The organism is Streptomyces canus, from assembly GCF_001514145.1.
Taxonomy (GTDB): domain Bacteria; phylum Actinomycetota; class Actinomycetes; order Streptomycetales; family Streptomycetaceae; genus Streptomyces; species Streptomyces canus.
This window is the reverse complement of the sequence record NZ_KQ948673.1, coordinates 33,716-85,474: the sequence shown is the minus strand read 5'-3', so window position 1 is coordinate 85,474 and position 51,759 is coordinate 33,716. Positions and strand designations below refer to the sequence as shown.

The window sequence follows — 51,759 nt, the reverse complement described above, 5'->3', positions numbered from 1 at the left end:
CGCCAGGACCCCATCCGGAACACGGATGAGGACAGCCGATTACTCAACCGGGGTCCTCAGCAAGGCGCTTTACGGAGGTTTGACTTTCCCATTGGTTTCACCGCAGGTCGGCCGCGTATCCCGGAAGCACCCGGCGCAGGGCCCGCAGCGCGTAGTACGCGCGGGACTTCACCGTACCGGGCGGAATTCCGAGGATTTCGGCGGCCTCCGCCACACTCGTCCCCTGGAAATACACCAGCACCAGGACTTCACGGTGCTCCGGAGTGAGTGTCTTCACAGCTTCGCGTACGTCGAGGGCGGCGGCCGCCCGTTCGGCGTGATCGGCGCACACCCGGGCGTTCTCCAGCACCGCGTCGCCGACCTCGGCGGGGCGTGCCTGCCGGGCCCGCCGCGCGTCGATCGCGAGCCGGCGTCCCACGGTCAGCAGCCAGGGCCGTACGGACTCGAAGGCGTCGGCGCGCAGCGCCTCGGGATGCTGCCAGGCGCGCACGAGGGTCTCCTGCACCAGGTCCTCGGCGCGTTGCCGGTCGCCGTCACTGAGCCGGAGCAGGAGCGCGAAGAGGGGCCGGCCGTGCTCCCGCTGCAGTGCGGCGAGCTCGTGCTCGGCGGTCGTCCCGTTCGTGAGGGTGGTTCCGGCCGTCATGGCCGTATGGCACCTCAGCACGGGGCCGGGGGACAGGGCGCGCACAAGGATCTGCGGCGGACGGTCGATCGCGTCGACGAACGGTTCGGTGAACGGTCCGTTCCGCCTCCCTTCCGCGTCCCGTCCACCCCGGACGGGTCAAGAAGGCGGCCAGACCGTTTGCGGACACGGACAAGCTCATACCTATTCGTCAGCAAATATGACCACAGTGGGGTGAGCTGATGATTGCACGCAGACGGCAGGTTGCCCTGGCCCTCACGGCACTTCTCGCCGGGGGCGCCGCCTGCCAGGCGCACGACCACGAGACCCCCGGGCACCCGGCCCCGGCCGCCGTCGCACCGCGCGGCTTCACACTCGTCGCCTCCGGTGACGTCCTGCCGCACAGTTCGATCATCGACCGGGCCCGCTTCGACGGCGGCGGGCACGGCTACGACTTCCGCCCGATGCTGGCCGGAATCCGATCCGTCGTCTCCCGCGCCGATCTGGCGCTGTGCCACATGGAGACCGTCTACGGCGCGAACGGCGACTACACCGGCTACCCGACCTTCAAGTCACCGCCCGAGGTGGCCCAGGCGCTTGCCGCCACCGGCTACGACGGCTGCTCCACCGCCTCCAACCACAGCCTCGACGACGGCTCAGGCGGCATCCGACGCACCCTCGACGCCCTGGACCGCGCGGGCGTACGGCACGCCGGATCGGCCCGCACCGAGGCCGAGTCGCGCGCCGTCACCGTCCTGCGTGCCGGGTCGGCGAAGGTCGCCCACCTCGCCTACACCTATGACACCAACGGCTTCCCGCTGCCCCAGGGGCAGCCCTGGGCGGTCGACCTGATGGACGAGAAGAAGATCCTGGCGGACGCCCGTGCCGCTCGGAAGGCGGGCGCCGACGTGGTCGTCGTATCGCTGCACTGGGGCACCGAATGGCAGGACGCGCCCGATGAGCAGCAGATGGCCCTGGCGCGCGATCTGACCGCCGCCCGCACCGGGGGGCGGCCCGACGTCGACCTGATCCTCGGCACCCACGCCCATGTCCCGCAGGCGTACGAGAAGGTCAACGGCACCTGGGTCGTCTACGGCATGGGCGACCAGATCGCGGGCGAGATGTTCAACCACGAGGGTGCCCAGGACCCGCGCGGCAACCAGTCCACCCTCGGCCGCTTCACGTTCGCGCCGCCCGCCCGGCCGGGTGAGCGCTGGCGGGTCACGAAGGCGGAGTTCCTGCCGCAGATGTTCGACGTGGACGCCGGCCGGGTGGTGAACCTCAACCAGGCGATCGCGCGGGGCGCCGATCTCGAGGGCGTCCGTGACCGGATCCGGGAGGTGGTGCTGAGCCGGGGCGCGGCCAAGGACGGGCTGGCGATGGGGTAGTGGGTCAGTCCACCTCCACATGGTCGAAGGTCCGCAGCATCTCCTTCAACACACGTACGCACGCCCGGAGTTCGGCATCGGTCAGCTCGCCGCCGCCGACCTGCCGGTTCAGGGCGTGCTCGCGGGCGAGGATCGCGGTGATGACGGCCACGCCCTCGTCCGTGATCCGGATCAGCGAGGACCGCTGGTGGGCGGGGTTGGGCGTGGCCTCCGCCCAGCCCCGGTCCATCGCGTCATTGGCCATGCGCTGCACGAACTGCCGGGTCAGCGCCATGATCCGACCCATCTGGGGGACCGTCATGGGCCCGTACCTGTGCAGCAGGACGAGGACGGAACGCACGCCGACGGACACCCCCCCGACCGCCTCGTCCTGCTCCAGTTTGCGCAGGCCGCGTCGGTAGAGCGCGCCGACGAGGTCGAACACCTCGCTGACCCGGTGGCCGAGATCGTCGGGGGGCAGTGGTTCGTCGATGTCGTTCACCCGCTCATCATGCACCGGCTCATCATGACAACTGGGTTGTCAAAGTTTCCCGAACATGACACCTTGGTTGTCATGACAGCTGCTTCGGAACTGAGCTACTTCGCGTCCGCCGACGGGGACATCGCCTATCTCGACACCGGAACCGGCGACCCCGTCGTCCTGCTCCACGCCGGCTACGTCGACCACCGCCTCTTCGAGGCCCAGACACCGGTCCTCGCCGAGGAGTACCGCGTCATCGCCGTGGACATCCGCGGCCACGGCTGGACCGCCAACGCGACCAAGCCCTTCCGCTGGGCCGACGACCTCGCAGACCTGCTGCGCCATCTCGACGTGGGCCCCGCGGTCCTGGTCGGTGTCTCGATGGGCGGAGCCGTCGCCGGTGACGCGGCGATCGAGTATCCGGAACTGGTCCGGGGGATCGTCGTCAGCGGGGCCTCGGTCAGCGACTTCCAGTACACCCACGAGGCAACCCGGAAGATCATGGCCGAATCCCACCGGGCCCTGCACGCGGGCGACATCGAGGGTTGGCTGAAGATCTTCCTCAGGGCCGTGAGCGGTCCGTTCCGCTCGCCCGACGAGCTCGACCCGCGCATCCTGGAGCACCTGCGCGACATGGCCGTCCACACCGTCACCAAGCACACACCGGGCGAACGGGACTGGCACGTACCCATGACCGACACCTGGGCCCGGGTCCCGAAGATCGACGTCCCGGTGCTCATGGTCAACGGCACGCTCGACGTGCCGGACCTGATCGCCGACGCGGAACTCTTCGCCGGCACCGCCCCGAACGGCCGCTCGGTGCTGGTGGAGGGCGCCTCGCATCTCCCCAACCTGGAGAAGCCCGAGGAGTTCAACGCGATCGTGCTGGACTTCCTGCGCTCGCTCTGACGCTCCACCGCCGACCGCAGCGTCGTGCTGCGCCTGCTGGGGGACACCCCCCAGACCCGCGCTGCCCGCGCCGATGACGCCGCCTACGCCGATTGCGGTCGGCTGCCACAGTCCGGGTGACCGCCCCAGGCCCGGGCCCGCGTCGGCCTCCGTCTCCTCGACGCGCTCGATCGGTTTGCGGCGGAGAATTCCCTCGCCCCTACGGAGCCGGGCCGTGCGCCTCATCTCTTCGCGCACGGCAAACGGCTGACGGTGGATCATGACGGCAATACGTCTGGGGCACGTGAGCTGAACGGCTGTTCAGGAGGAGGGGGCCGGAGTAGTTTGCCGCGCAACCACAGCGCAGCGGTCTCGGAGCATCCGACATGACCAGTGAGCCGCACAGCCCTCTTCAGACCTTCCGGTTGCCCGCCGCGGTGCGCGACACGCACGACGACCGCGCCCTCGGCCGGGCTCTGGTCGCCGCATGGCAGTCCGACGGCATCTTCCAGATCCGCGCCACCCGTACCCAACAGGAGGCGACAGAACGGGCGTTGGCCGAGTCCAGGACGTTCTGCCGCAGAGCGCTGAACGAGAAGGCCCGCCATGTCTCGGACCTGAGCTACAGCGGTTACGTGGCCTCCGGCGAGGAGGAGACGGCCGGGGAGCGGGACGGCTCGGAGATCTTCACGGTGTGCCCCGACATCCCGGCGGACGACCCTCGCGTCATCGACCGGTGGCCCTGTCACGGACCGGTGCCCTGGCCCTCAGCCGGCTACGCCCGCGCCATGAAGGACTACATGACGGTCGTCGGCGAGATCGGCGGGCGCCTGCTCCGGCTGACGGCACTGGGGCTCGGCCTCGACGACCCCGACCGCTTCACCCGGCTCACCACGGACGGCTGGCACCACATGCGCGTCCTGCGCTTCCCGCCCGCCGACGCCACCTCGCAGCGCGGCATCGGCGCCCACACCGACTACGGTCTGCTCGTCATCGCCGCCCAGGACGACGTGGGCGGCCTCCACATCCGGCCGCCCGTCCCGGGAGAGCGACGCGGCCGCAACTGGCTGCCCGGCGAGTCGATGGCCGGCCGCTACGAACACGAGGAGCCCTGGACCTACGTCACCCCGGTCGCGGCCGTTTTCACCGTCTTCCCCGGCGACATCATGCAGTTCATGACCGGCGGTGCCCTCCTGTCGACCCCGCACAAGGTCCGACTCGCCGCCCGCGAGCGCCACACCCTCGCCTATTTCCACGAACCGGCCTTCGACGCCGTGGCCCGCCCGCTCGACGCTCCGGACTCCGCCGAGTACATCCACTACGGCACCCACTTCACCCGGATGTTCATGCGCTGCTATCCCGAGCGCGTGACCACGGCCCGTATCGAGGCGGAGGGCCGGCTGAAGGTACTGGACCGGCTGCGCGAGGAGGCGCTCGCCTGACCCCGAACGGGCTTACGGCACCACGGTCACCGGCCAGCGCCCCGCCTTGACCAGCCGCACCGCGACGGAACCGACGATCCGGTGGCCGGCCTGCTCCGAGGCTCCGACGACGACCGCGTCGGCCTTGAGCTCGTCCGCCGCCTTCGTCAGCCCGCTGTAGGGGTCGCCGCGGAAGGTGTGGAACTCCCAGCGCACATCGAATATCCCCTTGTTCTGCTCGGTCGCGTGCCGGATCTGGGCGACCAGGTCCTCGGCGATCTCGTCGGTCGTCTCGGCCACCGGCGCGCCGAGCGCGGCGCCCGAGGCGATCACCGGCTGGACGTACACGACGGCGAGCAGCGCGTGCTGCCGCCGGGCCAGACCGCCGGCGTATGCCGCGGCGCGGAGCGAGGAGTCGGAGCCGTCCACGCCGACGACGATGACCTTGGGCCCGTCCGTGCCCCGCTCGAACTGGTGCGCATGCTGTTCCGTCACGGCTGTGAGGCTATCGGAAGCCGCAGGTCCGGGCGGCAGACGGGGCCCGTCGACATCCGTGCGCAAGTTTCGCGGAGAGAGGGCACTCGAAGGGCGGGCCGCGAGCGGGCCGACACCCAAGCCCGCCGCCGCCCTCGGCCCCCGGCCTCGACGGAGGGGACGAGGCCGGGGCCGAAGCCGATTGCCCTCGTACGCCGTCGGCCTGACGTTCCGCCATGCCGCTCGGGCACGTTTTCGCTGGACCGGGCGGGTGTATTCGTGCCGCCACACCGGTGTTGCTGAGGTGCGTCGGAGCTGCGCCGGGCGACTGATGAGTCATGACGAAGGATCAGTTGCTCACACGGCTGTCGTCGACGGCGGCGGCGGTGCTCACCCGGCGTCGGGCCCTGCTGGCCGGCGCCGCCGCGGTCGGGGCCGCCGGCACGGCCGGAGTGCTCGCGGCGGTCACCGGCGAGAAGCCGGTCGGGCCGGCGCTCCCCGCCGCCGGCCCGCCGGCCCACCGCGCGGTCAGGTCCTCGGCCTACCGCCTCCAGCCCCTGACCGGATACGGCCCGCCGCACGCCACCAGCCGGAAGACGCTGGTGCGCCACGAGCCGTTGCTGAAGGTCTCCGGGCGCGGCAGGACCATGGTGCTGACCTTCGACGACGGACCCGACCCCCGCTACACCCCGCACATCCTGGACACGCTGGCCGAGTACGACGTACGGGCGATGTTCTTCGTGTGCGGGGAGATGGCGGTGAACAACCAGGATCTGCTGGCCCGGATGTCCGACGAGGGACACGTCGTCGGCAACCACACCTGGTCCCACCCGCTGCTCACCCGGCTCACCCGCTCCCGCATTCGTTCCGAGATGGAACGCACCTGCGACGTCATCGAGGACGCCTACGGCGAGCGGCCCGAATGGTTCCGTGCTCCCTACGGCGCCTGGAACCGCGCTGCCTTCCAGCTCGGCGCCGAGCTCGGCATGGAACCCCTCGCCTGGACCGTCGACACCCTCGACTGGACCACCCCGGGCACCCGCCGCATCGTCGGCGCGGTGGAGCACGGCGCCGCCCCCGGCGTCGTGGTGCTCTCGCACGATGCCGGGGGCGACCGCTCCCAGAGTGTCCGGGCGCTGCGTGACTATCTGCCGCAGCTCATCGATTCCGGCTATCACCTCACCGTCCCGCGACGGCAGTACGTATAGGCGGAACGCGCCCGCCGGGTCGGGGAACGCTCAGCGCACCTCGACCAGGCGGGCGAAGGCGACGACGTTTCCGTCGTAGCCGTTGTTCTTGGAAAATCCGCCCCCGCAGGTGATGACCCGCAATTCGGGGGTTCCCTTGGAGCCGTAGACACGGTCTCCGGGGAAATTGTTCTTCTCGAAGACCTCGATGCCGTAGATCTCGAAGACGGCCGTCTTTCCGTCCTTGCGCCTGATCTCGACGCGATTTCCCTTCTTCAGGGCCCCGAGTGCGTAGAACACGGCGGGGCCCTGTTTGTTGTCGACATGGCCGACGACGACCGCGGTGCCCTTCTCGCCGGGGGAGACCGCGCCGGTGAACCAGCCGGCCAGATTAGGGTCCTCCGGCGGCGGCGCGCCGACCCAGCCGTCCGAGTCCAGGCCGACCGGCAGCATCGGCGCGTCGACCCGGATCGCCGGGATGGAGACCCGGTCGGGCGCGGCGTACGGCAGGGGAGCGGGGGCGCTGCCGAAGGCGGAGCCGTGCACCCGGCTGTCCGCCGCGGCCGCCGACGCGGGCTGCGGCGGGCCGACGTCGAACTCCCCCGAACCGTTCCGAATGAGGGCGAGACCGGTCAGCAGAACAAGCGCTATCACGCCCCAGGGAGCGCGCTTCTTCCGCTGCTCCTCCTCTTCGGCCAGCCCGGCCAGCTCGGACGCAGACATTGACTTCCCCTCTCGACGCGGCCGTCGCCACGTCATTCGCGCATACGAGAACGCTAAGTCCCGCGCGCGCAACCGGCGACGGGGCGGCGGCGAACGGGTGGCATCCGGACGCGGCTGGTGCGCCATCCGAGTTGCCGTGAGCAGGAATTTTCTGACGGTCCGTGACCTGCGGAGATATCCGATTGTGCGCTTTTCGTTCGGCGTGTCCTCTCACCGGTACGGACCAGTGCCGAAATGCGGGCTTGCGCACGGCATCTGAGGGTCTTTATGGGAGGCGTTTTCTCGCCGATCCACCGGGGACCGTTCCCGGGGCGTCTCCCGCGGAGGATTCACATGCGTACTACTCGTGCCCTGGCGGCCGCCGGCGCCGCGGTCGCCGTGCTCGGACTCGCCGCCCCGGCGGCCGTCGCGCGGGACGGCATGAACCTGAGCCCCAGCAATGTCGTCGCCCTGCCCAACGTCATCGCCCGGGGCGGCCAACTGACCATCACCGTCAACAACTGCACCGGCAACGCCACCGCGAGCTCGGACGCGTTCCGGACGATCAGACTGCGGACGGGGGCCAACAACCTGGCGACGGGACGCGCCACGGTCAACCGGAACGCGGCCACGGGATCGCACAGCATCCACGTCGTCTGCGGCAACGGCACCGTGATCAACCCCACGGCCTTCACCGTCATCGGCGGAGTCCGCGGCGGGCTCGGTGGCAGCAGCTCCGCCGGGGCCACCCCGACCGACATGGCCATCGGCGGCGGTCTCGTGGCCCTGGCCGTCATCGGCGGCGGGGTGTTCTGGATGCGCCGGCGGTCCGAGAAGCACATCTGATCTCCGCCCCCTTCGGAGACTTCCGACCGCACGTGGCACAGGCCTTCGCCCCGGATTCCGAGAGGAACCCCCGGGGCGGAGGTCTGTGCGCCCGGCGGAGCCGTCACGCGTCGTCCTCGTCGGTGCGACGACGGGAGAAGTAGTACGCCGCCCCGATCGACCCCGTGATCAGCGCGGCGCCCATGACGAGCTCCTTGAGGTCGAACCCGGCGATGCTGGTGCCGCCCTCACCGGCATGCACACCCCGGTCGGGGTGGAGCGGCACCGGTGTGGGACCGTCCGGGCGGCCGCCGGTGACGGTCACACTCGTGGACCCGCTCACGCCGTCGCACGTGAACGTCACCCGGTACACCGAACCGGGTCTGGCGTCCCAGTCGACGACGGCCGTCGCGTAACTCTTGTGCGGCGGGATGATGACGGTGTCGAGGACCGCCGACGTCACGGTCGCCGAGCCCCTGCAGCCGCCGTGGTTCCGTTCCAGCAGGAGGGCCACCTGTCCGCCCGCGGCGACGGTCGAGGGCAGGACGCTGAAACCGAAGGGAGTGATGTCGGTTTCCTTCGCCACGGCGGCCGGTGCGGAGAAGGTCAGGGCGGTCACGCCCAGCAGTGCGGCCGAAGCGACGCGTATCGCGCGCATGGTGGTTCCTCCGGTCCCCGAGGAGCAGCTGCGGACCTTTTCCGCCTTCGCCGGAAATGCACCTCGATGACCGAAACGCTAGGAACAGGTGTACGCCTGCGCGATCGCTGTCGCTCCGAATGGGGCACGCGTGTGGGCCGATCGGGGGACGCCGACGGTGTGTCGGGCGCCGGACGTCCCCCGGATGTGTCCGCGGTGGGACGCCGTCAGCCCTTGATGTCCGGGAAGAGGGCGAAGAACGGCTCCGCCGACGCCGTGATGCCCCGGCTGTACGGGGCGTCGAAGTCCCAGATCAGGAAGAGCAGGAAGGCGATCAGCGCGGAGAACAGGCCGGCCAGGATCAGCTCGCGTGCCGTACGCCGGATCTGCAGCGCGAAGACCATGCCGATGGTGACGACGCCGCCGCCCAGCAGACCGAACCAGACCACCCCGGGCATGGTGGGCTCGACCGAGTCGGCGCGGGCGTTGCGGGCCTGGTCCACGGCGGCCACCTGGTCGATGAGCGGCTGGTAGGCCTGGGCCTCGAAGTCGGTCCTCGGCTGGTAGGAGGTGACGTCCGTGCGGAGCCGGCCGAGGAGCTCGGTGCCGCGCCCGGTCATGCGGCGGTGGTCGGCCATCTCCTTCCACTCGGTCGTGACGACGTGTCCGACATAGGCGTTGACATCGTCCCGAATACGGTCACGGGCGTCGGCCGGATAGACCTGGACCCGCTCCGAGATCTCGTGCAGCGCCTGGGCCTCCGCCTGGACGTGGTCCTGGGCGGAGCTGCGGGCCTCCCAGACGCCCGCGATGGCCAGACCCAGGACGATGGCGTACACCACCCCGATCCACATCGTCATGTACTCGATGACGTCGGGGGTCTCGCTGGGATCCTCGTCCACGGGTGCGGCCTTGTGGCGGATGAGCGTGATGGCGACCACCACGGCGCATGCGGCCAGCATCGCGAGGATGAGAACAAGCCATTCCGGCAAGGGATGCCTCCAGGATCGGCACTAGCGGGGCCGCAGGGCGGCCACGGCGACCACCGCGGGCGCGGTGATGAGCAGGACGTAGATCACGGGCGAGGTCGTGCTGTGCGTGCGCCGTTCGGGCGCCTTCGCGTGGTGGTAGGCCGGATAGGTCACCGGAGTCGCGGAGGGGCCCGGGGCCGGACTGGGCGGTGGCTTCCGCGTCGGGGTCGGGGTGGGAGCCGGTGCCGGGGTGGGCGCGGGGGGCGGCGGCGTGGGTCGCGGGCGCGGTGCGGCCGGTTGCGGTGCCGGTGCGGGCGGTGCGGGCGGGGGAGGCGGTGGCTCGGGGGTCGGCGTCGGCTTCGGCGGCTTCTGCGTCGGCGTCGGCGTGGGGTCGGGAGGGGGAGTAGGCGTACACGGAGGCTCGGGGGGTGGGGGAGTGGGAGTGGGCGGGGGTGGAGGCTCGGGCTTCGGGCACGGCGGGAAGGCGGGCCAGGTGGAGCTGCCGGCGACTGCCACCGCCACCGCCTGTGCGCCGTCGGGGCCGGCGGAGGCGTAGGCGCAGGCATCCGCCTCGGCCACCCCGGCCGTGGGGCCGATGAGCGCCCACGTCAACGTCAGGAGGGCCAACACCCGTATGGCGGAGGCGGATTGGGGTGATTCGGGTCGATGCACGACGGCGATCATGAGGCCTGTCACGCCCTCTCACGCGCGGGCGCGAAGGGATTGACCCGAAGGAGGGACAAAGGGCCGTTCGGTGTTTGAATTCCGGGCGCCCGTCCGCCCGATGGGGGGTACATCTGTGCGGTCCGGGGCGGGTGTGGTCACAGCTTCCGAAAAGAAATATGCGGGACGGTTGAACACAACCCCTGCTCCGCTGCGTACCCATGGTCGTGCGGCGGCGCAGCAGGGCGCTGCAACACCCTTTTGAATTATGGGGAGTTGACGATGAAGACCTCCTGGCGGAACGCCTCACTCGTGGCAAGCGCCGCGGCGGTGCTGGTGCTGACGACGGCGTGCGGTCAGGAAGGCGGCACGTCGTCGGTGGGCAGCCAGAACGTCGGTGCCACGGCGGCGGCGGGCGGTTACGGCGGTGTCGGCTCCGGTATCGGGACCGGTACCAGCCCGAGCGCCAGCTCGACCGTGGCCGGTGGCCAGGGGAACCTGGGAGCGCAGTCGGCCTCGGCCGGCAAGCTCGAGGTTTCCGCGAATGCCGAGCTCGGGGACGTGCTGACCGACAGCGCCGGTCTCAGCCTCTACCGCTTCGACGAGGACACCGCCGAGCCGCCGAAGTCGAACTGCAACGGCGACTGCGCGACCGCCTGGCCGCCGGTACCCGCGAACGACGCCTCGGCCGGCGCCGGTATCGACAAGGCGCTGCTCGGTGAGGTGACCCGGGCCGACGGCAGCAAGCAGCTGACCATCGGCGGCTGGCCGGCCTACCGCTACGCGAAGGACACCAAGGCCGGCGATCTGACCGGCCAGGGCGTGGGCGGCAAGTGGTACGCGCTGGCGCCCACGGGCAAGAAGGCGTCGGTCGCCAGCCTGCCCGGACTGTCCACGCGCAACGACCCCAACCTGGGCGAGATCGTCGTCGACAAGAACGGCATGACGGTCTACCGCTTCGCCAAGGACAAGGCCTGGCCCGAGCCGGTTTCCAACTGCGTCGGTGCCTGCCTGGAGAAGTGGCCGGTCGTGGCGCCGGTGTCGGCGAACGACACCAAGGACGTCCAGAAGAAGGGCCTGATGAGCTTCACCCGCTCCGACGGCGCCAAGCAGCAGACGGTCAACTGCTCGCCCATCTACACCTTCTCGGGCGACAAGCAGGCCGGAGACACCAACGGCCAGGGTGTCGGCGGCACCTGGTACGCCGTCCGTCCCAACGGAGAGATGGTCGGCGTCTCCGACAAGTGACGGCGGTCCAGCCCGAACCACCGGTCCGCCCCCTCCGCGCCGCACGGAGGGGGCGGGCCGGTTTTGCCGTCATTCCCCCCAACTCCCCGCGAGTCGGCGCCTGATCCGGAACTCTCCGGAGTGCGGCGCCTACTTTTCGTAGGGGATCCACGGCATTCCGCAGCGGCACGTGCCGCAGGCAGTGACCGGGAACGGACGGTCAATTTCCGTTTCCACTCGCTCCATTGGCGGTCGATCAGTAGCCTCAGCTCGAACACCGGATCGTCTACGCCTTGGAGAGATACATGGAGCGTCCCGCCTGGGCTCCCCGGAGCATCGACATCTCGGTGCCGAGTGTCTCGCGTATCTACGACTTCTACCTGGGCGGTTCGCACAACTTCGAGGCCGACCGGGAGGCGGCCCGCAGGGTCATGGAGTTCGCACCGGGGCTGCCGAAGACCATGCAGGCGAACCGGGCCTTCCTGCGGCGGGCGGTGCGGTTCGCCGCAGACGAGGGCATCACCCAGTTCCTGGACATCGGCTCCGGCATCCCGACCTTCGGCAATGTCCACGAGGTCGCCCAGAGTGCCCGCCCCGGCGCCCGTGTCGTCTACGTCGACCACGACCCGGTGGCCGTCGCGCACAGCCAGGCGGTCCTGGAGGGCAACGCGGACGCGGGAGTCGTCGCCGCCGACCTTCGCAAGCCCCGGGAGATCCTCGCCAGCCCCGAGGTTCAGCGCCTGATCGACCTGAACCGGCCGGTGGCACTCCTTCTCGTTGCCATACTGCACTTCGTGGAAGACGCGGACGACCCCTACGGAGCGGTGGCGGAGCTGCGCGACGCACTCGCGCCCGGCAGCCTGCTGGTGCTCACGCACGCGTCGTACGAGGGAATTCCGCTTCCGCCGGAGCGGACCGAGGGTGCGGTGGACGTGTACAAGGACATTCGCAACCCGCTGATCATGCGCTCGCGCGAGGAGATCGCGCGGTTCTTCGAGGGGTACGACATGGTGGAACCGGGACTGGTGTCGCCGCCGAGGTGGCGGCCCGAGTCGGCGACCTGGAACCCCGACGACGAGGATCCGTGGGCCTTCTCCGGGTTCGCCGGCGTGGGGCGTACCGCGTGATCGCCGAGCCGGACGGGCCGGAGGACAGACTGCGCCGGTTCGCGACGATCTGGAGCCGGGCCGTGTTCCCGGTGACGTCGACGTCCGCGACCCGGCCGGAGTTCGAGGAACAACTGCTGCCGCTGGCCCGCCGGTTGAGCGAGGCGCTCGCGGCAAGGGTCGTCGACACGGACGAGGGCCGGGCGGTCGGCGCCGCCCTCGTCGACGCGCACTGCACGGATCCGGAGGCGCTGACCCGCTCCCTGGACTGCGTCGACGCCTATCTGGTGCTCTACTGCGGCGGCGACGGCGACCGCGAGGACCTGCGGTCGCGTTCCGCACGCCTCCAGCACGCCATGGCCGCCGGGTTCGCGCACGCGCTGCGGGAGCGGACGCTGGCCGAGCAGGAGGCCATCGCACAGGCCGCCCTCGAGGCGCAGGGCGTGGTGGCACAGGCGCTGCACGCGACGGAAGCCCGGTTCCGCGCGGTGTTCGAGGGCGCGGCCATAGGGATCGGCATCGCCGACCTGGACGGCAACGTCCTCCAGGTCAACGGCGCGCTGCTGCGCATGTTCGGCATCACCGACCAGACCATGCGCGGCCGCAGGGTCCAGGAGTGGACCCACCCCGAGGACGCCCCCCAGACCTGGACGCTCTACGACGAGCTCGTCCGCGGTGAGCGCGAGCACTACCACCTCGAAAAGGCCTTCTACCGCCCGGACGGAACGGTCCTGTGGACCAACCTGACGGTCTCCCTGCTGCGCGACGCCGACGGCGTCCCGCAGTACCAGCTCGCCCTCATGGAGGACACCACCGAGCGCCGGCTGCTCAACCTCCGGCTGCGCTACGAGGCCACGCACGACGCGCTCACCGGACTGCCCAACCGCACGCTGTTCTTCGAGCGCCTGGAGAAGGCGCTGAACGCGGGCGAGGGCCAGCGGTTCGGCCTGTGCTACCTCGACCTCGACGGCTTCAAGACCATCAACGACAGCCTCGGCCACGCGGCCGGCGACCGGCTGCTCGTCGAGGTCGCCGACCGGCTCCAGTCGTGTGCGACCGCCCCGGGCGAGATGGTGGCCCGGCTCGGCGGTGACGAGTTCGTGGCGCTGACCACCGGCCCCGACACCGAGAGCGAGGTCGACGACCTCGCGGCGCGCATCATGAACGTGCTGCTCGCCCCGGTCCGTATCGACGGCCGCGAGCTGACCGTGCGCGGCAGCATCGGCATCGTCGAGGGCCCCACGGGCGAGCGGGGTCCGGCGGAGGTCCTGCGCAGCGCCGACATCACCATGTACCGGGCCAAATCGGCGGGCGGCAACCGCTTCGAGCTGGCCGACCCGGAGGCCGACGCCCGCGCCATCACCCGGCACGGGCTGACCACGGCGCTGCCCGCGGCCCTGGACCGCGGCGAGTTCTTCATCGAGTACCAGCCGCTGGTCCACCTCGGCGACGGCAGTGTGCGGGGTGCCGAGGCGCTGGTGCGCTGGCTGCATCCGCAGCACGGGGTGCTCGGCCCGGACCGGTTCATCCCGCTCGCCGAGCACACCGGGCTGATCGTGCCGCTCGGCCGCTGGGTCCTGGAGCAGTCGGTACGGCAGGCCCGTGAATGGCGGGAACGGTACGGGGAGAACCCTCCCCTGAGGATCAACGTCAACCTCTCGCCGTGCCAGCTCACCCACCCCGGCCTGGTCCAGGACACCGTCGACATCCTGGAGCGCGCCGGCGTCGAGCCGGACGCCCTCTGCCTCGAAGTCACGGAGTCGGCCCTCATCGGCGCCGACGACGACCTCCTCAAGCCGCTGCGTCGGCTCGCCGAGATGGGCGTCGACATCGCCCTGGACGACTTCGGCACGGGCTACTCGAACCTGGCGAACCTTCGCCGCCTCCCGGTCAGCGTCCTGAAACTGGACCGCTCCTTCACCCAGAGCATGCAGCAGTTCCCCGCCGATCCCGTCGACCTCAAGATCGTCGAAGGTATCGTTTCGCTCGCCCACGGTCTGAACCTCGCGGTGACGGTCGAGGGGGTCGAAACCGGGGCCCAGGCCGAGCAGTTGCGGATACTGGGCTGCGACACGGCCCAGGGCTGGTACTACGCCCGCCCGGGCCCGCCGGAGCGGCTGCACGAGCTGGCGCTGGTGGACGCGACGGGCTGAGCGCACCTCCCGCGGCCGAGCCGTAGGTCGATGACCACGACGTGGCCCGAGTCTGCGCACGGCGCGACCGTCATGGGGGTAGGTGCGGGGCCATCGTCTGCGGGGTACGCCGGGGACATGTGGGGCGCCGTGCTACCGGTTCCCCGCGGACCGGCGACGGGCCCGGTGGTGCCCGCGCACCCCGCCAGCACCGTCAGCGCCCCGCCCATCACGACGATCCGCCGCGTCATCCGCCCACCCTGCGCAAGAAAACCCCGTGCCGCGACCGCTCAGCGCTCCAGGAGCATCCGCTGCAACTCCCGTGCCGCTCGCGGCGGAGCCACGTCGCTGCGGTGGGCCAGCGCGATCGTCCGGTGCAGGCCGGGACGGGCGAGCGGGGTGACCCGCAGCCCCCGGCCCGAGCGCGTGGCGACCATGCGCGGTACGACGGCCACCCCCAGGCCCGCCCGGACGAAGCCCAGCACCGCGTCCATCTCCCCGCCCTCCACCGCGAAGTCCGGCTCGAAGCCCTCGGCGCGGCACGCGGCCACGGTCAGTTCGCGCAGGTCGTAGCCGTGCCGGAACATCACCAGGGGCTCGCTCTCCAGGTCGGCGACGCGCACGGTACGGCGGCCGGGGCCGCCCGGGGCCGGCGCCTCCGGCGAGGACACGACGACCAGGTCCTCGCGCAGCAGCTCCACCGTCGTCAGCGCCGGGGACGGCGACGGCAGCGGGAGGACCACCAGCGCCAGGTCGAGGGCGCCGCGCGCGAGCAGCCGTACGAGATCGTGGGAGCCGCCCTCCTCGATCATCAGCCGGATGCCGGGATAGCGGTCGTGGAAGGCGCGCAGCACGTCCGGCAGCAGGCCGGTGCACAGACTCGGGGTCGCGCCGAGCCGGACCCGGCCGCTGCGGAGCTGCACCAGCTCCTGCACCTCGTGCCGGGCCGTGTCCGCGTCGGCCAGGATGCGGCGGGCCAGCGGCAGCAGGGCCTCGCCCGCGTCGGTGAGCGCGATGTTGCCGCGCGCCCGCAGGAACAGATCGGCCCCGAGCTCCCGCTCGAGCGCCTTGATCTGCTGGGACAGGGACGGCTGCGCCACATGGACGAGGTCGGCGGCGCGGGTGAAGTGCCGGGTCTCGGCGACCGCCACGAAGTACTGAAGCTGCTGGAACTGCACCCTCGTACGATAGCCGTTCTCTATGGAATCAAGCCGGACCATGTCTTGGACCGATCGGGTCGTTCGGCTCTAGCGTCTTGACCCATGGCTCTGGCAACGCGGACGGACCGACGGCCGTCCATGGCACGCACCGTGTGGGACAGCTCCGTCGGCAAGAAGACCGTGATGGCCGTCAGCGGCCTGATCATGCTGCTGTACCTGGTCGTCCACATGATCGGCAACCTGAAGATCTTCTTCGGGGCGGGCGAGTTCAACCACTACGCGCACTGGCTGCGCACGGTCGGGGAACCGTTCATGCACTACGAGTGGACGCTCTGGATCATCCGCGTCGTGCTGGTGGTCGCCGTCGTCGCGCACGCCGTCTCGGCCTACCAGCTCAGCCGCCGCGACATCCGGGCACGGCCCAGCAAGTACGTCCACAAGAAGCCGCAGGCGAGCTACGCGACGCGCACCATGCGCTGGGGCGGGATCATCCTCGGCCTGTTCATCGTGTGGCACATCCTCGACCTGACGACCGGCACCGTGCACTCCGGCGGCTTTCAGGAGGGCCACCCGTACCAGAACGTCGTGGACACCTTCTCCACCTGGTACGGCAACGTCATCTACATCGTCGCGATGCTCGCCCTCGGCCTGCACGTCCGGCACGGCTTCTGGAGTGCCGCGCAGACCCTCGGCGTCGGCAGCCGCACCCGCGACCGTGCCCTCAAGGCCGTCGCCAATGTCCTCGCACTGCTGCTCACGGCCGGCTTCATCGCCGTGCCCGTGGGTGTCATGACCGGAGTGGTGAGCTGAACATGACGTACACCGACTACGCGACCGGCGAACCGGTCGCCGACACCAAGGCTCCGACCGGACCGGTGGCCGAGCGCTGGGACAAGCGCCGCTTCGAGGCCAAGCTGGTCAACCCCGCCAACCGCCGCAAGCACACGGTGATCGTCGTCGGAACCGGCCTCGCGGGCGGCTCCGCGGGCGCGACCCTCGCCGAACAGGGCTACCACGTCGTCCAGTTCTGCTACCAGGACTCCCCGCGCCGCGCCCACTCCATCGCCGCTCAGGGTGGCATCAACGCGGCCAAGAACTACCGCAACGACGGCGACTCGATCCACCGCCTCTTCTACGACACCGTCAAGGGCGGCGACTTCAGGGCGCGCGAGTCCAACGTCCACCGCCTGGCACAGATCTCGGTGGAGATCATCGACCAGTGCGTGGCGCAGGGCGTGCCCTTCGCACGGGAGTACGGCGGTCTGCTCGACACCCGCTCCTTCGGCGGAGTGCAGGTCTCCCGGACCTTCTACGCCCGCGGCCAGACGGGTCAGCAGCTCCTGCTGGGCGCGTACCAGGCGCTGTCGAGGCAGATCGCGGCCGGGAACATCGAGATGCACCCGCGCACCGAGATGCTCGACCTGATCGTCGTCGACGGACGGGCCCGCGGGATCGTGGCCCGCGACCTGGTCACCGGCCGCATCGACACGTACTTCGCGGACGCGGTGGTACTGGCCTCCGGCGGCTACGGCAACGTCTTCTACCTGTCGACGAACGCCATGAACTCCAACGCCACGGCCATCTGGCGGGCCCACCGCCGCGGCGCGCACTTCGCCAACCCCTGCTTCACCCAGATCCATCCGACCTGCATCCCGCGCACCGGCGACCACCAGTCCAAGCTCACGCTGATGAGCGAGTCGCTGCGCAACGACGGCCGGATCTGGGTGCCGAAGGCCAAGGGCGACACCCGTCCGCCGAACCGGATCCCCGAGGACGAGCGCGACTACTACCTGGAGCGCATCTACCCGTCCTTCGGCAACCTGGTCCCGCGCGACATCGCCTCCCGCGCCGCGAAGAACGTCTGCGACGAGGGCAGGGGAGTGGGGCCGGGCGGACAGGGCGTGTACCTCGACTTCGCCGACGCCATCCAGCGGATGGGCCGGGCAGCCGTGGAGGCGAAGTACGGCAACCTCTTCGACATGTACCAGCGGATCACCGACGAGGATCCGTACGAGGTGCCGATGCGGATCTACCCCGCCGTGCACTACACGATGGGCGGCCTGTGGGTCGACTACGACCTCCAGACCACGATCCCCGGCCTGTTCGCGATCGGCGAGGCCAACTTCTCCGACCACGGGGCCAACCGCCTCGGCGCCTCCGCGCTGATGCAGGGCCTGGCCGACGGCTACTTCGTGCTGCCGGCGACCATCAACGACTACCTCGCCCGCAACCCGCACCAGGACGCGGTGACCGGCGAACACCCCGCCGTGCAGGAGGTGTTGGCGGAGACCGAGGACAGGCTCAACCTGCTCCTCGCCGTCGACGGCGACCGCACGCCGGACTCCTTCCACCGCGAGGTCGGCGAACTCATGTGGGAGTTCTGCGGGATGGCGCGCACCGACTCCGGTCTGCGCAAGGCGCTGGAGCGCATCCCGCAGATCCGCGAGGAGTTCTGGCGGCGGATCAAGGTCCCGGGCACCGGCGAGGAGTTCAACCAGTCCCTGGAGAAGGCGAACCGAGTCGTCGACTACCTGGAGCTCGCCGAGCTGATGTGCCTCGACGCACTGCACCGCGCCGAGTCCTGCGGCGGTCACTTCCGCGAGGAGTCCCAGACGCCCGACGGCGAAGCCGCGCGCAGGGACGACGAGTTCGCCTACGCGGCGGCCTGGGAGTTCACCGGCACCGGTGAGGCTCCCGTCCTGCACAAGGAAGACCTGGTCTTCGAGTACGTCCACCCCACTCAGCGGAGCTACGCATGAAGCTCACCCTGCGCGTCTGGCGACAGAAGAACGCCGACGCCGACGGCGCGATGTCCACGTATGAGGTGGACGGCATCTCGTCCGACATGTCCTTCCTGGAGATGCTGGACACCCTCAACGAGGAACTCATCCTGCGCGGTGAGGATCCGGTGGCCTTCGACCACGACTGCCGCGAGGGCATCTGCGGCGCGTGCTCGCTCGTCATCAACGGCGACGCGCACGGACCCGAGCGGACGACCACCTGCCAGCTGCACATGCGGTCCTTCTCGGACGGCGACACGATCGACGTCGAGCCGTGGCGGGCGTCCGCGTTCCCGGTGATCAAAGACCTGGTGGTGGACCGGTCGGCCTTCGACCGGATCATCCAGGCCGGGGGATACATCACGGCGCCCACGGGTGCGGCACCCGAGGCCCATGCGACGCCGGTACCCAAGCCCGATGCCGACTTCGCCTTCGAGCACGCCGAGTGCATCGGCTGCGGGGCGTGTGTCGCCGCATGTCCCAACGGGGCGGCGATGTTGTTCACCTCGGCCAAGGTGAATCACCTGAACGTGCTGCCGCAGGGGGCGCCGGAGCGGGAGACCAGGGTTCTCGACATGGTCGAGCAGATGGACGAGGAGGGCTTCGGCGGGTGCACGCTGACGGGTGAGTGCGCGACGGCCTGCCCCAAGGGGATTCCGCTGGTCTCCATCACCAGCATGAACAAGGAATGGCTGCGGGCGACCCGGAAGGTCGCCAGGCGCTGAGAGACGTTCGCCGACAAGGTGCGGACGGGCGGGGTCGGACGTGGTGCTCTGGTCCGGCCCCGCCAAGGTCACTTGGAGAGGGCCGTGTCGATCAGTGCGCGGTAGCCCCCGCCCCGGGGTTGCCTTGCCCCGGCCACCGGTGGGACACCGGCCGGTCTACGGAGTCGGAGGCCCCGGACACTTTGTCCGAGCCGTTCAACCTCCGCACATCCGCACTCTCGGAACCCGTCACGTACACGCCAACCGGCGTCGGGAGAACAGGGACAGCGGCACCGCTCGCCGCCTCCGCCTGTGACCTGGAGAGTGCCATGAACGGCGTTTCCACCCTGGACCGTCCCCCGCAGAGCGTCGCCCCCACCCGCTACACCGTCGGTCTGGCCCGCGACGAGGACGACGTACGGGCCGCGCAGCGGCTGCGGCACGACGTGTTCGCCGGGGAGATGGGCGCCCTCCTGTCCACCCCGGAGCCCGGCCTCGACGTGGACGGCTTCGACGCCTACTGCGACCACCTGCTCGTCCGCGACAGCGTGACCGGCCAGGTCGTCGGCACCTACCGGCTGCTGCCCCCGGAGCGGGCCGCGGTGGCCGGACGCCTGTACTCGGAGAGCGAGTTCGACCTCGCACCGCTCGACGCGATCCGCCCGGGCCTCGTCGAGGTCGGCCGCTCCTGCGTGCACCCCGACCACCGCGACGGGGCCGTCATCGGTCTCATCTGGGCCGGGATCGCCCGCTACATGGTGGACCGCGGCCATGACTGGCTGGCCGGCTGCTGCTCGATCCCGCTCGCCGACGGCGGCGTGCTCGCGGCCGGTACCTGGGACCGGGTGCGCACCAAGTACCTGGCTCCCGAGGAGTTCCGGGTACGGCCCCTGCTGCCCTGGGAGCCGGCCGAGGGGACGCCCGCCGCCCACACCGAGCTGCCCCCGCTGCTGCGCGGCTACCTCCGCCTCGGCGCCTGGGTGTGCGGTCAGCCCGCCCACGACCCGGACTTCGGGGTCGCCGACATGTACGTGCTGCTGTCGATGCGCCGGGTCAACGCCCGCTATCTGCGGCACTTCCTTTCACTCGCCCCGGCCTGATGAGCGTCTGGCTGCCCAGCGCGCCCTGCACCCCGGGGACGTGTCTGGAGCGGACGGGGGCCGCCACGGCCGTACCCCGTGCCGTGGTGCGTCTCCTCGCGGTCACGTCGGTGCTGCTCGCCGGGATCGCGTTGCTGCCGGTCGGCCGGTTGATCCCGGCCGGCGCGGTCAGGTGGTGGTGCCGGGCGCTGGTGCGGGCCTCGGGGGTCCGGGTCCGCATGTCCGGCGCCACCACGCCCCCGGGCGGGGTGCTCCTGGTCGCCAACCACATCTCCTGGCTGGACATCCCGCTGCTCGCCGCGGTACGCCCCGCCCGAATGCTCGCCAAGTCCGAGATCCGGCGGTGGCCCGTGGCGGGATGGCTGACGGCCCGCAGCGGCGCGCTGTTCATCGAGAGGGACCGGCTGCGTGCTCTCCCGGACACGGTCGCCCGGATCGCCGACGCGTTGCGCGGGGGCTCCGCGGTCGCCGTCTTCCCCGAGGGCAGCACCTGGTGCGGCCGTGCCCAGGGTCACTTCCGTCGCGCGGTGTTCCAGGCGGCCCTGGACGCCGGGGTGCCCGTCCAGCCGGTGAGTCTGCGGTACCGCCTTGTCGACGGCGGGTCCAGTACGGCCCCCGCCTTCATCGGCGACGACTCTCTGCTCGCGTCGGTGTGGCGGGTGGTGTCGGCACGGGGACTGATGGCCGAGGTGGAGGTTGCGGACCCCGTCACCCCGGGCAGGCACCCCGACCGACGCTCACTGGCCCGGGCGGCGCAGTCGTGCTCGTGCCATGGGCGGACCGGGCAGCACACGGGCCGGCTGACACCCCGGCCGCCCGACGGGCAACAGCCATGAGCCTGCCGGACGGCGGGGGCGGTCACCGTCGGGCACCCCATGGTCAGGTGCCCGACGTCAATGCCCTTGCCAGGTAAGGGGCCGTGACGCTCTCCTCCACCCCGGCCACATCCCCCGGCGTTCCCGCCGCCACGATCCGTCCGCCTGCATCCCCGCCGCCCGGGCCCAGGTCGATGACCCAGTCCGCGCCCGCCACGACCGACATGTCGTGCTCGACGACGATCACCGTGTGGCCGGCGTCGACGAGGCCGTGGAGTTGGCGCATGAGGACCTCCACGTCGGCCGGGTGGAGGCCGGTCGTGGGTTCGTCGAGGAGGTACAGGGTGTGGGCGCCACGGACGCGCTGGAGTTCGCTCGCGAGCTTGATGCGCTGGGCCTCGCCGCCGGAGAGTTCGGTGGCGGGCTGGCCGAGGCGGAGGTAGCCGAGACCGACGTCGAGGAGGGTGGCGAGACTGCGGGCCACGGCCGGGGTGTCCGCGAAGAAGTCCGCCGCCGACTCCACGGTGAGGTCGAGCACCTGGGCGATGTTCCGTCCCCGGTACGTCACCTCGAGCGTGGCGGGGTTGTAGCGGGCCCCGCCGCAGTCCGGGCAGGGCGCATAGGTGCTGGGCAGGAAGAGCAGCTCCACGCTGACGAACCCCTCGCCCTGGCAGGTCTCGCAGCGACCTCCCGCCACATTGAAGGAGAACCGGCCCACACCGTAACCGCGTTCACGCGCCTCGTCGGTGCTGGCGAAGACCTTGCGCACGACGTCGAACAGACCCGTGTAGGTCGCCAGGTTGGAGCGCGGGGTCCGGCCGATCGGCTTCTGGTCGACCGAGACCAGACGGCCCACCCCCTCCCGCTCCTCCGTGATCTCGCCGACCAGCGTGGACTTGCCCGAGCCCGACACCCCGGTCACCGCGGTGAACACGCCGAGCGGGAACTCGGCCGTCACCCCGCGCAGGTTGTGCCGGTCGACCGGACCGACCGTCAACCGGCCTCGCCATGACCGCGCTTCACGCTTCAGCACGGGGGAGTGGTCGAACAGGAACCGAGCCGTCGCCGATTCCGCGACCTCGGCCAGCTGCTCCACCGGGCCGCTGTGCAGCACCCGCCCGCCGTGCTCACCCGCTCGCGGCCCGACGTCCACCAGCCAGTCCGCCCCGCGCATGACGTCCAGCTGGTGCTCCACCACGAACACCGAGTTGCCGGCCGCCTTCAGCCGCGCCAGCACGGTGAGGAGAGCCTCGGTGTCCGCGGGGTGCAGTCCGGCGGAGGGTTCGTCGAGGACGTACACGACTCCGAACAGCCCGGACCGCAACTGGGTGGCGAGCCGCAGCCGTTGGAGTTCACCGGCGGACAGGGTGGGCGTCGCGCGGTCCAGGCTGAGATAGCCGAGACCGAGCTCGAGGATGGGCGCGATACGGGCCTTGAGGTCGTCGGTGAGGACCCGCGCGGTCTCGCCGCGGGCGACCAGCGAGGCGGCCAGCTCGGTCAGCGGCAGCGCCGCGATGTCGGCGATCGTGCGGCCCGCGAAGGTGACCGCCAGCGCCTCCGGACGCAGCCTGCTGCCGCCGCAGACCGGGCACGGGGCGGAGACCAGGAACCCCTCGGCCTTCGCCCTGAGGGTCTGGCTCTTGGAGTCCGCGAAGGTCTTGAGGACATAGCGGCGGGCGCTCATGTACGTACCCTGGTAGGGGCGTTGAATGCGGTCGGCGTCGCGCACCGGGTGCACGGTGACGACCGGCTGCTCGTCGGTGAACAGGATCCACTCCCGCTGTTCGGCGGGCAGGTCACGCCAGGGCCGGTCCACGTCGTAACCGAGCGCGTCGAGGATGTCCCGCAGGTTCTTGCCCTGCCAGGCACCGGGCCACGCCGCGATGGCGCCCGCCCGGATCGACAGCGACGGGTCGGGGACCAGCGACTGTTCGGTCGTACGGTGGACGCGGCCCAGGCCATGGCACTCCGGGCAGGCGCCGACCGCCGTATTGGGGGAGAAGGAGTCCGAGTCGAGCCGTTCGGCGCCCGGCGGGTAGTCACCGGCCCGGGAGAACAGCATGCGCAGCGAGTTCGAGAGATTGGTGACCGTCCCCACGGACGAGCGGGACGTCGGCGCCGAACGACGCTGCTCGAGCGAGACCGCGGGCGGCAGGCCGGTGATCTCGGCGACCTTCGGCGCGCCCACCTGATGGATCAGCCGGCGCGCATAGGGAGCCACCGACTCGAAGTACCGCCGCTGAGCCTCCGCGTAGATCGTCCCGAACGCCAGCGACGACTTCCCCGACCCGGACACCCCCGTGAACACGGCCAGCACATCCCGCGGAATGTCGACATCCACCCCTTGGAGATTGTGCTCACGGGCACCGCGGACGCGGACGTACGGGTCGTGGGAGCCGCTGGGGTCGTGCATGCAAACGACTCTAACCGGAGGTGATCGTCGCCAGCCGCCGGTAGGAGTCCAGCAGGGCCTCGCGGTCGTACGTGCTGGTCGTGACCAGGACCTCCTGCGCCGCCGTCTCCTTCAGTACCGTCTCCAGCTCGTGGGCGACCTGTTCCTCGGTGCCGGCGATGTGCCCGGCGAGACCGGCCTCGTAGAAGCCGCGTTCCTTCTCCGTCATCGCGAGACCCTCGACGCGCTCCGCGGGCGGGAGCGGCGGGAAGGTGCCGTGGGTGCGGGAGTACGCCATCGCCCAGGCCTCCGGGATCAGCAGACGCCGTGCCTCCTCCGGCGTGGCGGCCACCGCGACCGTCCCGGAGATGACGACATACGGCTCCCGCGCCCAGGGTGAGGGCCGGAAATGCGCGCGGTAGTGGTCGATGCCGCGCTGCATCCTGTCGCGGCTCCTGAGGTCGCCGATGACCATCGGCAGGCCCGCACGGGCCGCGATCGCGGCTCCCTCGCCCATGGCCAGCACGAAAGGCGGCACGGTCAGGCCTTCGGCCGGCCGGGCGTGCACGCCCGTCGGGGAGGTGCCGCGGAACCAGCCCAGCAGTTCCTCCAGCTGTACGGCGAAGTCGTCGGCGTCGTCCTTGCCGCGGCCCAGCGCCTTGCGCACACCGTCGGTGAACCCGACCGAGCGCCCCAGGCCCATGTCGATCCGGCCGGGGAAGAGGGACTCCAGCACCCCGAACTGTTCGGCGACGACCAGGGGTTGGTGGTTGGGCAGCATCACTCCGCCGGTGCCGACCCGGATCGTGTCCGTGGCGGAGGCGACGGCGGCCGCCAGCACGGTCGGTGCGGAGCCCGCGACTCCCGGCACGCCGTGGTGTTCCGAGACCCAGAAGCGGTGGTAGCCCAGCCCTTCCAGCTCCCGCGCCAGCCGGACGGTGTCCCGCAGCGCCTGCGCGTTCGTGCCGCCCTCGCGGGTGCGGGAGCGGTCCAGGACGGAGAAGCGGGTGGCGGCGATCACGGAACTCACACAGGGTTCAACACGTGACCGGGTGCGGTATTCCCGCCGGAAAACCGGATGACCGCGATCGCCGCAGGTCAGCACAATGGACGGCGTGACCGTCCAGAACATCCTGCTCTCCGGCGTCGTCGGCTCGACCGCGTACGGACTCGCCCGCGAGGGCTCCGACGTGGACCGGCTCGGCATGTTCGCCGCGCCCACCGAGACCCTGCTCGGCCTGCACACGCCGAAGGAGTCCCACGTGACCACGGCACCGGACCGCACCCTGCACGAGGCGGCGAAGTGGTGCAGGCTCGCCCTCGGCGGCAATCCGACCGTGATGGAGCTGGTCTGGCTGCCGGACGAGCTGTACGAGGTGCGCACCCCGCTGGGCGACGAACTCATCGGCATCCGCGGATCGTTCCTGAGCGCCCAGCGGGTCCGGGACGCCTATCTCGGGTACGCCACCCAGCAGTTCAGGAAACTGGAGAGCCGCGCCGGCGACCACCGCACCGCCAAGCACGCCCGGCATCTGAAGCGGCTCTGCCACCAGGGCCTGGAGCTGTACACCACCGGACGGCTCGCCGTGCGCGTCGTGGACCCCGAGGAGTACCACCGCTTCGGGGACGCCGTCGCCGCCGATCCCGCCTCCGCCCGGTCACTGCTCGCCCACTACGAGACCGCGTTCGCCGAGACCCGCAGTGTGCTGCCGGACCGGCCCGACGAGCGACCGGCTGAGGCGTGGCTGCGCCGCGTCCGCGCGGAGTTCTACGACACGGCGGCGTGAGCGGGGGCCTCAGCCCTCGGGGCGCAACAGGCCGCGCTCGTACGCCTTGACCAGGTTCTGCGGGACGAGATGGGCGACGCCGGCGATCGTGACGGGCACCAGTTGGGTGGTGGCGGCCTTCCACTGCGAACGGCGGTGGCGGGTGTTGCTGCGGGACATCTTCCGCTTGGGGACAGCCATGGCGGGAACCTCCTCGGTGGGTGAGCACCGAGGACGCTACATGAAAATGGATCCCATTAACAGTCAGCGGCGGCGACGGGACCGCACCCGGGCCTCCCGCGGCGGCTCGATGAACTGCAGTTCCAGCGTGAGCGGCGGCTCGGCGACCCCCGGTCCGCCCGCGGCCGCCCACTGCACGACCTCCTCGGTGCCCTCGTCGTCCATCACGAACCCGATCCAGGCGGCCCGGCCGCCCGCCCGGCGCCCGGCGGCGGAGGGCCGCACGACGATGACGTTCGCCTGGTCGCAGGGGCCCAGGCAGTCGGTCGTACGGACCTGGAAGCCGTGCTCGGCCGCCCCCGCCCGCAGCAGCTCCAACTGCCAGGCGTGGTCGGTGCCGGGGTTTTTGCGGGCGTCGCCGCAGCAGCAGCCCCGGCAGACGACGACGGTGCAGGAGGCGGAGCCGATCAGGGAGGCGCGGGGCGTCGAGGGCATGGGAGAAGCATGATCCATACGGCTCGTGCCCCGTGCCACCGGGTCGGCCGGATCAGAACCTCGCGCCCACCGCGGCCCCGCTCCGCGGCACCAGGAACGACGGCGCCGACGGCAGTGAACCGTCGGCCCCACGTGCGCCCGTGAGCGGCGCCGGATCCGTACTCAGCACCGAGGACGCGTTCCATGTGCCGCCCAGATCCCAGGAGTTGCCGCTGGAGACGGTCGCCGAGCCGAGCGCGGCCGCCTTGGCGTCGGCGACGGACAGGTTCCCGGTCAGCTTGGCCTTGCCGCCCGAGACGTCGGTGTCGAAGCCGGTTCCGCCGTTGGCCCACGTGGAGTTGCGCGACAGGGCGAGGGCGCCGGTGTTGCCGTTGTCCGTCACGCCGTGCGCCGCGTTCTTGAAGGCGATCGAGTTGCGCAGGGTGTGCCCCACCGCCGGTGCCGGGCTGCCGCCGCCGAGCTTGAAGCCGTTGCCGTCGCCCGCGAAGTCGGGGAAGTTCCAGCGATTGAATCCGTTGCCGTACGCGATCGTGTTCTCGATGACGACCGGCGAGGTGAACTTCCAGTCGTCGAAGCCGTCGTCGACGTTGTTCCACAGCCGGGCGCCCCGCACGACGTTGCCGGTGCCCGACCCCTCCTTGATGGCCAGCCCGTCCGCGCTCTCGCCGTTCTTGCGCGGATCGCGGTTGCCGTAACTGTCCAGGTTCAGGATCTGGTTGTTGCTGGAGGCGCCCTGGAGCTGGAAGCCGGACTCGTAGTTGTCGTGGGTCTTCAGCCGGGCGAAGACATTGCCGTTGCACCCGTCGCAGTAGACGCCGTAGGGGCCGTTCACGATCTCGAGATCCGAGATCCGCCAGTAGGAGGCCTCCTGGTGGATCGCCCCCCGTTCGGCCCGCGGGATGCTGCCGCCGACCGGCGTGTGGCTCGCGGCCAGTTGCTCCCCGTCGATCACGACCCGCTCGCCCTGATAGGCGCCGAGGGAGATGGGCTGGGACGCGGTGCCGGAGGTGGCGATGGTGATGTTGTCGGTGAGCGCGTAGGTCCCGGCCCGTACCGCGATGGTGTCGCCGGGCTTCGCCAGGTCCACCGCCCGTTGGACGGTGCGCAAGGGCTGCGCGAGGGTGCCCGGGGCGCTGTCGTTCCCGTTCGTCGCCACCACGAGGGTCGTCGGCGCCGCGGATGCCTCGGTCGCCGGTAATGCCGTCACCAGTACGGCGCCCACCGCTGCCGCCGTCCAGATCGCCTTGTTCACGTGCATGGGGTCTCCCGCCTCGGCCTGACTGCTGTATCGCCTGGCAGTGGTCGCCCGGGGTGGGAAGGTTGCCGGGTCTAGGGTGGGTGGGGTGACCGACAGCAGCAAGCGCCCGCTCGCCGTGTTCGACCTGGACAACACCCTGGCCGACACGGCCCACCGGCAGCGGTTCCTGGAGCGCAGGCCGCGCGACTGGGACGCCTTCTTCGCGGCCGCGCCCGAGGACCCGCCGATCCCCGAGGGCATCGCGCTGGTGCTGGAGCGCGCCGAGGAGTGCGAGATCCGCTACCTCACCGGTCGGCCCGAGCGCTGCCGGCGCGACACGCTCGCCTGGCTCGGCGCACAGGGGCTCCCCGAGGGGCGCGTGTACATGCGGCGCAACGACGACCGGCGGCCCGCCCGGCGCACCAAGCTGGAGATCCTGAAGCAGCTCGCCCGCACCCGCGAGATCCGGGTTCTGGTGGACGACGACGAGTTGGTCTGCGAGGACGCCGAACGGGCCGGATTCACCGTCGTACGGGCACGCTGGACCGCCCCTTCCGCGGCGCTGGAGGTGGCGCAGGAGCGGGAGGGGCGGACCTGAGAGCCGTCAGTCGGTCTCGTCCAGGCGGAAGCCGACCTTCAGCCCCACCTGCCAGTGCTGGATCTGCCCGTCCTCGATCTGGCCCCGCACTTGGGTCACCTCGAACCAGTCGAGGTTGCGGAGAGTCTGCGAGGCACGGGCGATGCCGTTGCGGACCGCATGGTCGACGCCGTCCGGCGAGGTGCCGACGATCTCGGTCACCCGGTAGGTGTGGTTCGTCATGGTTCCACGGTGCCTCAGGCGGCGGCGGAGCGCGAGCCGTCCGACCCTATCGTTGGCCCATGGACGGTATGCCCAACCCCCTGCGCCGGCTCACCTTGGAGCGGCTCCGGCGGCGTACGAGCATGAAGTGGCGGACCTACCCGGAGGACGTACTGCCGCTGTGGGTCGCCGAGATGGACGTCCCCCTGGCCGAGCCGGTCGCGCAGGCGATCCGGGACGCCGTGGCGCTGGGAGACACCGGGTACCCGGCCGGGACGGCGTACGCCGAGGCGCTGGCGGACTTCGCGCGCACGCGGTGGAGCTGGGACGGGCTCGCGGTGGAGCGTACGGCGATCGTCCCGGACGTGATGCTGGGCATCGTCGAGATGCTCAAGCTGGTCTCCGGACCGGGCGATCCGGTGGTCGTCAACTCGCCCGTGTACCCGCCCTTCTACCAGTTCGTCGCCAACATGGGCAGGCAGGTCGTCGAGGCTGAGCTCGGTGCGGACGGCCGGATCGACTTCGAGGTCCTGGAGGACGTCTTCGGGCGGGTGCGGAAGGGCGCGGCCCGGCCCGCCTATCTGCTGTGCAGCCCGCACAACCCGACCGGCGCCGTCCACACCGCCGGCGAGCTGGCGGACGTGGCGGCGCTGGCACGGACGTACGGCGTGCGGGTCGTGGCCGACGAGATCCACGCCCCGCTCATGGCGGCGGGTGCGACGTTCGTGCCCTACCTGAGTGTGCCCGGCGCGGGAAGCGGGCTGTCGCTGATGTCGGCCTCCAAGGCGTGGAACCTGGCCGGGCTCAAAGCCGCCGTGGCCGTCGCCGGGCCCGACGCGGCCGACGACCTCGCGCGCCTTCCCGAAGAGGTCGGTCACGGTCCCAGCCATCTCGGCGTCATCGCCCACACCGCCGCGCTGCGGGACGGCGGCGCCTGGCTCGACGCCCTGCTCACCGGCCTCGACGACAACCGCCGGCTGCTGGCCCAGCTCCTCGCCGAGGCGCTGCCCGCCGTGCGCTACGAACCGGCGCGGGCCACCTACCTCGCCTGGCTGGACTGCCGCGCGCTGGAGCTGCCCGGCGATCCGGCGGACGTCTTCCTGGAACGCGGCCGGGTCGCCCTGAACTCCGGCGTTCCGTTCGGCACCGGGGGCGCCGGCTTCGTACGGCTGAACCTCGCGACGTCCCCCGAGCTGATCACCGAGGCGGTGCGGCGGATGGCCGCGGCCCTCGACTGACCGCGGGGGCCGGCCCGAACCGGCCCCCGCGAGTCCGCCTACCGCACCACGCTCAGCGACAAGGCGAACCGGCCCTCGCTGTCCGTCCACCAGTGCGCCAACTCCAGTCCGACGGCGGCAAGTTCGGCACGGATGCCCTCCTTGCGGAACTTCGCCGAGATCTCGGTGTGCAGCTCCTCGTCCGCCGCGAAGTCGACGGCCAGGTCGAGCGCGGGGACCTTCACGGTCTGTTCCGTACGGGAGCGCAGCCGCATCTCGATCCACTCGTTCTCGGCGTCCCAGAGGGCCACGTGGTCGAAGGCGCCGGGATCGAAGTCGGCGCCCAGCTCGCGATTGACGACGGTCAGGACGTTCTTGTTGAACTCGGCCGTCACCCCGGCCGCGTCGTCGTACGCCCTGACCAGCACGTTCTCGTCCTTGACCAGGTCGGTGCCGAGCAGCAGCGCGTCACCGGGCGAGAGCAGGGCGTGGACGGAGGCGAGGAACGCGGCGCGCTCGACCGGCAGCAGGTTGCCGATCGTGCCGCCGAGGAAGGCCAGCAGACGCGGGCCCGGCGTCCCCGGCAGGCTCAGACCGCCCGTGAAGTCGGCGATCAGCGCGTGCACGCTCAGCTCCGGCCGCTGGGCGATGAGCGCGTGCCCGGCCTGGGTGAGGGCACTCTCGCTGACGTCGACCGGCACGTACGTGTGCAGCCCGGTCAGCGCGTCGAGCAGGTACCGGGTCTTCTCCGACGAACCGGAGCCGAGCTCGACCAGGGTGCGGGCGCCGGTCGCCGCGGCGATCTCGCCGGAGCGCGCGACGAGGATCTCCCGTTCGGCGCGGGTCGGGTAGTACTCGGGCAACTCGGTGATCTGCTCGAAGAGTTCGCTGCCGCGGGCGTCGTAGAACCACTTCGGCGGCAGTGTCTTCGGCGTGTGCGTCAGGCCCTTGAGGACGTCGGCGCGCAGGGCGGCCTCGGTGGCGTCCTCGGGCAGGGTGCGGGTCAGAAGGAACGGACTCACGTGCTGGGCTCCTCGAGTGGTTCCGCGGACGGTTCCTTGAGCGGTGTGAGCAGGACGTCGGTGCGGCTCGCCGCGAGCAGGGTGCGGTCGGGGACCTCCTGCCAGTGCGGATCGTCGTCGTACGGCTCGGAGGCCACGACGGTGCCGGTGCCGGGGCGCTGGAGGTACCAGAGGGTGTCGCCCCAGGCGGTCGCGGCGATGGACTCCCCGTTGGTCAGCAGGAGGTTGAGCCGGGAGCCCGGGGCCGCCTCGGCGACCTCCAGGACCGTGTCGGCCAGCGCCTGGCCCTCCTCGTCGCCGCCGCGCAGCCGGTTCAGGACCAGCGCCCACACGAACGCCGAGTCGTTGCGGGCCTCCATCGACAGCAGATCCGCCGGGGGCAGCGCGGCGGTCAGGGGCGCCAGGGCACCTGGCCACCCCTTGACCGCGCCGTTGTGGCTGAACAGCCAGGGCCCCGAGGCGTACGGTGCCGCGGCGGCCTCGGCGTCGGCTCCCGCCAGGGTCGCGTCCCGTACGGCGGCCAGGATCGCCGTGCTGTTCACGACCCGCGCCAGGTCCGCGAAGGACAGGTCCGCCCAGATGGGTCCGGCCCGTCGGTACCGTGCCGGGACCGGATCGCCCTCGGCGTACCAACCGACCCCGAAACCATCGGCGTTGACGGTGCCGTACCGCTGCCGCCTGGGTGCCCAGGACTGGCGGTAGAGGCTGTGCGGGGGCGCCACGAGGAGGCTGCCGAGCGGCTCCGAGGGTCCCAGATACGCCAGGTGACGGCACATCAGACGGCTCCCGAACGGGCCGTGCGGAAGCCGGAGAAGATCTGCCGCCTGATCGGATAGTCCCAGTTGCGGAACGTGCCCCGGCAGGCCACCGCGTCCACGGCGAACGAACCACCGCGCAGCACCTTGTGGTCGGGGCCGAAGAACACCTCCGAGTACTCCTTGTACGGGAACGCCTGGAACCCGGGGTAGGGCTCGAAGTCGCTCGCCGTCCACTCCCACACGTCACCGATCAACTGCCTCACGCCGAGCGGTGACTCGCCCTGCGGGTAGCTGCCGGCGGGGGCGGGTCGCAGGTGCCGTTGGCCCAGGTTGGCGTGCTCGGGCGCGGGGTCGGCGTCGCCCCACGGGTAGCGCGTCGAGCGGCCGCCGGCCGGGTCGTGGCGGGCCGCCTTCTCCCACTCGGCCTCGGTGGGCAGCCGCCGTCCGGCCCAGCGCGCGTACGCGTCGGCCTCGTACCAGGACACGTGGACCACCGGCTCGTCGGGCGGCACGACCTCGGTGACACCGAAGCGCCTGCGCAGCCACTGCTTGCCGTCGCGGCTCCAGAACAGCGGCGCGTGGATGGAGTGTTGGCGGATGTGTGCCCACCCGGCCGGGGCCCACCAGCGCTCGTTGTCGTAGCCGCCGTCCTCGATGAAGGCCTGGTACTCGGCGTTCGTCACCGGAGTGGTGTCGATGTAGAACGGCTCCACCTCACGCCGGTGCGCCGGGCGTTCGTTGTCCAGCGCCCACGGCTCGTCGGAGGTACCCATGGTGAACGGGCCGCCGGGGACGAGGACTTCGGCCGGGCCGGTGAACAGCGGGGCCGGTGCCGGGTCGGGGGCGGTCAGGGCCTGGGGGCCCTTGCGGAGCTGATGGGTGATCAGCATCGTCTCGTCATGCTGCTGTTCGTGCTGCGCGATCATCCCGAAGGCGAACCCGGCCTCGGTGAGCCGGGTCCCGTGGAGCGCGGCGCCCTCCAGGACGTCCAGCACCCGCCCGCGTACCTCCGCCGCGTAGCGCCGGGACTCGGCGGGCGAGAGCAGGGGCAGCGTGGGGCGTTCGGAGCGCGGGTGCTCGAAGGCGTCGTAGATGCCGTCGATCTCGGGCCGTATCGCCTCCTGCCCGCCGACGGTCCGCAGCAGCCACTGCTCCTCCTGGTTGCCGATGTGGGCGAGGTCCCACACGAGCGGAGACATGAGCGGCGAGTGCTGGGCGGTCAGGTCGGGGTCCTCCACACAGCTGGTGAGGAGGGTCGTGCGGTCCCGGGCGGTGACCAGGGTGGTCACAGCCCGCTCGCGGACGGTCTCGGGGTCGACGGGGGAGTCGACGGACGGGTTGGTCATGTGCGGATTTCCTTCCCGAGCGAACCGTGCGTCCGGTCCAGCAGATCGTCGGCGGGGCACCGGCCCCGGATCACATAGCGGTGCAGATACGTTTCGACGGCGTCCGTGACCTCGGGTGTGGCGCCCAGCCGTGGCAGCGCCTCCAGGGCCGCCCCGAAGCACGCGATCGCCGCCTCGTGCAGCTCGGGGTCGGCCAGGCCGTGGCGGGCCGCCTCGATCCACAGCGGATTGTGCGGCGCGGGCAGCGCGAGGGTGCGCTCGGCCAGCGGCTTCACCACCCGGTAGGCGGTCTCGGCGGCCTCGGGGTCGTCGAAGAGTGCCGTCGTCACCGCGAGCGGCACCACCCAGCCGTCCTCGCCCGGCTGGGCGTCGATCATGCGCAGCTCAAGATGGCCACGCGGTCTGACCGGCGGGAACAGGGTCGAGACGTGGTAGTCGAGATCCTCCCGGGTCGGCTGCCGGGGCACACCCGACCTGGCCCACTCCCGGAAGGTGAGCCCCTCCGGGACGTCCCAGGGGCCGCTGTCCCGTCGTATGCACATCACCGGCGCGTCCAGGACGTGCCGGGCCCAGGCCGTGCGGGGGTCGGTGTCCAGGGAGGGGCCGCCCGCCCGGCCCTCGCCGATCTCCGTCCACAGCAGCTGGCGGGTCGAGAGCCAGCCGGTGGGCTCGGAACCGGCGAGCGGGGAGTTGGCGAAGGCGGCCACCAGGACCGGGCCCAGCTGGTGGGCAAGCCACCAGCGTCGTCCGAGGCCGAGGGGGCCGGGCTCCTCGTGTCCGGCGTCCACGCACACCTGCACGGAGGCCGAGGTGCACATCATCGCGCGGCCCGCCGGGCCGGTGCGGTCGAGGCAGGCCTCCAGCGCGTCGTAGCGCGGCTCGTGCAGATACCTGCGGGGCGGGTGCCACGGGTCGTGGCCGATGCCGACGAGGCCGAGGCCGTGCTCGGCGAGGGCCGCCCGGACGGCGGCGAGGTCGGCGGAAACGGTACCGATGCACTCCATCAGGGAGTCGGCGGGCTGAGAACTCAGCTCCAGCTGGCCGCCAGGTTCGACGGTGAGCGCCGACTTCAGGGGCACGGTCCGCAGTGCGGCGTAGGCCGCCGCGAGTCGTTCGGGTGTGACAGGGAGCCGAGGGCTGCTCAGCTCGTGCACGAGCCATTCCACTTCCACCCCGATGCGGCGGGGCGGACCGGTCTTGAAGCAGATGCCGCGGACCAGGGCCTCGAGCTCTGCTTCGGGCAGGGATGTACGGGGCTTCGTACAGTCGCCCGGCGTACAGTCGCTGGGTGTGTCGGACATGTCGGGATCCTCCTGAGATTCCACCATGCCACCAGTCCGGGGATCAGGTGGGTCGGACCGGCAACGCTCGTCCCACCCAAGACCCTCATCTCGTTCCGCACAAGGGGGCACATCCTCGCATTAGGGGCTGTGGATCTCCGTTTTCCCGGGGTTTTCGAGGCGTTTTCCGGTTGGACCGGGCCCCGGAAACTCTGTTGCACCGCATCCGTGCCATCGCCCACGATTCCTCCATGGGTACGACGGGGGAGACCGCGCGGCGTGCGGTCATGGCGCTCACGGGGGTGGCGCCATGAGCGCGCGTCTGCGCGGGATCGCGCACGAGACGGAACAGATCGTCTCGGCGGGGCACTATCGAGCCCCGGACGGGCGCGAGGTCTTGCTGGCCGCCGAGATCGAAGCGGCACGGGCGGGGACGCGGATGTACGGCCCGGGACCCGTGGAGGTGCCGGTCTTCGCCGCCGTGGACACGTTCTTCGAGGTCACGGGCGAGAGCAGCCTGGAGGCGGCCCATCGGCTCGGCGGGCGCACCGCCGTCCTGAACTTCGCCTCGGCGCGGAATCCGGGCGGCGGTTATCTGAACGGCGCCCAGGCACAGGAAGAGGCCCTGTGCCGGGCCTCCGCGCTGTACACCTGCCAGCTGGAGGCCCGCGAGTTCTACGACCACCACCGGGCCCACCGTGACCCGTTCTACTCCGATCGGGTCATCCACTCACCGGCCGTGCCGGTGTTCCGGGACGATCGCGGCCGTCTGCTGGACGCGGCACACCTCGTGGGTTTCCTGACGGCGGCCGCCCCGAACGCCGGGGTGGTCCGGCGGACGGCACCCGAGCGGACCGCCGAGCTGCCGCGAGCCCTCGCGGCGCGGGCCGGGCAGGTGCTGTCGGTCGCCGTCGCGGAGGGCTACCGGCGGCTGGTGCTGGGCGCCTGGGGGTGCGGAGTCTTCCAGAACGACCCCGCACAGGTGGCGGGGGCGTTCCGGGCGCTGCTCGAACCCGGCGGACGATTCGCCGGGGCCTTCGAGCATGTGGTGTTCGGAGTGCTGGACCGGACGCGGGACGTGGCGGTGCGCACAGCGTTCGTACGGGCGTTTGCGGAGCGTCAGCTCCAGCCGTAGCGCTCGTGCAGCCGCTGCCTGACGAGGTTGAACCGCCCCCGGTCCAGCGCGCACGCCTCCCGGCGCATGCCCTCCTCGTGGAGGCGCAGGATGCGGTCGACGTCCACCCAGGAGTCCCGCCCGGTCCGGTCCCAGGGCCCGCTGCCGATCGGCACCCACTCCCGGTCCCCGTCGTGCCGCTTGCTCGACAGCTGTACGGCGAGGAAGCTGCCGGCCGCCTCCCGGGCGACCACGAGCACGGGACGGTCCTTGCCGCGTCCGTCGTTCTCCTCGAAGGGCACCCAGGTCCATACGATCTCGCCGGGGTCGGGGTCGCCGTCGTGCGCGGGGGAGTACTCGGTGCGCACCCTGCCGACCTCGCGGGGATCGGCCTCGGTGGTGGCGGTGGCGCCGAAGCGGCCGGGGACGTTCTCATCGGTAAACGCAGTCACGTGGGGAACCTTAAGGCGTCCTGCGAACGGGGCCAGGGGTACGGTCGGTTGGATGAACGCAACCTCGGCCGCGACGGCGAGCGCGGTCACCTTCGTATGGCTGGGGATGGTGCCGGCGATCTCCTTCCTGGAGGCGCCGCTGAAGTTCCGCGCCCCGGGCGTGAGTGTCCGCATCGGCCTGGGAATCGGGCGACTGGTCTTCCGGGCCCTGAACGTCGTGGAGTGCGTCCTGGCCACCGCGGTGGTCGTGGCCGTCGCCGCCGGTGACCCGCCGGGCCGGATCGTCGGGTGGACCGTGGCGGCGGTGATGCTGCTGGTCGGCCAACTGGCCGTGATCCGCCCCCGTTTGAACCGCCGCTCCGACCGCGTCCTGGCGGGCGAGGACCTGCCCCGCTCGCGCGGCCACCTGTTCTACGTCGCCTTCGAGGCCGCCAAGGTCGTCGCCCTGCTCGGCCTGGGTGTCACGCTGTCGGCGCTGTGAACACAGGCCGGCCGGGATCCTTTCCTCAAGGATCCCGGCCGGCCTGCCCTTTACTCCTGGACCGGAACCTTCTGGGCCGCCGGAGGGGCGACGCCGTTCAGCGAAGTGCCGTTGACGGGCTGCCCGTTCTGGTTCATCGACGCCAGCAGCTGACGGGCCAGACCCAGCCCGGTGCCGCCCATGGTGAGCGCCTTGGCGAACATGTCCGCCATCCCGTCGGCGCCGTTGAGGATCACCATGTTGTCGGCGTTGCCGAAGGCGGACGCGCCGGCCTTGACGATCTCCGGCCAGTTCTCGGCGAGTTGCTGGGCGACGACCGCCTCCTGGTTCTCGGCGAGGGCGGCGGCGCGGGCCTTGATGGCCTCCGCCTCCGCGAGACCCTTCGCCTTGGCCGCCTCGGCCTCCGCGAGACCCTTGGCCTGCGCCGACGCGGCCTCGGCCTCACCGGTGGCCCGGGTCGACGCGGCCATGGCCGTACCGCGGGCCTTGGTCGCCTCGGCCTCGGCCATCGCGGCCGTCTTGACCCGGGTGGCCTCGGCCGCCGCGGCGAGCTCGGTCTCCTTCGCCTTGGCCTCGGCCCCGGAGATCCGCGCGTCACGCTCGGCCTCGGCGAGGGTGCGCTTCTCATAGGCCTTGGCGTCCGCCGGCTTGCGGACGTCCGCCTGGAGCTGCTGCTCCCGCCGGTTCGCCTCCAGTTCGGCGATCCGGGTCTCCTGGACGACGACCTCCTGCCGGGCCGCGGCGTCGGCGAGCGGACCGGCCTGGCGCGCCTTGGCGCCCGCCTTGTCCCGCTCGGCCTGGTATCCGGCCTGGAGGATCTCGCTGTCCCGGGTGGCCTCCGCCATCCGGGCGAACGACTTCTGCTCGGCCTCGGTGGCGAGCCGGTTCGCCTCGGCCTGCGCGATGCGGGCGTCACGCTGGACGGCCGCCGCGTGCGGCATCGCAAGGTTCTGGATGTACCCGGTCGGGTCCTCGATCTCGTGGATCTGCAGGGAGTCGACGATGAGCCCCAGCTTCTCCATCTCCGTGCCGCAGGCGGCCCGGGTCTGCCCGGTGAGCTTCTCCCGGTCGCGGATCATGTCCTCGACGGTCAACCCGCCGACGATGGACCGCAGATGACCGGCGAACACGTTGTGCACCCGCTCGGACATCAGTTTCTGCTGGTCGAGGAAGCGACGCCCCGCGTTGGCGATCGACACGAAGTCGTCGCCGACCTTGAAGATGACCACGCCCCGCACCTTGAGCGGAATGCCCTGGTGGGTCACGCAGTCCACATGCAGTTCGGTCTCGTTCAGATCGAGCGAGAGCTTGCGCACCGCCTGTACACCGGGCAGCACCAGCGTGCCGCGTCCGGTGACGATGCGGAATCCCATACCCGCTTCGAGCCCCTCCGTCTTGTGGTTGGAGCCCGAGATGATCAGTGCCTCGTTGGGTTCCGCGACACGCCACATCAGCTTGAACAGACCGATCAGAACGGCGATGGCAGCTACGGCCACCCCCGCAACGACGCCGACAACCATCGGCATACGCCCCCTTTGCATGGTGCCCTTTCGGCACCGAACGAAGGGAGTGTGCGCCTGTTCGAGGCCCGGGTGAAGACGCTGACGCATCCTTGTCGAAACCTTGATACACAGGCCTCTCACCTGCGCGTGAGCAGGCTCAACTGTCGTACGCGGCCTGGACGTAGACCGTCCTCGGCGGCAGGTACTCCACCACCATCACCACCGTGCCCCGCTCGATCCGGTCCGTGCCGGAGGCGGGGTAGGCGAGGAAGTGCTCGGCGCCGCCCCGCACCCGGACGATCACCTCGCCGACGAGCCCCGGCCCGATCGTCCCCGTGACCCGCCCCATGAGCCCGACCATCGACGCATCGTCCATGGTCACAGGGTACGGGCCAGGGGTGCTCACACGACCGGTGAATCCGCGCTGACGCGAGGCTCCGGCCAGACCTCGTGCCAGCGCAGCTCCGCCTCCAACTGCGCGGCGAGCGACAGCAGGAGCGGCTCGCTGTTCGCGGGGCCGAGCAACTGCGCCCCGACGGGCAGCCCGCCGCCGAGGAACCCGGCGGGCACATTGACCCCGGGCCACCCCAGCACGTTCCAGGGCCAGGCATAGGGACAGGCCGCGATCATCGCGCGGTCGGTGGCCAGCCCGCCCAGCTCCAGCATCGCCCCGATGCGCGGCGGGGGAGCGGCCGTCGTCGGGGCGAGGACGACGTCGTACGACGTGAAGAACCCGCCGATACGGCGGTGCAGGACCGCCTCCGCGCGCCGCGCCACCCGCAGCGGGACCCCGCCGAGCAGTCCGCCGAGCCGGGCCGCGTCCCGGGTGCGGCGATCGAGGAGCGCGGGGAAGGGTGCCTCGCGGACCCGCTCGGCGATACCGGCCGTGGCGCGCGGGATGAAGGTGAGCCCGATCTGCCCGTACGGCGGATCCGCCTCCTCGACCGTGTGCCCCAAGTCGCTCAGCTTCTCGGCGAGTTCGACGATCCGCGCCCGCACCTCCGGCTGGAGCCGGGCGGGCAGCGCGGTGAACGGCGGCTTCAGGGCGAGCGCGATGCGCAGTCGGCCGGGGTCGCGGCCGATCGCCGCCGAGGCATCGACGGCGGGCGGGCGATGGGGGTCGAGGACGTGGTTGCCCGCGGCCGCGTCGAGGAGGAGGGCCGCGTCGGCGACCGTGCGGGCGAGCGTGCCGTTGACGGTGATGCCCTGGAAGGACTCGCCGCGCGGCCAGGTCGAGATACGGCCACGCTGGGGTTTGATGCCGACGAGGTGGGTCCAGGAGGCGGGGATCCGTACCGAACCGGCCCCGTCCGAGCCGAGCGCGGCGGGCACCAGACCTGCGGCGACGGCCGCGGCGGACCCGCCGGACGATCCGCCCGGCGTGTGCTCCGGGCTCCACGGATTGCGGGTCGCGCCGAAGGCGGGCCCCTCGGTGAACGGCCACTGCCCGAACTCGCAGGTGTTGGTCTTGCCGACGATCACGGCCCCGGCCGCGCGCAGCCGCCGTACCGCCTCTCCGTCCCGGGCGACCGCCGGGAACTCCCCCCGGCAGCCGAACGCCGTGGGTTCACCGGCCACATCCATGTCGTCCTTGACGGCGACGGGCACCCCGAGCAGCGGCTTCCGCACCCCGGCGGCCAGTTGGGCGTCCGCGGCCTCGGCCTCGGCGAGAGCGGCCTTCGTCCGTACGATCCGGAAGGCGTTGAGGGAGGCCTGGGACGTCTCGATCCGCGCAAGTGCCTGTTCGACGAGGGCCCGGGAGGTGATCGTGCCGTCGGCCAGTGCGCGGGCGGTCTCCACCAGGCCTGCGGAACGGTCGTGCGTCATACGGGGCACCTCCGGGACTCCGGGACGACGTTGCCTACTGAACAGTAACGTCGGAAAGCGCTTCGCCGGAACGTGCCAGGCCGGAGTGACGGCCATGCGGGTGCCACAGCTTTCGCACAGAGCCCACCGGGTCCTGCGCGAAGCATTGACGCGTTCAGGTCACAGCCCTACGTTCTGATCGACTTCCCGAACCGTGTTCGACATATCGGACACGGAGGTCGACAGTCAGAGTCGCGTCTTGTTCTTGTTCTTGTTCGAGGGAGAGCCGCCCCGTGAGCACACGACCCCCCACGCCGTCCCGCCGCACGCTGCTGCGAGCGATGGCGGCCCTGCCCGCCTCGGCCGTCCTGCTGGGCGAACTGCCCGGCCTCGCCGGCACGGCGCTGGCCGCCGCCCCGCCCAGCGGCTCGGCCACCCGCTACACGATCGTGCCGTTCCTCAACAGCAACGACGGGACCGTGAACGTCTACCAGTCCGACGACGCCACGGACTTCAGGCTGCTCAAGTCCTCCGCCTACACACCGCCCAGCAACAGAATCCGCGACGCGAGCGTCTTCAAGCACACCGACGGTTACTACTACCTGACGTACACCACCCACACCTGGCAGGACGTCAGCACCACCATCGGCTTCGCGCGCAGCTCAGACCGGGCCAACTGGACCTTCCTGTACGACTACACGGTCCCGATCACCAACCTGTCCCGGGCGTGGGCGCCGGAGTGGTTCGTCGACGGCGACGGCAGCGTGAACGTCATCGTGTCCTGCTCGGTCACCAGCGACGAGTGGATCTTCACGCCGTACCGGCTGAAGGCGACGAACTCGGCGCTGACGGCATGGAGTTCACCGGTCGCCCTCTCCGGGATCGGCTCGAACCACATCGACACGTACATCGTGAGGACCGGCTCGAAGTACCACGCCTTCACGAAGAACGAGACGACGAAGTACATCGAGTACGCGACGGCCTCCTCGCTCACCGGCCCCTACACGATCTCCCGGACCGGCGACTGGGCGGGCTGGGGCAGCTATCGCGAGGGCCCGTCCGTGATCCAGCTCGACAACGGCGGCTGGCGGATCTTCTTCGACGGCTACGGCGACGGCACGTATTACTACAGCGACAGCTACGACACCTTCGCGACGTGGTCGGCCCCGACCTCGCTGCCGGTGGTCTCCGGCACCGCCCGGCACTTCACGGTCATCAAGGAGACGGTGTCCGGCGGGCCTTCGCTCGCGAAGAACATCACGCGGTCCTTCCAGTCGGCCAACTACTCGACACGCTACTGGCAGTCGCAGTCCTCCCTGCTCAACCTCCCGGTGGTGACCGCCTCCAGCACGGCTGCCGAGAAGTCGGCGTCCACCTTCACGGTCGTCGCGGGCCTCGCCGACGCGAACGGCTACTCCTTCCGTGACTCCTCCGGCAACTACCTGCGCCACTGGGACTTCCGCGCCCGCTTCGACGCCAACGACGGCACGTCGACCTTCGCCAAGGACGCGACATTCATCGCCCGCACGGGCTCGTCGTCGGGCGCGATCCGCTGGGAGTCGTACAACTATCCCGGGTACTACCTGCGCCACTACAACTACCAACTCCGGGTGGAACGGACGGCCGGGACGGACCTGTTCCGGCAGGACAGTTCGTTCGTGCCGGTGACTGCCTGGGCCTGACCTGCACACCCTCTTACCTGGGATGTTCCGTGGGAGGCCAATCTGGAGTTCCCGCGAGTTCCCTCGATTTCCCGGGAGTTCCCGGGGCCGGATGACGGGGCTCGAGAGACAAGTTGCGCACCCTGGTGATCGGCGCGTCATCGATCTTGGAACATGGGTGCGGCCCCTGTGCGCTCTCGTAGTCGCAGGGGTCGCCGCCCATGCCTCATACGTCCATCAGCGGGAGTTCGCCCTGCAGGGGGGTGCGGACACCGTCAGCGCCTCGCTGTGGCCACTGTCCGTCGATGGACTGCTGCTCCTCGCGGCGATCGACCTGCTGAGGCATTCGGGGTCGACAGCGCGCCGTGCCCGTTGGGCCGTGTGGTCGGCCTTTCTGCTGGGAATCGCTGTGTCATTGGCTGCCAATGTCGCCGCGGCGCCGGCGATGGAGTGGAGGCCGGTGCTGGTCGCGGGGTGGCCTCCCGTTGCGTTGCTTCTCTCGGTCGAACTCCTGGTGCACCGGCCGGATGACCGTAGGAGGGAACAGGATCTCGAGACAGGGTTCGGAAGGGCGCCGGAGGCCCTGGGCGTTGTTCGGTCGGCTGACAGATCGCTGCTGGAGAAGGCCCGTTGAACCAGCGAAGCAGGCGAAACGGAAGGGGTGGCGCCGGCGCAAGTGAGATCGAGGAGGTGCCAGCAGGTTCTTCGTCTGCTGGTGGTCCATCGCACGTATGGCGCTGACCTGCGCGAATGCGGGGTTTGCAGAGAGTTGGCGGGAGCTGGTCCGTGTATGGTCCGGACCTTGATGGTGTCTCCTTACCGACCTGCTCCGGCAGGAGCGGCCTGGGAGCGAGCGCACCGATAGGGCTGGGCCATCCTTGCGAGCAACTCCGCGGATGTCCCCGGCAGGCCGGAGTGGCGAAGCTCGCGAAGTTCTGGGGGTCCCGGATCTGGACTCGGTCCCTGACGCGGAGCCGAGGGCCGCCACCGGAGACAGCCCCAAGCGCCATCCGTGGGGGTCAGGACCGCGCGGAGACCTCGGCGTGGGCAGCGCGCAGCGAGACCTTGTCGATCTTGCCGACCGGGTTCTTCGGGATGGCATCCACCACGAAGAACGCGGTAGGGCGCTTGAAGCCGGTGAGGCTGCGCGCACAGAGGGACTGCAGTGCCGACGGATCGACGGCCGAACCCGGTCGGGGCTGGACGTAGGCGACGACGACCTCTCCCCATTTCTCGTCGGGGACGCCGATCACGGCAGCCTCGAGCACCGACGGGTCACCGACGAGGACGTCCTCGATCTCCTTGGGGTAGATGTTCTCCCCACCTCGGATGATCATGTCTTTCGACCGTCCGACCAGGGTCAGGTATCCGTCGGCGTCGAGCCGGCCCACGTCGCCGGTGTGCAGCCAGCCGTCGACGATGACCCTGGCTGTCTCCTCCGGGCGACCGAGATAGCCCCGCATGACGTTGGGGCCCCGCACGACAACCTCTCCCTCCACGCCCGGCGGCACCTCGCTGCGGTCGGCGTCGACGATCCGGATCTCCTGGCCGGGGAAGGGCAGTCCCACGGTTCCGGCGCGTCGGGGGCCCGCGACAGGATTGATGGTGGAGCCGCACGTTCCCTCGGACAGCCCGTATCCCTCGACGAGCGGAAACCCGTAACGGGCCTCGAACCGGGTCAGCAGCTCGGCGGAGGCGGGTGCCGCGCCGCAGACTCCGAAGCGCAGGGACGACGTGTCGGGGCGGACCTGGTCCGGAAGCGCCGCGAGCATGCTGTAGATCGTCGGCACGGCGCTGAAGAAGGTGGGGCGCTCGCGCTCGACCACGTCGAAGAACGTCTGGGGATTGAATCGGTCGGCTATGGTGACGCTCGCGCCGGCCAGCAACGGTACGAGGGTGCTGACCACGATGCCGTTGACGTGGAAGAGCGGCAGGATCAGCAGGCACCGGTCGGCCGGACCGACCTCCAGCGCCCGACGCCCCATGTCCGCCATGGCGTCGATGTTGGCGTGATCGAGCATCACCCCTTTGGGAACCCCGGTCGTGCCGCTGGTGTAGATGAGCAGGGCCAGCGCGGACGGGTCCGGAAGGGGGGCCTCATCCGGCTCCGCCGCTGTGTCGTCGCGCAGTTCGCCGACGGCGAGAACGGCAGTCCCGTCCGCCACGGCGGTCCCCCCGTCCTCGCTCACCAGGAGGCGTGCGCCGGAGTCTGTGAGCTGTCGGGCCACTTCGACGTCGGTCATGCTCGGGTTGACCGGCGTGATGGTGGCGCCGAGCCGCCATGCGGCGAACAGCAGGAGCACGAACTCGACGCGATTGGTCAGCTTGAGGGCCACGACATCGCCAGGGCCGATCCCGAGGTCCTGGAGGTGACGTGCCGCCGCCTGGACGCGACGCAGCAACTGGACGTTGGTGAGGGCCTGGCGGCCGTCCGAGACCGCGGCGCCGTCGGGGTCGAGGGACGCGCGGCGGTCGGGCAGAGATACGAAATTCATGGCGAGGGCGTACCTGTCTGGGTGTGATGCGGTCCGGTCACGGAGCTGACGCGGCGGCTGCCGGCTTCAGCTGGCGGGTGAGGAACTCGATCTGGTCGCGCACCAGTACTTCGAAGGTCTCGCCGGTGTAGAAGTCGAAGTGGCCGGCGTCGTACCTCTTGATCTCTCCCTTGGGTGCGGTGCGCGCGTAGCGGAGGGTCTGGGCGGGAGGCGTGACGGAGTCGGTGTCGCTGACGCAGAAGAGGATCGGCATGGCGATCTTCTTGGCCGCGCGCCCGGGCCGGTACGTGAGGATGGTCGGGATGACCCGCGCCGCCACCTCGTTGCGGAACGTCGTTCCCGGAGGCTGGAGCGCCTGGTATCCGGGCAGGGCGTCCGGGGCGTTCATGAGAGCCGACGAGCCGGGGGTGGCGGCGATCGGCACCATCACGGGCGGCTTTCCGCGGCCTCTGGCCGCCAGGTCGCGGGCGACCACGGGGAGGACCTTGAGTGAGGCGGCAGGGCCCAGCGCGAGCGCGGAGGCGAGACCGTCGGTGAAGGGGCATTGCGACACCGCCGCGCGCAGTTCGGGGTGGCGGGAGGCGACGGTGATGGCATGGCCGCCGCCGAACGAGCTGCCCCATACGGCGATGCGGGTCCGGTCGACGTCCGTGCGGGCCTTGACGTAGGCGATGGCGGCGTCCCAGTCGGCGAGCTGACGCTTGATCGACAGGAGCTGGCGAGGGTGGCCGCCGCTGTCGCCGAAGTGGCGGTAGGTGAAGGCCACCGCGGCGATGCCGGCCTGCGCGAAGCGCTCGGCGAAGGCGTCCAGGCGCATCTCGCGGACGGCGCCGAGGCCGTGCCCGAGGATGACGACGGGCGCAGACGTGACGCCCGTGGGGAGGTAGAGCCAGCCGGCGCAGTTGGTGTCGCCGGAAGGGAACGTGATGTCGTGACGGGTGAAGGACTGCTGAGTGGTCATCGTCGGTTCATCGCCCGCTCGTCGAGCGACGGCCCGGCACGCTGCCCGAGGCGAGGGCTCGTGCGTAGGTGCCCGGTGTGTAGAGCGGGAGTTCGCCGGTGGCGGCGGTTGTGGCCTGGTAGTCGAGCATCAGCCTCTGGCCTTCCTCCGACATGATCTGGGCGAAGAACTCGGCGCGTTCGACGTGCAGACCGTCCTCCAGTGACATCGAGCCGCCGAAGTACACCGACCTCTTGGCGGCCGCGACCGACGCCTTCGACCGCTTTCCGAAGTGCTCGGCGAGTTCGACCGCCTGCGCGACCACCTTGTCCTGCGCGACGACCTTGTCCACCGCCCCGTTGGCGAGGGCCTCTTCGGGCGTGAACGGCTTGCCTTCGAGGATCGCGGCCAGGGACCGGTGGGTGCCGATCAGGCGGGTCAGCCGCTGGGTGCCGCCGCCGCCCGGGATGATGCCGAGGAGGATCTCCGGCTGGCCGATGAAGAAGTCCCCCTCGGCCATGACCCGCAGATCGCACGCCCAGGCGAACTCCGCGCCGAGGCCGAGAGCGGAACCGTTGAGGGCGGCGACGTAGAGCACACCGCTGGCGTTCATCCGCAGGAAGGTCCTGTGCAGACGTTCCAGCTGCAGAGCCCCGCGCATCGGGGTTCTGCGCATCACGGACCCGAGGAGGCGGGACCGGTCCACGTGCTTGGCCAGGCGGACGACGGCTGAGGCAGCGCGCCGGCCGACCGTAGGGCTCGCGGCTCCCTCTTCCTGCAGCCACCGGACCGCGGCATGGCTGACGAACCGCTCGGGATGTGCCCCGGTGAAGACGACGGCACGGATGTTCGGATCACGGTCGGCTCGGGCCACCAGCTTCTCCAGCTGCTGGGCGATGTCGAGGCCGAACTCCTGGTGCGGGCCGCCGTCGACCCGCGCGATCAGAACGGAGCCGCGATCTTCGACCGTGAGACGGCCCTTGTCTTTGTATGGCATGAGTTCTGCTCCCGTGCTGAGTTCATGGGGTGGGAAAGTGCGTGGAAACGGCCGCGGATGCGTGTCGCAGCGATGATGAGGTCGGGTTCGGCCCGACACGCTGTGCCCGCACGGGCGGCAGAAGACTGGACCAGCGCGTGATGACGTGTCCGAGAGCGGACGCGTGTATCCGAGGCGGCAGGTCACACACGATGTGTACTATTGCCGTGAAGAATTACATAACCAAGTTATTTCTGGTATGTCAACGGTGGAGGCGTGCGGAACATGGCAGGGCGGGCGAGGCTCGAGGACGCGCCGGAACGACTTGTGCAGGCGGCCGTCGGCTTGCTGGCCGAGCAGGGCCCGTCCGCTGTGAAGGCGCGCACGGTGGCATCCGCGAGCGGACTGTCGACGATGGTGCTCTACAGCCACTTCGGTGGGATCCCCGAGCTGATGAGCGCTGTCGCCGACCACGGGTTCAAGGAACTCGGCGCGACGTTCGGCCGGGTACCGGTGACGGAGGACCCGATCGCGGATCTCTTCGCCATGGCCCTGACCTGCCGTCGGCAGGCCCGGGAGAACCCCCATCTCTACGACCTGATGTTCGGACTGTCCACTCGGGCGACATACCGGCCGCTGCCGGACACGGACCGTCGCCTGAGCGGGCATTCCCAGGCCTTTCGGGAAGCCCACGCTCATGTCACCGCGGCGTGCGAACGGCTCGTGCGCTCCGGCAGGGTCGAGCGTCAGGGACCCGAAGCCATCGCCGCTCAGCTGTGGAGTTACGTGCACGGTTACATCACCCTTGAACTGGCTGAGCACTTCGTCGAGTTCGACGACGCCGTGGCGCAGGTGCTCGTGCCGATGGGGGTGAACTTCACTGTCGGCCTGGGGGACCAGCGGGAGCGTGCCGAGGCCTCCCACGAGGCCGGCGCGCGCCTGTACGACTCGATCGTCCAAGTCCGGTGAGAAGCCGGGTGGTTGGGCGCTGCCCCGGGCGCGGCTAGGACGACCTGGTCTTCGCGGCAGGGGTATCGGTGCTCGGTGTGCGCTGGTCGTTCCTGCCCAGGGCTGCGACCTCCCGTTCGAGGGAGGGAACCGCCCGGGCGGCGAAGCGCCTCATCCAAGGCCACGCCAATGGCGAGTTCAGCGCCCCCTTCGCCCAGTTGGCCACGACGACCGCGCGCGGGACGTACACACGGCTGCGTCGGCGCACGAGCCCGTCGACGATCGCGGCGGCCGCCCGGTCGGCGCTCGTGGTCACGTTGCCCGGATACGGAAGCCGCGCGCGCAGGCCCTGGAACGAGGGGAGGTCCGCCTCGGCGCCCCGGACGAGGTCCGTGTCGATCCAGGAAGGGTGTACCACGCCGACCGTGACTCCGAGGTGTGCCACCTCCTGGCGGTAGGTCAGGGCCAGCAATTCGGCCCCCGCTTTACTCGCGCCGTAGGAGGCCATCGCGGCCAGCGGCATGAACGACAGTGCGGACGCCACGACCAGCACATGGCCGCGGCTGCGCTCCAGATGGGGCGTCGCGTACTTGAGGGTGCGGAACACACCGTTCAGGTTGATGTCCAGGACCCGCTCGAACGACGCCTCGTCCGTCTGCCGCACCGTCCCGTACGCCACGACGCCGGCGTTGGCGACGACGAGGTCGATGCCGCCCATGATCTCGGCGGCTGCGTCGATCGCCGCTTGGAGAGCGGCCCCGTCGCGTACATCGGCCTCACGCCATGATGCGGTGGGACCCAGCTCGTCGGCGAGGGCGCGCAACCGATCGGCTTCGAGTCCGATCACGGTCACCCGGGCCCCTCGGGCGGCGGCCAGACGGGCCACCTTTTCCCCAATGCCGCGTGCCGCTCCGGTGACAACCAGATTTCTGCCCAGCAAGTCACGTTTCATGGCGGCAACATAACTTCGTTATTGATGGAGCACAAGAGACTGCGCACCGGTCGCTGTTCGGTTCACCTGCTGGGTCTCACGACTGGACGAACCTATGCTGGCCGTCATGAGACGGACATCCTTTGCGCAGTGGCCCTGCTCGATCGCGCGCACCATGGACCTGCTCGGGGACTGGTGGACGCCGCTGGTGCTGCGTGAGGCGTTCTACGGGATCCGGCGGTTCGACGCGTTCCAGGCGTCGCTGGGGATCGCCCGCAACACGCTGACGGACCGGCTGCGCCGGCTGGTGGAGGAGGGGCTGCTGGAGAAGCGGCCCTACCAGACGGAGCCGGTCCGTCATGACTACGTGCTCACCGAGAAGGGGCGCGACTTCTATGGCGTGCTGCTGGTGATGAACCGGTGGGGGGACCGCTGGCTCTCCGGCGAAGCGGGCCCGCCGGTGACGATGCGCCACGAGACGTGCGGGCAGGAGACGCATGCCGAGGTGGTGTGCGCCGCCTGCGGTGAGCCCATGACCCTGGACAACACCCACCCCCGGATGGGCCCCGGCTACCCACCGCACTTGGCCGAACGGCCGGATGTGCGGGCCCGGTTCACGGGCTGACCGGGCAGCGCCCTGCGCGGCAGGTCACCCTTGACAAGTGGGTCTACCTACGCAACTTTACTGGTCAGATGCTCATCCGAGCGCTCTTGGCGACAGAGGGGCTGCGGGTTCATGGAGTGGACGGGCGCACGCTATGCGGACAAACCGACGGTTGAGGTCCACACCTGGATCGCCGCACCACCGGCTCAGGTGTGGAGGCTGGTGTCCGACATCGAACTGATGCCACGCATGAGCTCCGAGCTGCAGTCGGTGGAATGGCTGGACGGCGGCGGGCCTGCTCTGGGAGCCCGGTTCGTCGGCCGGAGCAAGCACGAAGCGTTCGGGGAGTGGGCCACCACGTCCCACATCGTCGAGTGGGAGCCGCCGAAGCGGCTCGCCTGGGCGGTAGAGGATCCGCAGTACCCCTCGGCGATCTGGCGGTTCACGTTGGAGCCACAGGACGGGGGCACGGTGCTGCGGGAATGGATGCAGATGGGGCCGGCCCCTTCGGGGCTCTCCTTCGCCATCGAACGCATGCCGGAGAAGGAGCAGAAGATCGTCTTCGTGCGTATGCGGGAGTTCGAGGCCAACATGGCCGTCACCCTCGAAGGGGTCAAGAAGCTGGCCGAGAGCCCCCGGACCTCGGGGGAGGCGAGTCTGTGATGCGTACCTCGACCACGATCGAAGCCTCCGGCGGCGACTGGCGGGAGATCGTCGACTACGTCACCGAGGCGGAGAGGCTCGGTCTGGACATCTGCTGGGTGGCGGAGGCATGGGGCTCCGAGGCACCCTCGCCGTTGGGCTATCTCGCCGCGAAGACGGAGCGCATGCTTCTCGGATCGGGAATCATCCAGCTCGGCACCCGCACGCCGATGGCCATCGCGCGCGCCGCGATCACGCTGTCGCAGATCTCCCAGGGGCGCTTCCTCCTCGGCCTTGGCCCCTCCGGACCGCAGGTGATCGAAGGGTTGCACGGCGTGCCTTTCGACCGGCCGCTGTCCCGGATGTGCGAGACCGTCGAGATCGTGCGACAGGCCGCCTCGGGGGAGAAGGTCTCCTACTCCGGCCGTGAATTCCAGATCCCGCTGCCCGGTGGGGAGGCCAGGCCCATGCGTCTGTCCGTGCGTGCCGAGCACGACATCCCCGTCTACCTGGCCACTCTCTCGCCGAAGATGCTGCACCTGACCGGTGAGATCGCCGACGGCTGGCTGGGCACCAGTTTCGTACCCGAAGGCGCCAAAGAGGCGTACTTCGACCACCTGGACCGGGGCCTTGCCAACGCCGGCCGTACACGCGCCGACCTCGACATCTGCCAGGGCGCCGAGGTCGCCTTCGCGGAGGACGAGGACGACCTGCGCATGATGGTGGCCGGACGCAAGAAGGAGCTGGCCTTCAGCCTCGGCGGCATGGGCTCGGCGACCACGAACTTCTACAACAACGCCTACAGCCGCCAGGGTTGGGCCGAGGTCGCGGCCGAGGTCCGGACCCGTTGGCAGGCCGGGGACCGGGACGGCGCGGCCGGTCTGATCACCGACGAGATGGTGCTGGCGACGACGCTGATCGGAACCGAGGACATGGTGCGTGAGCGACTGCGCGTGTGGCGCGACGTCGGTGTCGACACCGTCCGCTTCTATCCCGCCGGCGAGACTCTCGACGCCCGGCTCGCCACCCTGGGCCGGGCCATCGACCTGGTCCGCGACCTCGAGACGAGGTGGCACGCTGACGACAGGCCATAGCGGCCGAGGCGGGCCGCCATAGGCCGATGCCGTCCGCCGTGCCCCGGTTCAGGTCAACCGCGGGCGCTGACGCCGTCGGCCGCCAGGCCCGACATCATCAGGGTGATCGCATGGAATGTCCTGGTCAGGGCTTCCTCCCGGTCCATCGCGGCGGCGATGATCTGGTTGCCCTCGCACAGGCCGGCCAGCAGTAGTCGGGCGACGGTGGCGACGGGCGCGTCCGGTTGCAGGTCACCGCGTTCGGCCAGAACGGTCAGCAGCCGTTCGATCTGCGGCTGGGCGCCGGTGTCGTTGACATGCCGGTACTGCTCTCCCAGGACCGAGGGCGCCTGGGCCATCAGCTCCCGGTGCAGGGGGTCGTCGATGGTCCGCCGCAGGAAGGCGTGCGTGAGGTCGGCGACCGCGGTCATGGCGGGTTGGTCCGGCCTTGTCGCACGGATCGCCTCGGACGTCGTGTCGCACAGGGCGCCGACCTGCTGAAGCAGTTCGATGTAGAGCTCGGCGAACATCGCCCTCTTGTCCGGGAAGTGGCTGTAGAAGGTGCCCTTGCTCACCCGCGCCGCCCCGGTGATGGCCTCGACCGACGTGTCCGCGAACCCGTTGTCCACGAACAGCTTCCGCGCGGCCGTCACCAGGTCCGCCCGGGTCTGCTCCGCATACATCTGTCGTCGGTTTGGCCCTCGCATGCGCACCATCGTATATTCAGTGACCCTGGGTCAGTGAATGACTCTCGGTCAGTCGGGTGATTGTCGTGACAACGCCCTCCGGAAGGCAGGCGGAGCCGTGGAAAAGCGCAGGATCGTGTTGCTGGGTGCGACGGGGTACACCGGGCAGCGCGTGCTCCGGGAGCTGCTCGCACGAGGGGAGAAGCCGACCTTGGCCGGGCGGAGCCGGACCAGGATGCAGACCTTGGCCGACCGCTTCCAGGCGGACCTGCCGGTGGCCGAGGTCGACGTCACCTCGACGGCCGACCTGACGCGCCTCGTGGAGCCCGGCGATGTCGTCGTCTCCACGATCGGACCGTTCATGCGGCTCGGAATGCCCGCGGTCACGGCTGCCGCGCGGGCGGGGGCGCACTACTTCGACTCGACGGGGGAGGGGACCTTCGCCCGCCGCGTCCTCCTTGAGCTGGACGCCGTCGCGGCCGGCCGGGGAGCGACTCTCGTGCCCGCGTTCGGCTACGACTACGTGCCGGGCAACCTCGCCGGCGCGCTCGCCCTGACGCGCGCGGGCGAGCGGGCACGCCACGTGGAGACCGGGTACTTCATCACCCGCGCCGGACACGGCGACGAACTGCGCTACCGCAGCACCCTGCGCGACGCGTACACCCTGACCACGGGAGGCACACGTCAGACGCTGGTCGCTGCGGCGGCCGAGGACGGGTTCGCCTACCGCAGGCCGCGCCCCTGGGCCGGCGCCCGGGTGGTCGACGAGCGCGCCGCCAAGCGGGTACGCACTTTCCACTACGGAGGCGTGAAACGTACGGCCATGACCGTCCCGGGCACGGAGCATCTCGGACTGCCGGAGGTCTTCCCTCAGTTGGAGAGCGTCGAGGTGGGCCTCGGGTGGCTTGGACGGTGGACCCGCCCGGTGCAGATCGCTGCCACGCTCCAGGCGCCCGTGCTGCGCTCGGCGAAGGTACGGGCCGCGCTGGCGCGGTGGTCCGAGCGGCTCCCGGGATCACAGCGCGAGCCTGATCCCGACGGCCGTTCCCTGGTGATCGCCGTCGCCCGCGACAGCCACGGCCGACCCCTGGCCACGACGGCCCTCACCGGACCCGATCCGTACGAGATGACGGGATCCCTCCTGGCGTGGGGCGCCGCCCACGCGGCTCAGCCGGATGCCGTACTCAAGCCCGGTGCGCACGGCCCGGTCGCCGCCTTCGGCCTCGACACTCTCAGGCTCGGTGCCGCCGAGGCCGGAGTGCACGAGGTCGACGGGGCGCCGGCCCGCCGTCGATGACGGCTGAGCGGGCACAGATCACGGCGCCGGGGCGCTGAAGCGAATGTCCGAGGAACCGCTGACGAGGTGGGGTTGTTGGATCGGGAGCGAGCCGGCCCCTCGCGGGAGCCGGCAACCTCAGTGGAAAGGAAGCCGTCCATGGACGAGCAGGGTGAGCACTTCGACGTCGTCGTACTCGGCGCGGGCCCCGGCGGGTACGTTGCCGCGATCCGGGCCGCTCAACTGGGCAAGCGGGTCGCGGTCGTCGAGGAGAAGTACTGGGGCGGCGTCTGTCTGAACGTGGGCTGTATCCCCACCAAGGCCCTGCTGCGCAATGCCGAGCTCGCGCACCTTTTCACGCGCGAGGCTAAGACCTTCGGCATCAAGGTGGACGGTGAGGTCTCCTTCGACTACGGGG

The 51,759-nt window shown here is 70.6% G+C and carries 53 protein-coding genes and 1 pseudogene; 26 read left to right on the top strand and 28 right to left on the bottom strand.

Features of this window, described 5'->3' with window-relative positions:
* Positions 1-97 precede the first annotated feature (97 nt).
* Entirely contained in the window at positions 98-643 is a 546-nt protein-coding gene (locus AQJ46_RS40960) for a sigma-70 family RNA polymerase sigma factor (RefSeq protein WP_057617982.1), read from the bottom strand.
* A 221-nt stretch (positions 644-864) separates the two neighbouring features.
* Between AQJ46_RS40960 and AQJ46_RS40955 the strand changes: the two genes are divergently transcribed.
* A complete protein-coding gene (locus AQJ46_RS40955) occupies positions 865-2,010 on the top strand; it encodes a CapA family protein (protein ID WP_059210415.1) in 1,146 nt (381 codons plus the stop codon).
* A 4-nt stretch (positions 2,011-2,014) separates the two neighbouring features.
* Here AQJ46_RS40955 and AQJ46_RS40950 read toward each other — a convergent pair whose 3' ends face one another.
* Complete coding sequence (locus AQJ46_RS40950; RefSeq protein WP_059210414.1) at positions 2,015-2,491, bottom strand: MarR family winged helix-turn-helix transcriptional regulator; 477 nt, start codon at positions 2,489-2,491, stop codon at positions 2,015-2,017.
* Between the two features lie 72 nt (positions 2,492-2,563).
* On the opposite strand from AQJ46_RS40950, the gene AQJ46_RS40945 reads away from it, so the two are divergent.
* Positions 2,564-3,379, top strand: coding sequence for an alpha/beta fold hydrolase (locus AQJ46_RS40945; protein ID WP_059210413.1), 816 nt, complete (start codon positions 2,564-2,566; stop codon positions 3,377-3,379).
* 45 nt (positions 3,380-3,424) lie between these two features.
* On the opposite strand, the pseudogene AQJ46_RS57710 reads toward AQJ46_RS40945, so the two are convergent.
* Positions 3,425-3,604, bottom strand: a pseudogene (locus tag AQJ46_RS57710) (amino acid permease); the annotation flags it as partial.
* A gap of 140 nt (positions 3,605-3,744) precedes the next feature.
* On the opposite strand from AQJ46_RS57710, the gene AQJ46_RS40940 reads away from it, so the two are divergent.
* Entirely contained in the window at positions 3,745-4,800 is a 1,056-nt protein-coding gene (locus AQJ46_RS40940; protein WP_059210412.1) for a 2-oxoglutarate and iron-dependent oxygenase domain-containing protein, read from the top strand.
* 12 nt (positions 4,801-4,812) lie between these two features.
* Here the strand turns inward: AQJ46_RS40940 and AQJ46_RS40935 are convergent, their stop codons facing one another.
* Complete coding sequence (locus AQJ46_RS40935) at positions 4,813-5,274, bottom strand: universal stress protein (protein ID WP_057617986.1); 462 nt, start codon at positions 5,272-5,274, stop codon at positions 4,813-4,815.
* A 317-nt stretch (positions 5,275-5,591) separates the two neighbouring features.
* Between AQJ46_RS40935 and AQJ46_RS40930 the strand changes: the two genes are divergently transcribed.
* Positions 5,592-6,461 (top strand): polysaccharide deacetylase family protein, encoded by an 870-nt coding sequence (locus tag AQJ46_RS40930; RefSeq protein WP_059210411.1) that lies wholly within the window; start codon positions 5,592-5,594, stop codon positions 6,459-6,461.
* Between the two features lie 30 nt (positions 6,462-6,491).
* Here AQJ46_RS40930 and AQJ46_RS40925 read toward each other — a convergent pair whose 3' ends face one another.
* Positions 6,492-7,163 carry a class F sortase gene (locus AQJ46_RS40925; RefSeq protein WP_057617988.1) on the bottom strand — a complete coding sequence of 224 codons (672 nt, stop codon included), beginning with the start codon at positions 7,161-7,163 and terminating at the stop codon, positions 6,492-6,494.
* 333 nt (positions 7,164-7,496) lie between these two features.
* Here AQJ46_RS40925 and AQJ46_RS40920 point away from each other — a divergent pair, with 333 nt between their 5' ends.
* On the top strand, positions 7,497-7,988 hold the full coding sequence (locus tag AQJ46_RS40920) for a hypothetical protein (protein ID WP_057617989.1): 492 nt from the start codon (positions 7,497-7,499) through the stop codon (positions 7,986-7,988).
* 103 nt (positions 7,989-8,091) lie between these two features.
* Here AQJ46_RS40920 and AQJ46_RS40915 read toward each other — a convergent pair whose 3' ends face one another.
* From AQJ46_RS40915 to AQJ46_RS58565, 3 genes are all read right to left on the bottom strand, one after another.
* Complete coding sequence (locus AQJ46_RS40915; RefSeq protein ID WP_059210410.1) at positions 8,092-8,625, bottom strand: hypothetical protein; 534 nt, start codon at positions 8,623-8,625, stop codon at positions 8,092-8,094.
* A gap of 206 nt (positions 8,626-8,831) precedes the next feature.
* Positions 8,832-9,596, bottom strand: coding sequence for a bestrophin-like domain (locus AQJ46_RS40910; RefSeq protein WP_059210409.1), 765 nt, complete (start codon positions 9,594-9,596; stop codon positions 8,832-8,834).
* 21 nt (positions 9,597-9,617) lie between these two features.
* Positions 9,618-9,749 (bottom strand): hypothetical protein, encoded by a 132-nt coding sequence (locus AQJ46_RS58565; RefSeq protein WP_263972896.1) that lies wholly within the window; start codon positions 9,747-9,749, stop codon positions 9,618-9,620.
* 771 nt (positions 9,750-10,520) lie between these two features.
* Here AQJ46_RS58565 and AQJ46_RS40905 point away from each other — a divergent pair.
* From AQJ46_RS40905 to AQJ46_RS40895, 3 genes are all read left to right on the top strand, one after another.
* Positions 10,521-11,486, top strand: coding sequence for an SCO0930 family lipoprotein (locus AQJ46_RS40905; RefSeq protein ID WP_059210408.1), 966 nt, complete (start codon positions 10,521-10,523; stop codon positions 11,484-11,486).
* Positions 11,487-11,770: 284 nt separating this feature from the next.
* Positions 11,771-12,592: an SAM-dependent methyltransferase gene (locus AQJ46_RS40900; protein WP_057617992.1), complete on the top strand. Its 822-nt coding sequence runs from the start codon at positions 11,771-11,773 to the stop codon at positions 12,590-12,592.
* Complete coding sequence (locus AQJ46_RS40895) at positions 12,589-14,724, top strand: putative bifunctional diguanylate cyclase/phosphodiesterase (protein WP_059210540.1); 2,136 nt, start codon at positions 12,589-12,591, stop codon at positions 14,722-14,724. The genes AQJ46_RS40900 and AQJ46_RS40895 overlap by 4 nt, the downstream gene beginning before the upstream one ends.
* 269 nt (positions 14,725-14,993) lie before the next feature.
* Here the strand turns inward: AQJ46_RS40895 and AQJ46_RS40885 are convergent, their stop codons facing one another.
* Positions 14,994-15,881 carry a LysR family transcriptional regulator gene (locus tag AQJ46_RS40885; RefSeq protein ID WP_059210406.1) on the bottom strand — a complete coding sequence of 296 codons (888 nt, stop codon included), beginning with the start codon at positions 15,879-15,881 and terminating at the stop codon, positions 14,994-14,996.
* A gap of 120 nt (positions 15,882-16,001) precedes the next feature.
* Between AQJ46_RS40885 and AQJ46_RS40880 the strand changes: the two genes are divergently transcribed.
* From AQJ46_RS40880 to AQJ46_RS40860, 5 genes are all read left to right on the top strand, one after another.
* On the top strand, positions 16,002-16,673 hold the full coding sequence (locus AQJ46_RS40880; protein ID WP_057617994.1) for a succinate dehydrogenase: 672 nt from the start codon (positions 16,002-16,004) through the stop codon (positions 16,671-16,673).
* A 2-nt stretch (positions 16,674-16,675) separates the two neighbouring features.
* Positions 16,676-18,622 (top strand): fumarate reductase/succinate dehydrogenase flavoprotein subunit, encoded by a 1,947-nt coding sequence (locus AQJ46_RS40875; RefSeq protein ID WP_059210405.1) that lies wholly within the window; start codon positions 16,676-16,678, stop codon positions 18,620-18,622.
* Entirely contained in the window at positions 18,619-19,368 is a 750-nt protein-coding gene (locus tag AQJ46_RS40870) for a succinate dehydrogenase/fumarate reductase iron-sulfur subunit (protein WP_059210404.1), read from the top strand. Before AQJ46_RS40875 ends, AQJ46_RS40870 begins: the two co-directional genes overlap by 4 nt.
* 308 nt (positions 19,369-19,676) lie before the next feature.
* Positions 19,677-20,447, top strand: a complete 771-nt coding sequence (locus AQJ46_RS40865; RefSeq protein WP_059210403.1) for a GNAT family N-acetyltransferase — start codon at positions 19,677-19,679, stop codon at positions 20,445-20,447.
* Positions 20,447-21,283, top strand: a complete 837-nt coding sequence (locus AQJ46_RS40860; RefSeq protein ID WP_059210402.1) for a lysophospholipid acyltransferase family protein — start codon at positions 20,447-20,449, stop codon at positions 21,281-21,283. Before AQJ46_RS40865 ends, AQJ46_RS40860 begins: the two co-directional genes overlap by 1 nt.
* 43 nt (positions 21,284-21,326) lie before the next feature.
* Here the strand turns inward: AQJ46_RS40860 and AQJ46_RS40855 are convergent, their stop codons facing one another.
* Both AQJ46_RS40855 and AQJ46_RS40850 read right to left on the bottom strand, forming a co-directional pair.
* On the bottom strand, positions 21,327-23,675 hold the full coding sequence (locus AQJ46_RS40855; RefSeq protein WP_059210401.1) for an ATP-binding cassette domain-containing protein: 2,349 nt from the start codon (positions 23,673-23,675) through the stop codon (positions 21,327-21,329).
* A gap of 10 nt (positions 23,676-23,685) precedes the next feature.
* Positions 23,686-24,684 (bottom strand): LLM class flavin-dependent oxidoreductase, encoded by a 999-nt coding sequence (locus AQJ46_RS40850; RefSeq protein WP_059210400.1) that lies wholly within the window; start codon positions 24,682-24,684, stop codon positions 23,686-23,688.
* 85 nt (positions 24,685-24,769) lie between these two features.
* On the opposite strand from AQJ46_RS40850, the gene AQJ46_RS40845 reads away from it, so the two are divergent.
* Entirely contained in the window at positions 24,770-25,441 is a 672-nt protein-coding gene (locus AQJ46_RS40845; RefSeq protein WP_057618153.1) for a nucleotidyltransferase domain-containing protein, read from the top strand.
* A gap of 9 nt (positions 25,442-25,450) precedes the next feature.
* Here AQJ46_RS40845 and rpmF read toward each other — a convergent pair whose 3' ends face one another.
* From rpmF to AQJ46_RS40830, 3 genes are all read right to left on the bottom strand, one after another.
* Complete coding sequence (rpmF, locus tag AQJ46_RS40840) at positions 25,451-25,621, bottom strand: 50S ribosomal protein L32 (protein WP_057618001.1); 171 nt, start codon at positions 25,619-25,621, stop codon at positions 25,451-25,453.
* A gap of 63 nt (positions 25,622-25,684) precedes the next feature.
* On the bottom strand, positions 25,685-26,095 hold the full coding sequence (locus AQJ46_RS40835; RefSeq protein WP_059210399.1) for a hypothetical protein: 411 nt from the start codon (positions 26,093-26,095) through the stop codon (positions 25,685-25,687).
* A gap of 52 nt (positions 26,096-26,147) precedes the next feature.
* A complete protein-coding gene (locus tag AQJ46_RS40830; protein WP_059210398.1) occupies positions 26,148-27,353 on the bottom strand; it encodes a right-handed parallel beta-helix repeat-containing protein in 1,206 nt (401 codons plus the stop codon).
* 85 nt (positions 27,354-27,438) lie between these two features.
* On the opposite strand from AQJ46_RS40830, the gene AQJ46_RS40825 reads away from it, so the two are divergent.
* Entirely contained in the window at positions 27,439-27,930 is a 492-nt protein-coding gene (locus AQJ46_RS40825) for a phosphatase domain-containing protein (protein ID WP_059210397.1), read from the top strand.
* A gap of 6 nt (positions 27,931-27,936) precedes the next feature.
* On the opposite strand, the gene AQJ46_RS40820 is transcribed toward AQJ46_RS40825, so the two are convergent.
* On the bottom strand, positions 27,937-28,152 hold the full coding sequence (locus AQJ46_RS40820; RefSeq protein WP_059210396.1) for a dodecin: 216 nt from the start codon (positions 28,150-28,152) through the stop codon (positions 27,937-27,939).
* 59 nt (positions 28,153-28,211) lie between these two features.
* Between AQJ46_RS40820 and AQJ46_RS40815 the strand changes: the two genes are divergently transcribed.
* A complete protein-coding gene (locus AQJ46_RS40815; RefSeq protein WP_059210395.1) occupies positions 28,212-29,369 on the top strand; it encodes a MalY/PatB family protein in 1,158 nt (385 codons plus the stop codon).
* 38 nt (positions 29,370-29,407) lie between these two features.
* On the opposite strand, the gene egtD is transcribed toward AQJ46_RS40815, so the two are convergent.
* From egtD to egtA, 4 genes are read right to left on the bottom strand one after another with little or no spacing between them, the layout of a single operon-like run.
* On the bottom strand, positions 29,408-30,370 hold the full coding sequence (gene egtD / locus AQJ46_RS40810) for an L-histidine N(alpha)-methyltransferase (protein ID WP_059210394.1): 963 nt from the start codon (positions 30,368-30,370) through the stop codon (positions 29,408-29,410).
* Positions 30,367-31,146 (bottom strand): ergothioneine biosynthesis protein EgtC, encoded by a 780-nt coding sequence (egtC, locus tag AQJ46_RS40805; RefSeq protein ID WP_059210393.1) that lies wholly within the window; start codon positions 31,144-31,146, stop codon positions 30,367-30,369. Before egtC ends, egtD begins: the two co-directional genes overlap by 4 nt.
* Positions 31,146-32,474: an ergothioneine biosynthesis protein EgtB gene (gene egtB, locus AQJ46_RS40800; protein WP_059210392.1), complete on the bottom strand. Its 1,329-nt coding sequence runs from the start codon at positions 32,472-32,474 to the stop codon at positions 31,146-31,148. The genes egtC and egtB overlap by 1 nt, the downstream gene beginning before the upstream one ends.
* A complete protein-coding gene (egtA, locus tag AQJ46_RS40795) occupies positions 32,471-33,775 on the bottom strand; it encodes an ergothioneine biosynthesis glutamate--cysteine ligase EgtA (protein WP_059210391.1) in 1,305 nt (434 codons plus the stop codon). Before egtA ends, egtB begins: the two co-directional genes overlap by 4 nt.
* 289 nt (positions 33,776-34,064) lie before the next feature.
* On the opposite strand from egtA, the gene AQJ46_RS40790 reads away from it, so the two are divergent.
* Positions 34,065-34,889: a TIGR02452 family protein gene (locus tag AQJ46_RS40790; protein ID WP_059210390.1), complete on the top strand. Its 825-nt coding sequence runs from the start codon at positions 34,065-34,067 to the stop codon at positions 34,887-34,889.
* Here the strand turns inward: AQJ46_RS40790 and AQJ46_RS40785 are convergent.
* Positions 34,874-35,320 (bottom strand): type II toxin-antitoxin system PemK/MazF family toxin, encoded by a 447-nt coding sequence (locus AQJ46_RS40785; protein ID WP_057618155.1) that lies wholly within the window; start codon positions 35,318-35,320, stop codon positions 34,874-34,876. The two genes, AQJ46_RS40790 and AQJ46_RS40785, sit on opposite strands and share 16 nt — an antisense overlap.
* A gap of 52 nt (positions 35,321-35,372) precedes the next feature.
* On the opposite strand from AQJ46_RS40785, the gene AQJ46_RS40780 reads away from it, so the two are divergent.
* Complete coding sequence (locus AQJ46_RS40780; protein ID WP_059210389.1) at positions 35,373-35,801, top strand: hypothetical protein; 429 nt, start codon at positions 35,373-35,375, stop codon at positions 35,799-35,801.
* Between the two features lie 50 nt (positions 35,802-35,851).
* Here the strand turns inward: AQJ46_RS40780 and AQJ46_RS40775 are convergent, their stop codons facing one another.
* From AQJ46_RS40775 to AQJ46_RS40765, 3 genes are all read right to left on the bottom strand, one after another.
* Entirely contained in the window at positions 35,852-37,327 is a 1,476-nt protein-coding gene (locus AQJ46_RS40775; RefSeq protein WP_059210388.1) for an SPFH domain-containing protein, read from the bottom strand.
* A gap of 133 nt (positions 37,328-37,460) precedes the next feature.
* Complete coding sequence (locus tag AQJ46_RS40770; RefSeq protein WP_030044637.1) at positions 37,461-37,679, bottom strand: hypothetical protein; 219 nt, start codon at positions 37,677-37,679, stop codon at positions 37,461-37,463.
* Between the two features lie 26 nt (positions 37,680-37,705).
* A complete protein-coding gene (locus AQJ46_RS40765; protein ID WP_059210387.1) occupies positions 37,706-39,130 on the bottom strand; it encodes an amidase in 1,425 nt (474 codons plus the stop codon).
* Positions 39,131-39,402: 272 nt separating this feature from the next.
* On the opposite strand from AQJ46_RS40765, the gene AQJ46_RS40760 reads away from it, so the two are divergent.
* A complete protein-coding gene (locus AQJ46_RS40760; protein ID WP_059210386.1) occupies positions 39,403-40,791 on the top strand; it encodes a glycoside hydrolase family 43 protein in 1,389 nt (462 codons plus the stop codon).
* Positions 40,792-40,813: 22 nt separating this feature from the next.
* Positions 40,814-41,404, top strand: a complete 591-nt coding sequence (locus AQJ46_RS40755) for a DUF2637 domain-containing protein (protein ID WP_318656736.1) — start codon at positions 40,814-40,816, stop codon at positions 41,402-41,404.
* 385 nt (positions 41,405-41,789) lie between these two features.
* Here the strand turns inward: AQJ46_RS40755 and AQJ46_RS40750 are convergent, their stop codons facing one another.
* Genes AQJ46_RS40750 through AQJ46_RS40740 form a run of 3 tightly spaced genes read right to left on the bottom strand, consistent with a single transcriptional unit; the run spans position 41,790 to position 45,202 of the window.
* Entirely contained in the window at positions 41,790-43,265 is a 1,476-nt protein-coding gene (locus tag AQJ46_RS40750) for a class I adenylate-forming enzyme family protein (RefSeq protein WP_059210385.1), read from the bottom strand.
* 37 nt (positions 43,266-43,302) lie between these two features.
* On the bottom strand, positions 43,303-44,226 hold the full coding sequence (locus tag AQJ46_RS40745; protein WP_059210384.1) for an alpha/beta hydrolase: 924 nt from the start codon (positions 44,224-44,226) through the stop codon (positions 43,303-43,305).
* A 7-nt stretch (positions 44,227-44,233) separates the two neighbouring features.
* Entirely contained in the window at positions 44,234-45,202 is a 969-nt protein-coding gene (locus AQJ46_RS40740; protein ID WP_059210383.1) for an enoyl-CoA hydratase/isomerase family protein, read from the bottom strand.
* 264 nt (positions 45,203-45,466) lie between these two features.
* Here AQJ46_RS40740 and AQJ46_RS40735 point away from each other — a divergent pair, with 264 nt between their 5' ends.
* Complete coding sequence (locus tag AQJ46_RS40735) at positions 45,467-46,150, top strand: TetR/AcrR family transcriptional regulator (protein ID WP_059210382.1); 684 nt, start codon at positions 45,467-45,469, stop codon at positions 46,148-46,150.
* A 34-nt stretch (positions 46,151-46,184) separates the two neighbouring features.
* On the opposite strand, the gene AQJ46_RS40730 is transcribed toward AQJ46_RS40735, so the two are convergent.
* Positions 46,185-47,081: a short-chain dehydrogenase/reductase gene (locus AQJ46_RS40730; RefSeq protein WP_059210381.1), complete on the bottom strand. Its 897-nt coding sequence runs from the start codon at positions 47,079-47,081 to the stop codon at positions 46,185-46,187.
* 106 nt (positions 47,082-47,187) lie between these two features.
* Between AQJ46_RS40730 and AQJ46_RS40725 the strand changes: the two genes are divergently transcribed.
* The 3 genes from AQJ46_RS40725 to AQJ46_RS40715 all read left to right on the top strand — a co-directional run bounded on the left by AQJ46_RS40725 (position 47,188) and on the right by AQJ46_RS40715 (position 49,400).
* Positions 47,188-47,685 (top strand): winged helix-turn-helix transcriptional regulator, encoded by a 498-nt coding sequence (locus AQJ46_RS40725; RefSeq protein ID WP_059210539.1) that lies wholly within the window; start codon positions 47,188-47,190, stop codon positions 47,683-47,685.
* Between the two features lie 111 nt (positions 47,686-47,796).
* Entirely contained in the window at positions 47,797-48,327 is a 531-nt protein-coding gene (locus AQJ46_RS40720; RefSeq protein WP_059210380.1) for an SRPBCC family protein, read from the top strand.
* Positions 48,327-49,400 carry an LLM class flavin-dependent oxidoreductase gene (locus tag AQJ46_RS40715; protein WP_059210379.1) on the top strand — a complete coding sequence of 358 codons (1,074 nt, stop codon included), beginning with the start codon at positions 48,327-48,329 and terminating at the stop codon, positions 49,398-49,400. The genes AQJ46_RS40720 and AQJ46_RS40715 overlap by 1 nt, the downstream gene beginning before the upstream one ends.
* 53 nt (positions 49,401-49,453) lie before the next feature.
* Here the strand turns inward: AQJ46_RS40715 and AQJ46_RS40710 are convergent, their stop codons facing one another.
* Positions 49,454-50,086 carry a TetR/AcrR family transcriptional regulator gene (locus AQJ46_RS40710; RefSeq protein ID WP_159064116.1) on the bottom strand — a complete coding sequence of 211 codons (633 nt, stop codon included), beginning with the start codon at positions 50,084-50,086 and terminating at the stop codon, positions 49,454-49,456.
* 97 nt (positions 50,087-50,183) lie between these two features.
* Between AQJ46_RS40710 and AQJ46_RS40705 the strand changes: the two genes are divergently transcribed.
* Positions 50,184-51,362: a saccharopine dehydrogenase NADP-binding domain-containing protein gene (locus AQJ46_RS40705; RefSeq protein WP_063803902.1), complete on the top strand. Its 1,179-nt coding sequence runs from the start codon at positions 50,184-50,186 to the stop codon at positions 51,360-51,362.
* A 138-nt stretch (positions 51,363-51,500) separates the two neighbouring features.
* Positions 51,501-51,759: FAD-dependent oxidoreductase (locus tag AQJ46_RS40700; protein ID WP_159064080.1), on the top strand; the 259-nt coding region annotated here is incomplete at its 3' end.

Bases quoted from the DNA above. Each gene is read 5' to 3' on its own strand.
- AQJ46_RS40960 (WP_057617982.1), bottom strand. From the start codon at position 643: ATGACGGCCGGAACCACCCTCACGAACGGGACGACCGCCGAGCACGAG.
- AQJ46_RS40955 (WP_059210415.1), top strand. From the start codon at position 865: ATGATTGCACGCAGACGGCAGGTTGCCCTGGCCCTCACGGCACTTCTC.
- AQJ46_RS40945 (WP_059210413.1), top strand. From the start codon at position 2,564: ATGACAGCTGCTTCGGAACTGAGCTACTTCGCGTCCGCCGACGGGGAC.
- AQJ46_RS40940 (WP_059210412.1), top strand. From the start codon at position 3,745: ATGACCAGTGAGCCGCACAGCCCTCTTCAGACCTTCCGGTTGCCCGCC.
- AQJ46_RS40930 (WP_059210411.1), top strand. From the start codon at position 5,592: ATGACGAAGGATCAGTTGCTCACACGGCTGTCGTCGACGGCGGCGGCG.
- AQJ46_RS40925 (WP_057617988.1), bottom strand. From the start codon at position 7,163: ATGTCTGCGTCCGAGCTGGCCGGGCTGGCCGAAGAGGAGGAGCAGCGG.
- AQJ46_RS40920 (WP_057617989.1), top strand. From the start codon at position 7,497: ATGCGTACTACTCGTGCCCTGGCGGCCGCCGGCGCCGCGGTCGCCGTG.
- AQJ46_RS40915 (WP_059210410.1), bottom strand. From the start codon at position 8,625: ATGCGCGCGATACGCGTCGCTTCGGCCGCACTGCTGGGCGTGACCGCC.
- AQJ46_RS40905 (WP_059210408.1), top strand. From the start codon at position 10,521: ATGAAGACCTCCTGGCGGAACGCCTCACTCGTGGCAAGCGCCGCGGCG.
- AQJ46_RS40900 (WP_057617992.1), top strand. From the start codon at position 11,771: ATGGAGCGTCCCGCCTGGGCTCCCCGGAGCATCGACATCTCGGTGCCG.
- AQJ46_RS40880 (WP_057617994.1), top strand. From the start codon at position 16,002: ATGGCACGCACCGTGTGGGACAGCTCCGTCGGCAAGAAGACCGTGATG.
- AQJ46_RS40875 (WP_059210405.1), top strand. From the start codon at position 16,676: ATGACGTACACCGACTACGCGACCGGCGAACCGGTCGCCGACACCAAG.
- AQJ46_RS40870 (WP_059210404.1), top strand. From the start codon at position 18,619: ATGAAGCTCACCCTGCGCGTCTGGCGACAGAAGAACGCCGACGCCGAC.
- AQJ46_RS40865 (WP_059210403.1), top strand. From the start codon at position 19,677: ATGAACGGCGTTTCCACCCTGGACCGTCCCCCGCAGAGCGTCGCCCCC.
- AQJ46_RS40860 (WP_059210402.1), top strand. From the start codon at position 20,447: ATGAGCGTCTGGCTGCCCAGCGCGCCCTGCACCCCGGGGACGTGTCTG.
- AQJ46_RS40855 (WP_059210401.1), bottom strand. From the start codon at position 23,675: ATGCACGACCCCAGCGGCTCCCACGACCCGTACGTCCGCGTCCGCGGT.
- rpmF (WP_057618001.1), bottom strand. From the start codon at position 25,621: ATGGCTGTCCCCAAGCGGAAGATGTCCCGCAGCAACACCCGCCACCGC.
- AQJ46_RS40835 (WP_059210399.1), bottom strand. From the start codon at position 26,095: ATGCCCTCGACGCCCCGCGCCTCCCTGATCGGCTCCGCCTCCTGCACC.
- AQJ46_RS40830 (WP_059210398.1), bottom strand. From the start codon at position 27,353: ATGCACGTGAACAAGGCGATCTGGACGGCGGCAGCGGTGGGCGCCGTA.
- AQJ46_RS40820 (WP_059210396.1), bottom strand. From the start codon at position 28,152: ATGACGAACCACACCTACCGGGTGACCGAGATCGTCGGCACCTCGCCG.
- AQJ46_RS40815 (WP_059210395.1), top strand. From the start codon at position 28,212: ATGGACGGTATGCCCAACCCCCTGCGCCGGCTCACCTTGGAGCGGCTC.
- egtC (WP_059210393.1), bottom strand. From the start codon at position 31,146: ATGTGCCGTCACCTGGCGTATCTGGGACCCTCGGAGCCGCTCGGCAGC.
- egtB (WP_059210392.1), bottom strand. From the start codon at position 32,474: ATGACCAACCCGTCCGTCGACTCCCCCGTCGACCCCGAGACCGTCCGC.
- egtA (WP_059210391.1), bottom strand. From the start codon at position 33,775: ATGTCCGACACACCCAGCGACTGTACGCCGGGCGACTGTACGAAGCCC.
- AQJ46_RS40790 (WP_059210390.1), top strand. From the start codon at position 34,065: ATGAGCGCGCGTCTGCGCGGGATCGCGCACGAGACGGAACAGATCGTC.
- AQJ46_RS40780 (WP_059210389.1), top strand. From the start codon at position 35,373: ATGAACGCAACCTCGGCCGCGACGGCGAGCGCGGTCACCTTCGTATGG.
- AQJ46_RS40775 (WP_059210388.1), bottom strand. From the start codon at position 37,327: ATGCCGATGGTTGTCGGCGTCGTTGCGGGGGTGGCCGTAGCTGCCATC.
- AQJ46_RS40770 (WP_030044637.1), bottom strand. From the start codon at position 37,679: ATGGACGATGCGTCGATGGTCGGGCTCATGGGGCGGGTCACGGGGACG.
- AQJ46_RS40765 (WP_059210387.1), bottom strand. From the start codon at position 39,130: ATGACGCACGACCGTTCCGCAGGCCTGGTGGAGACCGCCCGCGCACTG.
- AQJ46_RS40755 (WP_318656736.1), top strand. From the start codon at position 40,814: ATGTTCCGTGGGAGGCCAATCTGGAGTTCCCGCGAGTTCCCTCGATTT.
- AQJ46_RS40750 (WP_059210385.1), bottom strand. From the start codon at position 43,265: ATGAATTTCGTATCTCTGCCCGACCGCCGCGCGTCCCTCGACCCCGAC.
- AQJ46_RS40745 (WP_059210384.1), bottom strand. From the start codon at position 44,226: ATGACCACTCAGCAGTCCTTCACCCGTCACGACATCACGTTCCCTTCC.
- AQJ46_RS40740 (WP_059210383.1), bottom strand. From the start codon at position 45,202: ATGCCATACAAAGACAAGGGCCGTCTCACGGTCGAAGATCGCGGCTCC.
- AQJ46_RS40735 (WP_059210382.1), top strand. From the start codon at position 45,467: ATGGCAGGGCGGGCGAGGCTCGAGGACGCGCCGGAACGACTTGTGCAG.
- AQJ46_RS40730 (WP_059210381.1), bottom strand. From the start codon at position 47,081: ATGAAACGTGACTTGCTGGGCAGAAATCTGGTTGTCACCGGAGCGGCA.
- AQJ46_RS40725 (WP_059210539.1), top strand. From the start codon at position 47,188: ATGAGACGGACATCCTTTGCGCAGTGGCCCTGCTCGATCGCGCGCACC.
- AQJ46_RS40720 (WP_059210380.1), top strand. From the start codon at position 47,797: ATGGAGTGGACGGGCGCACGCTATGCGGACAAACCGACGGTTGAGGTC.
- AQJ46_RS40715 (WP_059210379.1), top strand. From the start codon at position 48,327: ATGCGTACCTCGACCACGATCGAAGCCTCCGGCGGCGACTGGCGGGAG.
- AQJ46_RS40710 (WP_159064116.1), bottom strand. From the start codon at position 50,086: ATGCGAGGGCCAAACCGACGACAGATGTATGCGGAGCAGACCCGGGCG.